This window comes from Streptomyces sp. CB02923 (assembly GCF_001905005.1).
In the GTDB taxonomy this organism is placed as follows: domain Bacteria; phylum Actinomycetota; class Actinomycetes; order Streptomycetales; family Streptomycetaceae; genus Streptomyces.
In genome coordinates this window covers 57,115-111,973 of sequence record NZ_LWKZ01000012.1, presented here as the reverse complement: position 1 = coordinate 111,973, position 54,859 = coordinate 57,115, and the positions used below count along the sequence as shown (strand labels likewise).

The following is a 54,859-nucleotide window of genomic DNA, read 5'->3' as shown; positions in this document are numbered from 1 at the left end:
CGCCTCGGTCACCTCAACCGCCGCGACCGCCTCGGCCGCCGCGACCACCACGACCGCCTCAGCCTCCACGATCCCGCTGCCCGCCGTCGGCCGCACCCCCGCCGTCGGCCGCACCCCCGTCGTCGGTCGCACCCCCGCGGTCCACCACGCCCCCGCCGTCATCCGCGCCTGGCCCGTCCCCGGCCTCGCCGCCCTCGGGCCGCCCCGGTTGCTGGCCGGGCTGCTGGACGGAATGGACGGGCTGGGCGGGCTGGGCGGGCTGGGCGGGCTGGGCGGGCTGGGCGGGCTGGGCGGGCTGGGCGGCCCGGACGGGGTCGAGCGCCTCGGACGGGTGGCGCACCTGGCTCGGCACGGTGGGCCGCCCGACCTGTCCGCGGGCGAACTGGTGGCGCTGGCCGAGGACACCGGTCTGCGCGGTCGCGGCGGCGCCGGTTTCCCCTTCGCGCGCAAGCTGAGCGCCGTCATGGCGGGGCAACGCCGCACGGACGGACGCGTCGCGGTGGTCGTCAACGGCAGTGAGGGCGAGCCCGGTTGCCTCAAGGACACGGCGCTGCTGCTATACGCGCCGCACCTGGTGCTGGACGGCGCGCTGCTCGCCGCGCGGGCGCTCGGCGCCGAGGAGGTCGCGATCGGGGTGACCCGCGCCGACGTGGCCCGGTCGGTGCGCCGGGCGATCACCGAACGCGGGCCGCTGTCCACGCCGGTACGCGCCGAGCTGCTGACGGAACGTTTCGTGACGGGCGAGGGCACGGCGCTCACCGACGGCCTGAACCGGGGGCCCGGCCTGCCCTCGGGCCGCAAGGTCCGCTCCAGCGAACGCGGCCTGGACGGCCTGCCCACCCTGCTGTCCAACACCGAGACGTACGCGCAGCTCGCCCTCGCCGCGCGGCTGGGCGCCCTCGGCTTCCGCAGCACGGGCGACCCCGCCGAGCCCGGCACCGTCCTGCTGACCGTGGCCGGCGAGCGGGTCGTGGAGGCGCCGACGGGGGTGCCGCTCGCCCGCGTCCTGGCCCTGTGCGGGCTCGGTCCCGGCCAGGGCGTCCTGATCGGCGGCTACCACGGCACTTGGCTGTCGCCGCCCGCCGCCGGTACGGCCCTCCTCACCCGCGACGGCCTGGCCGCGTACGGCGCGGTGCTCGGCGCGGGGGCGGTGCTGCCGCTGCCGGAGGGGACCTGCCCGGCGGGCGAGACCGTACGGGTCGCGCGCTGGATGGCCGCCGAGTCCGCAGGGCAGTGCGGACCCTGCGTCCTGGGCCTGCCCGCGCTCGCCGACGCGCTGGGACAGGCCGTCAGCGGTGGCGGGCAGCGCGCGCTGGATGCCGTACGGGCCCGGATGCGGGCCGTGGAACGGCGCGGCGCGTGCAGCCACCCCGACGGCACCGCGCGATTCGTCGCCTCGGCGCTGGCCGCCTTCTCCGCCGAGTTCGACCGGCACGCCCGCGGCACCGGCTGCGGGCGGCCGGTGCTCGGCGTGCTGCCGCTGACCGGCGAGGAGGCGGTGACCGGCGAGGAGGCGGCGTACGGCGAGGAGGCAACGTACGGCACCCGCAGCGCACCGGCATCCGGCGGCGGGCGGCGCTCCGGCACCCGCGCCGCCACGACCGCCCCCCGGACCCGCGCGCCCGAACAGCGGCTGCTCGTCGACTGGACGCTGTGCCAGGGCCACGGCCTGTGCGCCGACCTCGTACCCGGCATGGTCCGGCTGGGCCCGGACGGCTACCCGGAGCGGGCCGCGATGCCCCTGCCCGCCCGGATGCGCCGCCGCGCGCAGCTCGCGGTACGGCGCTGCCCGGCGCTCGCCCTGCGCGTCCAGGGCCTCGAATGACCCGTACCGCCGCCGTACGGACACCACTTCGGCGCGGTTTCTGTCCCCCGATGACAACTTCCGCACCGCCTGAACACCGGCCCCCCACCCCTCGTATCCCGCAGACAACACCCCGGCCCCTCGAAGGAGACAGCGATGAGCCCACTGAGCACACCGAGCACACCGAGCCCGCAAAGCCCGCAGCCCCATCCGCGCACCGGCCGCCCCCGGCCCGCCGCCCGTCCCGCCTCCCGCCGCCCCAACCCGCAGCGCCGCCACGCCGCGCTGGCCGTGACGGCCGCCGCCGTCATGGCGCTCACCACCGCCTGCGGCTCCGGTGACAGCACCGACGCCGCGCCGGTGGCCAACGACAAGGCCCCGTCGGGCAGCGGCAGTTCCGCCGGTTACGGCTCGGGCGACGCGGGCAACGGCTACGGCTCGGGCGGCTCGGGCAACGGCGCCGGCAAGGGGCAGGCCGGCGGTGACGGGTACGGGTCGGCGGACGACACCAGCCGGCCCGCCGCCCAGGCCGCCCCCGCCCGGATCCTCGCCCTGCGCCAGTCCCCCGCCCTCGGCCCGGTCGTCACCGACAGCAAGGGCATGGCCCTGTACCGCTTCGACAAGGACACCGCCGAGCCGCCCGACTCCGCCTGCTCCGGCGCCTGCGCCACCACCTGGCCCCCGGTCCCCGCCGACGACGCCACCGCCGCCTCCGGCATGGCCGCGAGCGCCCTCGGCTCGGTGACCCGCGCCGACGGCACCCGGCAGCTCACCATCAGCGGCTGGCCCGCCTACCGCTACGCCAAGGACACCGCCCCGGGCGACACCAAGGGCCACGGCGTCGGCGGCACCTGGAACGCGTTCGCCCCCGACGGCAAGAAGGCGACCGCCGGAGCCGCCACCGACGTCTCCGTCTTCGACCAGCCCAAGCTGGGCAAGCTGCTCGTCGACAAGGAGGGCCGTACGGTCTACCGCTTCACCAAGGACAGCGCCTGGCCGATGAGGTTCGGCTGCAACGGCGCGTGCCTGGACACGTGGAAACCCGTCGGACCGGCCGACAAGAGCAAGCTGGAGGGCGTCCCCGCCAAGCTGATCAGCACCGTCACCCGCCCCGACGGCACCGAGCAGCTGACGGTCGACTGCTGGCCGGTCTACACCTTCAGCGGCGACAAGCAGCCCGGGGACGTGAAGGGGCAGGGCAAGATGGGCACCTGGTTCGCCGTCTCCCCCGAAGGCAAGAAGATCACTTCGCCGGCGACGGGCTGACCCCGGCCACGCCCTCCCCGCCGGCCGCGCCGTCCTCGCCGGCGCCGCTCCCCGCCTCGCCCGGACCGTCCTCCGGATCCAGGTCCGACGCCAGCACCTCGGCGTCCGGCCGGTCGTCCACCGGCCGCGGGCCCAGCCAGGTCACCGCGAGCGCCACCACCAGGTTCACCGCGAGCGCCACGATGCCCGCGTTCATGCCCCACACCGGATCGTGCTCGGTGAAGACCAGCCCGCAGACCACCACGAGGCCCACCACCAGGCCGCTGACGGCCCCGTACAACGTCAGCCGCCGCCACACCAGCCCCAGCAGGATCATCGGTACGAGCTGCGCCATCCCCTCGTACGAGATGAGCGAGAGCCGTACCAGGGTGTTCGGCGCGGTGTACGTCAGCAGCAGCGCCAGGCCGCCCGCCACCACCACGACCACCTGCGACCACAGTTTCTGGCGGTGCGCCAGCCGGGGCACCGCACCCAGCACGCTCCTCCCCCACATCGTGCCGATGACCAGCATGAACACGGCCATCGGCACGATGGAGGAGAGCGCCGCCGCCACACCGGTGACGCCCACCAGCCAGGCCGGCAGCGAGTCCACCACCAGCTTGAACAGCGCCAGATTGGAGTCCGCGCCGGTCAGCCCCGGCACCACGAACAGGGCCGCCATGCCCAGCAGCATCGGCACGAACAGCAGCACGTTGTAGAACGGCAGCAGCACCGCGTTGCGCCGCAGGGCGTCGGCGCTGCGCGCGCCCAGGTAGCCCGCGACGGTCGTCGGGAAGATGACGACGGTCAGCGAGTTCAGGAGGGAGGTGGTGATGAACCAGCCCTGGCCCAGGCCGCCCGACGCGTGACCGGGGAAGGTCAGCCACTGCGGTTTCTCGGCGACGATCCGGTCCAGGAAGGGCCCGTACCCGTCGAAGTAGTGCAGCGGTACGTACACCGCGAGGAACGCCAGCGTCGCGATGACCAGGATGTCCTTCAGGACGGACACCCAGGCGCTGCCGCGCAGCCCGCTGACCACGACGAAGAGGGTGGTCACCGCGAAGCCGATGAAGTACGCCCAGTTCAGGCTGATCGCCCCGTAGGAGATGGTCGTCACGACCACGCCCATGCCGGTGATCTGGAGCTGGATGTACGGCAGCAGGCAGACCGTCGCGAGGATCGCCACGGCCGTGCCGAGCCAGCGCCGCCCGTAGCGGTGCGCCACCAGGTCGGTGATGCCGACCAGGCCGTGCCGGCGCGCGTACGACCAGAGCATCGGACCGGCCACGAAGCCGACCGCGTAGCCGCAGGACATGTACGCGAGGACGTAGAGGACCGGGGCGCCGAAGTTGTAACCCCAGCCCGCGGCGCCCAGATAGCTGAAGCTGGTGTAGCTCTCGCCCGCCATCAGCACCCAGATGAAGACCGTGCCGAGGCTGCGGCCGCCCACCGACCACTCGTCGAGGCCGCCCTTGCGGCGCCCGCCGCCGCGGACCGCCAGCAGCCCCAGGGCCAGCGTCAGCACCATGAACGCCGCGAAGATGGAGGTGGCGATGGTCGCGTTCATGCCGCGCCCCCTTCTCCGGCCCGCTCCGCGGCCCGCCCGCCCGCTCGCCCGTCCGCCCGCCGCGCGGCCCGTTTCCGGTCGCCGCGCCAGGCCAGCCACACCGACGCGGGCGTCAGCAGGGTCGCGAGCAGCATCCAGAAGACGAGGAACGGCAGTCCGAGCACGGTCGGCGTCACGCGGTTCACCAGCGGCAGCACACCGAGGTAGAGCACGTGAGGGACCAGGAGCCACAGCAGCGTGGGACGTTTCAGCACAGCGCGAGAGCCTATCGGGGAGCCGCGCCCGTCAGACGGCCCCACACCACCAGCCGGTACGCCGAGGAGTACTCCGGCGTGCAGGTCGTCAGCGTCAGGTAGGCGGCCGGCTCGGTGTAGCGCAGGGACGGATGGGCGGAGCTGTACGGGACGGGGGCGGTGACGGTGCCGTCGGAGGGGGTGGTGCGCGGCAGGGTCCGGTCCACCGCGTACGTGTAGCGGACGGCCGCGGTCACCACCTCCACCGTGTCACCGGGCCGCAGCCGGTTCAGGAAGCGGAACGGTTCGCCGTGCGTGTTGCGGTGCCCGGCGAGCGCGAAGTTGCCCTGCTCGCCGGGTTGCGCGGTGTGCGCGTAGTGGCCCGCGAAGCCCTTGTTCAGGACGGCGGACCTGCCGGTGCCCTCGGCGACGGGGACGGTCAGGCCGAGGCGCGGGATACGCAGGACCGCGTACGCGGCGTCCCGGCGCGGGCGCGGCGGCGCGGCCTGCTCCAGGGTGCTGCGGAACTCCTGCCGCGTACGGGCGCCCTGCCGCTCGGACGCCGTGGAGTCGGAGGGGTCAGAGGGGCCGGAGGGGTCGGCGGGGCCGGGCGACGGTCCGGCGGAGGGCGGTCCGGCGGGCGGCGGGTGCTGCGTCTCCCACTGCCGCTCCAGCCGCGCCACCTGCTCGCGCGCGCTCGCCTGCGCCTGCCGGTTGGTCCAGTACAGCTGGTGTACGACCAGCAGCAGCACGAGCACACCGAACGTCACCGCCAGCTCCGCGCCCGCCCACAGCACCCGTACAGCGCGCGGCCGCCGCCGCTGCCCCTGCACCACCACCGGTATCCGCTCGCGCACGCGGTGCACGGTAGAGCCTGGGGCGGGAGACTTCCATAGGCGGGAGCGCCCCCAGCGGCCTACCCCCCGAGCAGCCGCGACACCGTGTAGATGCACAGTCCGGCGAGCGCGCCGACGACCGTGCCGTTGATCCGGATGAACTGGAGGTCGCGCCCGATGTGCGCCTCGATCTTCTTCGAGGTGTGGTCGGCGTCCCAGCTCGCGACGGTGTCGGTGATCAGCGAGGTGATCTCGTTCCGGTAGGTCGTCACGACGTAGACCGCGGCGCCCTCCAGCCAGCCGTCGACCTTGCCCTGCAGCCGCCCGTCACCGGCCATCCGCTTCCCCAGCGACAGCAGCGCCGCCCGGGTGCGCAGCCGCAGCTCACTGGTCTCGTCCTCCGCCGCCGCCACGATCATGGTGCGTACGGAGCCCCACGCCGAGGCGATCAGGTCCTGCACCTCACCGCGCCCCAGCACCTCCGACTTCAGGCGCTCCACCCGCTCCCGGGTGTCGGTGTCGGACTGCAGATCACTCGCGAAGTCCTTGAGGAAACGGTCCACCGCGCCGCGTGCCGGATGCTCGGGCATGTCCCGCATCTCGGTGACGAACCGCAGCAGCTCCTTGTAGACCCGCTCGCCGACCTTGCGGTCCACGAAGCGCGGCGTCCAGCCGGGCGCACCGCCGGAGACCGCCGTCATGACCGAGTCGCTGTGCTCGGTCAGCCAGTCGTGGGCCCGTACGCAGACCAGGTCCACGACCCGCCGGTGCCCGCCGTCCGCGACGACCTTCTCCAGCATCGTGCCGAGGCCCGGCGCCACCTCCTGCGCGTCGGCGCGGCGGGTGATCGCCTCGCCCACCACCGCCTGCACGTCGGAGTCGCGCAGCACCGTCAGGGCGCCGCGCAGCGCGGTGGACAGCTCCGCCGTCACCCGGTCGGCGTTCTTCGGTTCGGCGAGCCAGGCGCCCAGGCGGCGGCCGATGCCGACCTTGCGCAGCCGCTGCCGTACGACCTCGCCGGACAGGAAGTTCTCGCCGACGAAGTCGCCGAGGCTCACCCCGAGCTGGTCCTTCTTCGACGGGATGATCGCGGTGTGCGGGATGGGCAGGCCCAGCGGGCGCTTGAACAGGGCGGTGACCGCGAACCAGTCGGCCAGCGCGCCGACCATGCCGGCCTCGGCCGCCGCCGCCACATAGCCCGCCCAGCCGCCCGCCCCGGCGGCCTTCGCCCAGGTGGCGAGGGCGTAGACCAGGGCCACTCCGAGCAGCAGACAGGTCGCCAGGGTCTTCATCCGCCGTACGCCGCGCCGCTTCTCCTCGTCGGCGGGGCTGTACGGGAAGCCGCCGGGCGGTACCGGGCCGCGGATCCGGCCCGTGCCCGCGTGCGCGTCGCCCGGCGGTGTCCCGCCCGCTGCGGCGGCCGTATCCGCCCCGGGAACCACGTCCGTCTTCGTCCGTTCCATCCGCTCCACCCGCTCGAACCCGTCAGCACCGTACGTACAGGCATATGCCCTGCTTCATGCCGGCCGTGCGTCCAACTGTGTCCTACTCCGACAACGAACCACGAGTTCCCCGCCCGCCCGGCCTCCAGGGTGCCGGGCGGACCGGCGGGCGCGCGTGGCAGCATGAAGGGGCCGATCGGACCGCAATGGCGCCGCTGATCACACGCTGCCCCGTGCCCGCCCGGAGCACGCCGCTCCGCCTGCCCCAGGAGGCTGTGTCCGCATGTCCGCACACGTGGGCCGCCCCGTGCTCGCCGCTCTGGCGGCGCTGGTGGCGCTGGTCGTCGCCGCGGTGCTGCTCAGCTCCGGCGGCGACGGCACCCAGGACTCCGCAGGCGGCGGCCGTGCCCCCGCGGCGCAGCGCTGGGCCGGTACGTGGTCGGCCGCCGCGACCGCCGCCGAGCCCGGCACCCTCGACGGCTACGCGGGCATGTCCATACGCAACGTGGTCCACACCAGCATCGGCGGCACCAGCGCCCGCATCCAGCTCTCCAACCTCTACGGCACCCGCCCGCTGCCCGTCAGCCACGCCTCCCTCGCCCGCGCCCACGCACCGGGCGACCCGGCGGCCACCCCCGGCACCATGCGGCGGCTGACCTTCTCCGGGCGGCCCGCCGTGACCGTCCCGGCGGGCGGCGCGGTCACCAGCGACCCGGTCCGGCTGACCGTGCCGCCCGCCGCCGACCTCCTCGTCACCACCTACTCGCCGTCCCCGTCCGGACCCGCCACCTACCACCCGTACGCCCGGCAGAACTCCTACCTGGCGCGCGGCGACCGGTCCGAGGACACCACCGGCGCCTCCTACACCGAGGAGAGCCCGTACTGGCGCTACCTGACCGGCGTGGACGTCCGCGGCCCCCGCACCGACGGCGCGGTGGTCGCCATCGGCGACTCGATCACCGACGGCATCACCTCCACCCCGGGCGCCAACCACCGCTGGACGGACTTCCTCGCCGGACGGCTGCGCACCGAGCCCGGCGCGCCCCGCTACGGCGTCCTCAACCAGGGCATCAGCGGCAACCGCCTGCTCACCGACGGCAGCCGCTGGTCCCCCAACAACGGGCCGAGCGTGCTGTCCCGGCTGGAGCGCGACGTGCTGTCCCGCGCGGGGGTGAAGTCGGCGGTCGTCGAGATCGGCCTCAACGACCTGTTCAAGTCACCGCGCCGGCTCGACCCGGAGCAGCTGGCGGACGGGATGCGGGAGATCGTGCGCCGGGCGCAGGCGCGCGGCGTGCGCGTCATCGGCAGCACGCTCACCCCCTTCGGCGGCCACCGCGGCTACCGGCCCGAACTCGACGCCGTACGGGAAGCGCTCAACGCGAAGATCCGCGCCGGGCAGGTCTTCGGCGGGTACGTGGACTTCGACACGGCACTGCGCGACCCGCACGACCCGCTGCGGATGCGGCCCGCCTACGACTCCGGCGACCATCTGCACCCGAGCGACGAGGGCTACCGGGCGATGGCCGACGCGGTCGACCTGCGGCAGCTCAAGGGACAGGTGCCGACGGCGCCGTGAGGCGGGGGCCGCCGACCCGGCTCCTTGCGCTTCCGCTCGGCCCGGATCTTGTGCCGCCGCTCGGCCCGGCTCCTCGCGCCGCCGCTCCGTCAGCCCAGCTCCTTGCGCCGCCGCTCCGTCATCCCGCGCCCGCCCGGCTCCCCCGGAAGCGCCGACTCCGCGCGCCGCTCGCGCTCCAGCTTGATCCGCTGCTTCTCCAGCTTGGAGACCTTGCGCCGGAAGCCGACGCCGCCCATCATCGCGAACCCGGTGATCTTCACACGCGGCGCGCCCGGCTCCCCCGGCTCACTGTCGTCGGGCTCGAAGCCGCCCATGAAGCCCCAGCCCGTCACCTGCACCTCGACACCCGGCGGCACCACCACCTCGATGCCGCCCATGAGCGCGAAGCAGCGCACCGTGATCTCCTCGGCCTCGAAGTTCGCGTCCCGCAGGTCTATCTGGCCGCCCGCCTGGAACACCCCGGCGGTGAAGATCCGCGGCGCGGTCCACCGCCCCTTGCGCACGAAGCCGCTCCAGAAGGCGAAGGCACCGCGGGAGGACGGCTCACCGCCGATCCGCTCGCGCCAGCCGGGCGCCCCGGACCCGGCGGCCCGGGTGCCCGGCGCGCCGCCGTCGTGCGTCTGCGGCAGGTCCGCGACCAGCGGCCGCAGCGCGCCGACCGTCCGCGCCTGGTACGTCGCGGTCAGCCGCTCGTCGAACTCCTCCATCGCCAGCCGCCCCTCGGCGAGGGCGTCGCGCAGGATTCCGGCGACACGGTCGCGGTCGGCGTCCGAGGCGCGCAGGTCCGGGAGTTCGTCAGTCATACGGACAGATTAATGCCTGGGCCGGACACCGGCATTCACCGCTTCACCGTGCCGTACTGTCCGCGTACATCCGGGAGATGACGTCCTCGATGTCCGGCTCCCGCACCGACAGGTCCACCAGCGGATAGCGCTCCGCCACCGCCGAGACGACCGGCGCCGCGCTCTGCGCCGCCGGGAACGCCAGCCACTGCCGCGGCCCTTCGACCCGGACCGTACGGGCACCGGGCACGCCCTCGATCGGCGGCAGCTCCCGTTCCAGGTCCACCACCAGCGTCCGTTCGCTGCGCCCCGCCGCGTGCAGCCCGTCCAGGCCGCCGTCGTACACCAGCCGCCCGTGGTCGATGACCATCACCCGGCGGCACAACTGCTCGATGTCGGTGAGGTCGTGGGTGGTCAGCAGGACGGTGGTGCCCCGCTCCGCGTTCACCTCGCGCAGGAACCCGCGGACCTTCGCCTTGCTGATGACGTCCAGACCGATCGTCGGCTCGTCGAGGTAGAGCACCTCCGGGTCGTGCAGCAGGGACGCCGCGATGTCGCCGCGCATCCGCTGACCGAGCGAGAGCTGCCGTACCGGGACCGGCAACAGCGGTCCGAGGTCGAGCAGTTCGACGCAGCGCTCCAGGTTCCGCCGGTAGGCGGCGTCCGGAATCCGGTACATCCGCCGCACCAGCTCGTAGGAGTCCTTCAGCGGCAGGTCCCACCACAGCGTCGTGCGCTGCCCGAAGACCACCCCGACGCGGCGCGCGAGGCGGGTGCGTTCGCGCGCCGGGTCGATGCCCGCCACCCGCAGCCGTCCGCCGCTGGGCACCAGGATGCCGGTGAGCATCTTGACGGTGGTGGACTTCCCCGCGCCGTTCGGGCCGATGTAGCCGACCATCGCGCCGCGCGGCACCCGGAAACTGATGCCGTCGACGGCCCGCACCTCCTCGCGCACCCGCCGCAGCCGCCCCGCCTTGCGCCGTACGTGGAAGACCTTCTCGACGCCGTCCAGCTCGATGAAACCGGGCTCCCCGCCGGACTGCCCGGGGCCGTGCTCCCGCCGCTCCTCGCTGGACTGCGCGGGGCCGTGCGCCCGCCGCTCCTCGCCGCGTGCCACCGGCCGTCCCTCGTCCTGCTCCAGGCCCCGCACCGCGTCCCCCGTACTGCTCCGCATACCGTCCCTCAGCTCCCCGTGCTCCGATAGTTGCGCAGGCCCGCCCGCCAAGCCAGCCACGCCAGTACGCACATCGCGGCCGCCACCGCGGGCCCCAGGAAGTCCACCCAGCCCGGCAGGCCGAGCGGATCGTCACGGCCCAGCAGGCGCAGCGCGGGCAGCCAGTTGACGAAGGCGAGCGGTACGACGAAGGTGACGCCGCGCACCAGGTCCTTGGCGAAGACGGTGGGCGGATATTGAAGCATCGTCGTCCCGCCGTACGTGAAGGAGTTCTGCACCTCCGCGGCGTCCTGCGCGACGAACTGGAACGCGGCCCCGATCGTGAAGACCGCCCCGAAGATCACCGCCCCGCACAGCAGCATCAGCGGCAGCAGCAGCACCTTGCCGAACGTCCAGTCCACGTCCAGGCGGGGCAGCGACCAGCCCAGCACCAGCGCCGCCTGCAGGATCCGGCCGAGCCGGCGCAGCGCGAAACGGTCCGCGGCGACCTGCGCGAAGACCGGCACGGGCCGGACCAGCAGGACGTCCATCGTGCCGTCCCTGACCCGGGCCCCGAGCCGGTCCATGCTGCCCAGCACCAGGTCCGCCAGGCCCAGCGCCGCGCCGGACGTGCCGTACAGGAACGCCACCTCCGGCAGCGAGAACCCGCCGAGGGCCGTGACGTGCGAGAACATCAGCAAAATGGCGAGGAAGTCCAGGCCGGTGGCGGCGAAGTTGCCGAGCGCCGTCAGCAGGAAGGACGTCCGGTAGGCGAGCGTGGAGCGTACCCACATCGCCACGATCAGCCCGTACGCCCGCAGCCCCTCACCCGGCCGCGTGCCCATACCCGCCCGCAGGCCCTTACCCGGCCGCGGGCCCTCCCCGGCCCGTACCCGCCCGTCAGCCACCCTGCACCACGACCTTCCGCGTCGCCACGGACTGCACCAGCCGCCCCGTCGCCAGCAGCGCCGCCGCCCACCCGGCCTGGAAGGCCAGCGCCCGCGCCACGCCCACCCCGTCGTGCACGCCGAGCAGCACGTCGGCAGGCACCTGGAGCATCGAGGACCACGGCAGCAGCCGTACGGTCTCGCCGAACCCGCCGGGAAAGACGTTCAGCGGCAGCACCATCCCGGAGAAGAACATGCACATCAGCCCGGCGACCATCCCCACGCCCGCGCCGTCCAGCAGCCAGAAGGAGGTCAGCGCCACGAGGTAGCGCAGCGCGAAGCCGACCACCACGCCCAGCGCCACCGACACCAGGAACAGCAGCCACGTCACCGGGGAGGCGGGCAGCGCCGAGGGAAAGACCAGCGTGCCCACCGCCATCGGCACCAGGCCCCGGCCGAGCAGCTGGAAGGCGGCCCGCCCGAGGTCCGCGGCCAGCCACCACATCTGCAGGTCGGCGGGCCGGTGCAGGTCGACGGCGACGTCCCCGCTGCGGATGCGTTCCTGCAGCTCGTCCAGGCCACCGCCGATGAGCAGGCCGGTGGCCGCCAGCAGCGCCTGGCCCGTCCACACGAAGGTCAGCGCCTGCGGCAGGTCGTAGCCGCCCAGGTGGGGACGCTCGGTCCACAGGGCGGTGTAGGTGTAGGCGAGGATGAAGCCGAAGACGGTGTTGGTGAAGACGCCGGAGACGGTGGCGATACGGTAGGTGGCATAGCGCCGGAAGCTGCCGGCCGCGACGGCTGCGTACAACACGTAGGGCGCCTCCCGTACCTGACGGTGCGCCAGGACGGCGCGGAGCAGAGGAGCCTAGCCCGCCGCGCGGGGGCCCGGCCACGCATTTATTCACCCGTTCCAGTGAGACTTACGCCCCATTCGGCCGGTCACGGAGCGGTCACAGGTGCGCGCCGCCCCTCGTGAACGACGGGCATGATGCGAGAGTTTCGTATCGGGCGACAGTTCCTTTTCCGGCTTTGGACGCGAATCGCCCGACACGTCACCGATCCGCCGCGGTACAACCCTCGGCGGCGGCCGAGGAGTCCATACAGACATGAGCGACGATCCGCAGCAGGACGGCAAGGCCGGCCCCCGCGTTCCGAGGTGGGCCGCACGCTCCGCATTGCCCTCGGCCGCCGGCGGGGACGACCGGCCGGAAGCCCCGGCGGACGGCGCCGAAGCCGGAAAGGGCGGCAAGGGCGGCAAGGCCCGCCCGAAGCGCACCGGCTGGCGGCGTGTCATCCCCACCTGGCGGATGGTCGTGGGCGGCCTGCTGCTCATCCTGCTGCTGGTCGCGGGCGGCCTCGTCGCCGGGTACATGCTCGTCCCGATCCCCGCCGCCAACCAGTCGGCCCAGGCGCAGAGCAATGTCTACCTGTACGCGGACGGCAGCCAGATCGCCCGCGACGGCAAGGTCAACCGTGAGAACGTCGCGCTGAGCCAGGTGCCGAAGACCACCCAGGAAGCCGTCCTGGCCGCCGAGGACCGCGACTTCTACTCCGAGTCCGCCGTCGACCCCGTCGCCATGCTCCGCGCCGCGTGGAACACCGTCACCGGCAAGGGCAAGCAGTCCGGCTCCACCATCACCCAGCAGTACGTGAAGAACTACTACCTCGGCCAGGAACAGACCATCACCCGCAAGGCCAAGGAGTTCTTCATCGCGATCAAGCTGGACCGCGAGCGCAGCAAGTCCGAGATCCTGGAGGGCTACCTCAACACCAGCTACTACGGCCGCAACGCGTACGGCATCCAGGCCGCGGCCCAGGCGTACTACAGCAAGAACTCCGACCAGCTCAGCACCGCCGAGGGCGCCTACCTCGCCACCCTGCTCAACGCCCCCAGCGCGTACGACGTCGCCACCCACCCCGAGAACCGGCAGCGCGCCCTGGACCGCTGGAACTACGTCCTGGACGGCATGGTCAAGAAGAAGTGGATCAGCGCGTCCGAACGGGCCACGCTGAAGTTCCCCACGCCCGGCAAGACCAAGCCGCCCACCGGCCTGTCCGGACAGCGCGGCTACCTCGTCGAAGCGATCAAGGACTATCTGACCAACAACAAGATCATCGATGACCAGACGCTGGCGACGGGCGGCTACCGCGTCACCACCACCATCGACAAGAAGCGCCAGGACGCCCTGGCCGAAGCCGTCGACGACCGGCTGACACAGCGGCTCGGCAGCTCGACGACCGACCGCTACGTACGGGCCGGCGGCGTCTCCATCGACCCCGCCACCGGCGACGTCGTCGCCATGTACGGCGGCATCGACTACGCCAAGCAGTACGTCAACAGCGCCACCCGCCGCGACTACCAGGTCGGCTCGATCTTCAAGCCGATCGTCTTCGCGTCCGCCGTCGCCAACAACGCCGTCACCCAGGACGGCAACAAGATCACCCCGAACACGGTCTACGACGGCACCAACAAACGCATGACGATGAGCAACGGCCGCCGCACCGGCTTCGCCCCCGAGAACGAGGACGGCCGCTCCTACGGCCCGATCAGCGTCTCCACCGCCACCGACAAGTCCGTCAACGCCGTGTACGCCCAGATGGGTGTCGACGTCGGCCCGCAGAAGGTCAAGGCCACCGCCATCGACCTCGGCGTCCCCGAGGACACCCCCGGCCTCGGCAACGCCCAGGGCGCCATCGCGCTCGGCACCGCCACCCCCAGCGTGCTGGACATGGCGCAGGTGTACGCGACCCTCGCCAACCACGGCAGGCAGCACGCGTACAGCCTCGTCGGCAAGGCCACCAAGGGCGGCGAGAGCGTCGAACTGCCGGAGCGCGGCGCGAAGACCGCGGTGCCCCGCAACGCCGCCGACACCACCACCTCGATCCTGCGCAGCGTCATCGACAGCCCCGGCGGCACCGGCGCCGCGGCCCGCGCCGCCGGACGGCCCGCGGCAGGCAAGACCGGCACCGCGGAGGAGGACAAGGCCGCCTGGTTCGCGGGCTACACCCCCGAACTCGCCACCGTCGTCGGCGTCCTCGGCCAGGACCCGGAAACCGGCGCACAGAAGCCGCTGTACGGCGCCGCGGGCCTGGCCCGCATCAACGGCGGCGGCTTCCCCGCCGAGATCTGGGCGGACTACACGGCGGCGGCCCTGGAGGGCAAGCCGGTCAAGGACTTCGACCTGGACCTGGAGGAGGGCGCGAGCCAGACGCCCAGCGAGGCGCCGGCCACGCCCAGCGGGCCACCGAGCACCAGCGCCGCGCCGCCGACCGACTCCGCGCCGCCCACCGGCCCGACCGGCTCCCCGCCGTCCAGCGGGCCGACCACGGCCCCCGGCCCCAGCTTCCCGACGTTCCCGACCGAGGCGCCGACCACCGGCCCCACCGAGGACTGGCCCACCGTGGAGCCCCCCACCGGGGGCGTCGACGGCGGCATCGGCGGGGGCCGGGGCGGGAGCAGCGGCGGGATGGGGGGCGGCGGGTACGACGGGGGCTACGGCGGGTGGGAGAACTTTCCGGGGGCGTGAGTGAGGGGCCCTCGGCCCGCGGGGCCCGGGGCCCGGGGCGCGGCATCCCATGCTCGGCGCCCGGTGCCCCGCGCCCGGCGTCAGTGGCCGGACGTCATCTTCAGTCCGACGACCGCCACCAGCAGCAGGCAGATGAAGAAGATCCGCGCGGCGGTGGCGGGCTCACCGAGCACCAGCATGCCGACGACCGCCGCGCCGGCCGCGCCGATGCCGACCCAGACGCCGTACGCGGTACCGATCGGCAGCGTCCGGGCGGCGTACGAGAGCAGCATCATGCTGGCGACGATGCCCGCGCCGGTGAAGACACTGGGCCACAGCCGGGTGAAACCGTCGGTGAACTTCATGCCGATCGACCAGCCGACCTCGAGCAGACCGGCGACGGCGAGCAGGATCCATGCCATGACGGCACCTCCGTGGAAAGCGAACTTCTACAGGGGTGCGTCGTCTTGTCGTGACCCGGTACGGCGCGTCTCGTCGGGTTGCTTCCGACCCTAGCAAAAGGCACGCAAAACGGGCGGTGACGCTGGTCACCGCCCGCTGTCGTCTCCATGCGGCCGTACCGCATACCGCTACGGGTACCGCCTCGTGGCGCCACAGGTACCGCCTCGTGGCGTTTGCACGTACCGCCCCGTGGGCCGTCGTCTACAGGTACAGGCCCGTCGCGTCCTCGGAGCCCTCCAGGCGCTCCGCCGCCACCGCGTGCAGATCCCGCTCGCGCATGAGCACGTACGCGACACCCCGCACCTCGACCTCGGCCCGGTCCTCCGGGTCGTACAGCACCCGGTCGCCGGGCTCCACGGTCCGTACGTTCTGCCCCACCGCGACCACCTCGGCCCAGGCCAGGCGGCGGCCGACCGCGGCGGTCGCCGGGATGACGATGCCACCGGTGGAACGGCGCTCGCCCTCGGCGATGTCGGTACGGACCAGCACCCGGTCGTGCAGCATCCGGATGGGCAGCTTGTCGTGGGTGTCCTTGGCGTTATTCGGGCTCACGGCACGACCGTACCCGGCCGCGCGGGCGGGCCGCGTCCGCCCTGGCTGTGCCCGCGCTGACTGTGCCCGCTATGGCTGTGCCCGCGCTGCTAACGCCGGCGGCGGGAGCCCACGACCAGGAGCCCGACGACGGCCACTCCGATCATCGCCAGCGGTACCACCCGCTCCAGACGGGGCGCGCCGTCCTCCGCCACCAGCTGGGCGCGGATGTCCGAGACCGCGCGATTGGCGGCCACGTACGCCCGCCCGGCCGTGCGGTCCACGGCCGCCGCCGTCTTCGCCTTCGCGTCCCCCATGATCGTCTTCGGGTGCAGCCGCACACCGATCTCGTCCAGCGTCACGGCAAGCTCCTGCCGCCTGCTGACGATGTCCTTCTCGATCTGCGCAGGGGTCCTGGCTTCCGACACCGCGCTGCCTCCGGTCGTCTCGATCCGTATCCGTGCGCACAGTCTGTCAGCACCACCGCCCCGGCGCCCCACAGCACCCCCTTTTCGGGCGGCTCAGTAATCTCGGTGCGTAGCGCAAACAGGGGCGCGACCCGCTCGCGCACCCACCCCCGTACGTGTTCCACGCGTGCTGCCCACCCACGCCCCAAGGAGAGCCATGAGCGAGCGACTGCAGCCCGGCGACACCGCCCCCGCCTTCACCCTCCCCGACGCGGACGGCAAGCAGGTCTCCCTCGCCGACCACCAGGGCCGCAAGGTCATCGTCTACTTCTACCCGGCCGCGCTGACCCCCGGCTGCACCAAGCAGGCCTGCGACTTCACCGACAACCTCGACTTCCTGGCCGGCCACGGCTACGACGTCATCGGTATCTCCCCCGACAAGCCCGAGAAGCTGGCGAAGTTCCGCGACAAGGAGGAACTGTCGGTCACCCTGCTGGGCGACCCCGACAAGCAGGTCCTGGAGGCGTACGGCGCCTACGGCGAGAAGAAGCTGTACGGCAAGGTCGTGACCGGCGTCATCCGCTCCACGGTGATCGTGGACGAGGAGGGCAAGGTCGAGCGCGCCCTGTACAACGTGAAGGCCACCGGCCACGTCGCCAAGATCATCAAGGATCTGGGGCTGTGAACCGGGCCTGACGGGCGACGGAGAGGCGGATCCGGTGGGCCCGGTGCTTCGGGGCCCGCCGGATCCGCTCCCGGCCGTCACCGGAACCGTCCCGGCTCTCATCCGCCCCGGCCGTCACCGGACCGGCCGTCACCGGACCGGCCGCCCTACGACGCCACCGGGCCCGCCACCCCGGTCCGCGATCCGCGGTCCGCGGTCTGCGATCCGCGATCCGCGATCCGCCCTACGAGGCCGTCACCGCGCCCCGGTCCACCACCGGCACCCGCTCCGCCTCTCCCGGCTCCAGCGGCCCCGGCAGCTCCAGCACCGCCTCGGCCCCGCCGCCCTCGGCCGTACCGAACAGCAGCCGGCCCCCCAGCACCTGCGCCTGCCCGGCCGCGATCGTCAGCCCCAGGCCGTGCCCGGTACCGCGCTCCGGAGCCGCCGTACGGAACCGGCGCGGCCCCTCCGCGCGCAGCTCCGGCGGATACCCCGGCCCGTGGTCGCGCACGACGATCCGCGCGCCCTCGACCCGTACCTCCACCGGCGGCCTGCCGTGCTTGGCCGCGTTCGCCAGCAGATTGACCAGCACCCGCTCCACCCGGCGCCGGTCGGTCTCCACCACCCGCGCCGGCCCCGCCACGACGACCTCGACGTCCGTGATGCCGCGCGCCCGCTCCGCCCGCCCCACGATCCCGCGCACCAGCGACGGCAGGTCCACCGCGTCCAGCTGCGCGGACTCCACGCCCGCGTCCAGCCGGGACACCTCCAGCAGGTCCTCGACCAGGCTGCGCATCGTCTGCGCCCGGTCCCGCACCAGCTCGACGGCCCGCTCGTGCGGCAGCAGCTCGGCCGCCGCGACCAGCCCCGCCACCGGGGTGCGCAGCTCGTGCGCCACATCGGCGGTGAACTTGCGCTCCGCCTCCACCCGCGCCGCCAGCGACGCCGCCATGTGGTGCACCGAACGGCCCAGCTCGGCCACCTCGTCCCGGCCGCCCGCCGCCAGCGCGTCCGCGTCCGGCGGCTCGCCCGCCGCGATCCGGCGCGCCGCCGCCGCACTGTGCCGCAGCCGCCGCGACAGCCGCTGCGAGACGAACCACGACACGCCGGCCATCAGCACCACCGTGCCGATGCCCGCGATCAGCAGCGCCCGGTCCAGCGACTCCTGGGCCGGATCGTTGTCCGGGAACGCCGCCGACACCGACAGCGTCCGCGACTGCCCACCGGAACCTCCGGCCCCGGAACCGTCGGTCTTGGAATCGTCCGCCTCGAAATCGTCATCCCCGGAACCACCCGACGCCTCAGGACCATCCGCCCCGGAACCACTCGACGCCCCGGAACCACCCGCGCGGGTGCCGCCGCCCACCCCCGTCGCGGCCCACACCCGCGGGTCCTCGCCCTGACTCACATACGTACCGGACTTGCCCTCGAAGACGGCCGCGCGCAGCGGGGCCGGCAGCGTCGCGTCGTCCAGCTGGGCGCCGAGCGCCAGCGTGCCGTCCCGCTCGTAGATCTGCAGCGCCGAACTGAGCCGGTCGTCCTGATAGGAACGCGCCGAACGCTCCCGCTCCGCGTCCGCGATGTGATGCACCGCGAACCCGAGCACCAGCACCGCCAGCACCGTCACACACGAGATGGCCAGCGCGATCCGGCCCCGGATGCCCATCACGCGAGGTTGTACATCTCCGTCGAGTCACCGAGCGGCGTCGAGCCCTCGTACGTCACCTCCAGCCCCGTGAAGGCCCGCGCACCGTCCACCGTCTTCGCCCCGTACAGCCGGAACGTCGCCGGGAAACCGGCGTCCGCGCCCGCCCCCGCGGCGGCCTTCTCCACCTGCACCACGCCCTTGCCCTCGGCCTCCGCCGCGCCGTACCGGTCCCATGTGATGCCGGTCGCCACCATGCCCGCGTCGGCGCACGTCAACGTGATCACCTGCGGCTTGATCTCCGGCTCGCCGAAGCCGCAGTCGCGCACCCCGGGCAGCCCACCGGTCGCCCTGCCGGACGCCTTCACGTCCTGCACCGCCGACGTCTTCGGCGCCGCGTCCACCGCCGACGCGCGGTCCGCCGCCTGGCTGAACCACACACCGCCGGCCGCCAGCGCGGTGACCGCGGCGAAGGACGCCAGAGCGGTGCGCCCGCTGAACCGGCGGGAGCCTTCGCGGTCGGTCATGGACTTCTCCTTCCGGGGCGGCGGCCCCGTGCCGGCGCAGAACGGGCCACCGCGGCCGAACGCGCCGCGCGCACGGGTAAACGTCCCACGCGCGCGCGAAACGAGGTACACACACACGAGGTGGCCGCAGAGCGAACGGTTCGGAGCATAAGGGCGGATTCGATACCCGTAACTCTCCCCTCCCCGCCACACAGGCTGATTGCCCGGACACTTCGGTGACCACGCGGCTTGGTACCAGTTCTGTAACAGCGACCGTCGGCCCTCCGGTGAAATCCAGCCAGAAACCGGGAGAAACCGCTGCTCCGGACGGCGCACGCAACGTGACGTACATCGCCTTGTGGGGTCAGAGTGGTTTGAGTCGCGCTCCACTGCGCAGGCGCACCTGTCGTACGACCACCTTTATGACCACCGGCGACCGCCGACGGCCGACCCGGCCACGAGGACGCCCACGACCGCTGCGACCCACCTGCCGCGCATCGAGCGCGCTGACCGACCGAGAGGACTCGACTCGTGCCGACCGGCAGCACCGAAGCCGAACCCACGACCGACCAGGACCCTGCGGCGTTCAAACGCCACAGAAACCTGTTCCGGGCCGTCGCCCGCCGCCGGAACCCCCGGCTGCGGCGTACCGACATCACGGTTACCGACGAGCGCGTCGTCAAACGCGCCGTGAAGGCGGCCGCACTCGGCAACGCCATGGAATGGTTCGACTTCGGCATCTACAGCTACCTCGCGGTCACCATCGGCAAGGTGTTCTTCCCCGGGGGCAGCGACACCACCAGCCTGCTGTCCTCCTTCGCCACCTTCGCGGTGGCCTTCCTCGTACGGCCCATCGGCGGTGCGTTCTTCGGGCCCCTCGGCGACCGCGTCGGCCGCAAGAAGATCCTCGCCCTCACCATGATCATGATGGCTGCGGGCACCCTCTGTATCGGCTTGATCCCGTCGTACGCCAGCATCGGCCTGTGGGCCCCGATCCTGCTGATCGTCTTCCGCATGATCCAGGGCTTCTCCACCGGCGGCGAGTACGGCGGCGCCTCCACCTTCATCGCCGAGTACGCGCCCGACAAGAAGCGCGGCTTCTTCGGCAGCTTCCTGGAAATGGGCACCCTGGCCGGCTACACCGGCGCCGCCGGCCTGGTCCTGATCCTCAACACCACGCTCGGCTCCGAGACCATGCTCGACTGGGGCTGGCGCATCCCGTTCCTGGTCGCCGGGCCGCTCGGCCTGGTCGGCCTCTACCTGCGGATGAAGCTCGACGAGACCCCCGCCTTCCAGAAGCTGGAGGCGGCCCAGACCCACAACGGCGACGCCTCCGTCACCGAGACCGAGACCGACTTCTCCCACCTCTCGGAGAACGCCCCCAAGAAGAAGCTCGGCGAGATCTTCTCGCAGCAGTGGCCGATGCTCATCCTGTGCATCGCGCTGGTCGGCGCGTACAACATCTGCCACTACATGCTGCTCTCCTACATGCCGACCTACCTGACCGACACCCTCCACTACGACGAGGCGCACGGTCTGCTGATCGTCATCGGCACCATGATCGTCCTGATGTGCGTCATCAGCTCCGTCGGCCGGCTCAACGACCGCTTCGGCCGCAAGCCGCTGCTCATGACCGGCATGCTGGGCTTCTTCCTCCTCTCCGCCCCCGCCTTCCTGCTGGTCAAGCAGGGCAGCATGGCCGCGATCATCCCCGGCATGCTGATGCTCGGCCTCTCCCTGGTCTGCCTCCTGGGCACCATGTCCGCCGCGCTGCCCGCCCTCTTCCCCACCAGCGTCCGCTACGGCTCCCTGTCCATCGGCTACAACCTCGCCGTCTCCCTCTTCGGCGGCACCACCCCGCTGGTCATCACCGCCCTCATGGACGGCTTCGGCGGCAACGACATGATCCCCGCCTACTACGCCATGGGCGCGGCCCTGGTCGGCGCCATCGCCGTCGCCTGCATGAAGGAAACCGCCCAGCAGCCCCTGGAGGGCTCCCCGCCCGCCGTGGCCACCAAGGAAGAAGCCGTGGAAATGGTGACCGCCCAGTCCCCGGACCCGCGCTTCTGACCCTTCTTCGAACTCCGCGTCGCGGCCCTCGCCCTGTCGGGCGGGGGCCGCGGTCGTTTTTTTGGGTTTTTGGGCTGTTCGGCGTAACCGGGTGGGGGGTGGGGGCGTTGGGCAGTTCGAGGGTGCGACACATGACCGGGATACGGCCGCAGGACGTAACGGGGGTTCAAAATGCCTGGCAGTCTCTATACTCGCGAACGCTTGGCCGAGGCGGCGGCTTCGTCTCATACGTTGTCGGAGGCGTTGGCCAAATTAGGGGTGGATCCGAAGAGTTCACGGCGTGGTTACCTCCGTGAGCGCATGAGGCTGCTGAACATCGACACCTCGCACTTCGCAAGCGAGAGCCCCCGCTGGACCAAAGAAGTACTGGAACCCGCAGTGGCCTCCTCCACGAACTTCTGCGAGGTGTTGCGGTATCTCGGCCTCGAAGTGGTCGGCGGACATCACACGCACATCACCCGCCGAATCCGCGCCCTGGGAATCGACACCTCACATTTCACGGGCAGGAACCGCACGAAACCGGCTTCGCGCCGCCGCTGCGGCGATCGCGTGCTGGTGGAAATGCCGGTCTCCGGCGCCCGCCGGGTGCAGAGCAGTCGCTTGAAGGCGGCGATGCTGTCCCACGGCATCGCGGAAAAGTGCACGCTGTGCGGTACGGGGCCGAACTGGCGCGGCAGCACCATCTCGCTGGAGGTCGACCACATCGACGGCAACTGGCGGAACAATCGCCTGGAGAATCTCCGGCTCCTCTGCCCCAACTGCCATTCGGTGACGGACTCCTATCGTGGGCGCAACAAGAGGCGGCGACCGACCACCACAAGCTCCGCAGAGGTGGCGGGATGAGCAGCGCCGCCAAGTACACACCGGAACGGCTGGCGGAAGCGGCCAGGAGCTGCACCAGCCTCGACGAGGTCATCGTCTTCTTCGGCACCCAGCCCTACAGCCGCCTACGCCGGTATCTGCGTCGCCGCTTCGAGCAGTTCGGCATCGACATCTCGCACTTCCGAGCCCGGCGCCCCTACGAGAGAAACTGCCCCCGCCCGACACTGGACGCGCTCCGTGAAGCGGTTTCCGCCTCTGAGTCGATTTCCGACGTACTGCGCAAGCTGGGCCGCGCCGACAACTCGCGGACCCGAATCTTCCTGCGCCAGTGGATCGCCGAGGACGGTCTCGACACATCCCACTTCCTGGGTCAGGCCCACCGCCGTGGGAAACCGAGTCCCACGCCCATGAAGCCACCCGAACGCATCCTGGTGAAACACGACGGGGCCCGCCGGACGAAGACCCTTCTGCTGCGACGAGCCCTCCGGCAGACCGGCGTACCCGAGCGCTGCGCCGCCTGCGGAACCGGCCCGGTGTGGACCGGGAAACCCATGACACTCGAAGTGGATCACATCAACGGGGACTGGAGCGACGACCGTCCCGGGAACCTCCGCCTGCTGTGTCCCAACTGCCACGCGGCAACCCGAACATGGTGCCGAGGTGGAGCTCGATCAGTTTCCTGCCGCTGAGGCCATGGAAGACACGGCCGGGCCACCAGTACCATGGCGTGGATGCGGCCGTGGCGGAACAGGTTTACGCGCAGCACTTAGGATGCTGTGGGAGAAATCCCATGAGGGTTCGAGTCCCTCCGGCCGCACGCCTTTGAATCGAAGGCCCGGTCCCGTTTCGTACGGGGCCGGGCCTTCGTCGTGCGGGGTGTCCGCGGCCTCAGCCCAGCAGTTCCCGAACCACCGGTACCAGCTCCCGGAACGCCTTGCCGCGGTGGCTGATGGCGTTCTTCTCGTCGGCGGTCAGTTCGGCGCAGGTGCGGGTGTCGCCGAGGGGGGCCAGGATCGGGTCGTAGCCGAAGCCGCCGGTGCCGGCGGGGGTGTGGCGCAGGGTGCCTTCGAGACGGCCCTCGACGACGCGTTCGGTGCCGTCGGGCAGGGCGAGGGCCGCGGCGCACGCGAAGTGGGCCGCGCGGTGGCCGTCGGCGATGTCGGAGAGCTGGGCGAGGAGCAGGTCGAGGTTGGCCGCGTCGTCGCCGTGCCGGCCGGCCCAGCGGGCGGAGAAGATGCCGGGTGCGCCGCCGAGGACGTCGACGCACAGGCCGGAGTCGTCGGCGACGGCCGGGTGGCCGGTGGCCTGGGCGAGGGCGTGGGCCTTCAGGAGGGCGTTCTCGGCGAAGGTGACGCCGGTTTCCTTGACGTCGGGGACGTCCGGGTAGGCGTCGGCGCCGACCAGTTCGACGTCGAGGTCGGCGGCGGCCAGGATGGCGCGGAGTTCGGTGACTTTGCCGGCGTTGCGGGTGGCGAGAATCAGGCGGTTCATGTGGCCCGATTATCCAGGGCGACGGCAGGTCCGCTCATCCTGTGGCGCAGCTCTTGGTGAGGGCGCCGGCCGCGTCCCGCAGTGCGGTGAGGTCGGGGGACTTGCCGTCGCGTACGGCGTCGTCGGCCTTGTCCAGGGCGTCGGTGAGGCCGCTGAGCGCCTTTTGGACATCGGGGTCGTCCGTCGCCTTCTGGATCTTGCCGAGGTCCTTGTTGAGGCGGTCGATGGCGCGTTCGGCGTCCTGGGGGCTGTCGGCGGCGTTGCTCAAGTCCTGCTGGAGGGAGGACAGGTCGTTGGCGAAGGTCGTGGCGACCTTGGCGCAGCCGACCGCCGTCTCGACCGCTCCGCAGGCGGCGAGGAGGGGTACGGCCAGGGCGGTCGCCGCGAGGACGGCCGCGGTGGTGGCCACCGGACGGCGGCCTGCGGTGCTGCGGCCTGCGGTACGGCGAAGTGCGGTACGGCGGCCTGCGGTACGGCGTCGTGCCATGGAACGGTCCTCCCCTGGGCGTGCCGTGCACGGGCGGTGCACCGGTACTAGGGAGAACGCCGTCGGGCGGGCTTTGGTTGCCGGGGCCGGGAGGGCCGGGGCCGGGAAGGCCGGGGCGGTGCGGGGCGGGCGCCCCGCGTGTCACAGGCGCGTGCGGGGGCGGGTGCCCCGAGCGTCACAGGGGCGGGCGCCCCGCATGTCACATGAGGCCGGTCTGGGTGAAGAGCATGGCCAGGACGACGACGAGGGTCCAGCCGACGAGGTGTTCCAGCAGGTTGCGGTCGTCCTTGGGCCCGCCGGTGCGGGCCCGGGACGCGGTGGCGGGGGCGTCGGCTGCGGCAGCCGTGGCAGCGGAAGTGGACATGCGTCCCACGGTGCGCGGCTGTTCGCCGTATGCCTAGAGACGCAGATCCCACGAGGGAAAGGTCACAGGGCGGGCTCCGCGAGGCGGTGGGCGGCGCGCCGGCCCGCCGTTGCGGGGGCCGGCGCGTCAAGCGGCTCGTACGGCGGCAAGCGTCGTACAGCTGCAAGGGGCTCGTACGGGCCACAAAGGGCTCGTACGCGCATCAAGCGGCTCGTGCGGCGCCCGTGGGGCGCACGGTTCACGTCACAGCGTGCGGGCGAGGGCCTCGCGCTGGGCGGCGTCCAGGGTCGCGCAGCCGCCGACGGCCAGGTCGAGGAGCGCGTTGAGCTCTTCGCGGGCGAAGGGTTCGGCCTCGGCGGTGCCCTGGACCTCGACGAAGCGGCCGTCGCCGGTGCAGACGACGTTCATGTCGGTCTCGGCGCGCACGTCCTCCTCGTAGCAGACGTCGAGCATCGGTACGCCGCCGACGATGCCGACGCTGACGGCGGAGACGGTGCCGATGAGCGGCTGGCGGCCGGCCTTGATGCTCTTCTTGGCCTGCGCCCAGGCGATGGCGTCGGCCAGGGCGACGTAGGCGCCGGTGATGGCGGCGGTGCGGGTGCCGCCGTCGGCCTGGAGGACGTCGCAGTCCAGGACGACGGTGTTCTCGCCGAGAGCCTTGAAGTCGATGACGGCGCGCAGCGAGCGGCCGATCAGGCGGGAGATCTCGTGGGTACGGCCGCCGATCTTGCCGCGGACGGATTCGCGGTCGCCGCGGGTGTTGGTGGAGCGCGGCAGCATCGAGTACTCGGCGGTGACCCAGCCCTCGCCGCTGCCCTTGCGCCAGCGCGGGACGCCTTCGGTGAGGGAGGCGGTGCAGAAGACCTTGGTGTCGCCGAAGGAGATCAGTACGGAGCCTTCGGCGTGCTTGCTCCAGCCGCGTTCCATGGTGACGGGGCGGAGCTGGTCGGGGGTGCGGCCGTCGATTCGAGACATGGCCCCGACCCTATCGGCTCGGCAGAGGGGCCCGTTCCGGATCGGACGGGGTCCGTTCCAGGATCGGACGGGGTCCCGTTCCCGGATCGGGCAGGGTCCGGAGCAGGGGCGGCCGGGGTCCCGTTCCCGGGTCGGCCGGGGCCCGGGGGCCGCGTCGCGCGGCTCCGTGGCGTACGCGTACGTACACATGTCGGAGCCCCGGTCCGTCGCCTGGTGCGGCGGGCGGCCGGGGCCCGGACGGTGAGCGGTCAGCTGCTCACATCATGTCTTCGATCTCGGCGGCGATCGGGTCCGCGTCGGTGCCGATGACGACCTGGATGGCGTTGCCCATCTTCACGACGCCGTGTGCGCCGGCGGCCTTCAGCGCGGCCTCGTCGACGAGGGAAGCGTCGGCGACCTCGGTGCGCAGGCGGGTGATGCAGCCCTCGACCTCTTCGATGTTGTCGAGGCCGCCGAGCCCGGCGACGATCTTCTCAGCCTTGCTGGCCATGTCCACTCCTGCTTGTCTCGGCCACCGGCGGTCGGTGCCGCACGGTGATCACACGGTAACGCACGTTCAGCCCAGCTACCCGGGCGCGCGCCCGCGCTCTGGCGAATGATGGCGACCACCCGGCAGCGCTTTTCCGGGGGTCCGAAACGCACCACAAGTGGTCTACACCATCAGTATGCGGCACGTACCGAGCCGGCCCGCGACGGGTCGGCGGCCGGGAGGACGCAGATGAGCTCGAACGCGGCAGCGGCCGGAAAGCGGACCGGCGCGAAGAAGCGGTCGGCGGGCCTCTTCCAGGGCCTGCAGAAGATGGGGCGCAGCCTCCAGCTCCCCATCGCCGTACTTCCTGCCGCGGGCATCCTCAATCGTCTGGGCCAGCCGGACGTCTTCGGCGCGGACGGTCTGGGCTGGGACAGCGTGGCGAAGGTGTTCGCGGGTGCGGGCGGCGCGCTGCTGGACTCCTCGCTCGGTCTGCCGCTGCTGTTCTGCGTCGGTGTGGCGATCGGGATGGCGAAGAAGGCGGACGGCTCGACGGCGCTGGCCGCGGTGGTCGGTTTCCTCGTCTACTACTCGGTGCTGCACCAGTTCCCGCAGGACTGCGCGGCGGGTTCCGCGTACGCCACGGCCGGGCAGTGGGGCGGGGTGTGCGTCGACGGGAGCGGCAAGGCCACTCCGGCGGACTTCCAGAATCCCGGGGTCTTCGGCGGCATCGTGACGGGGTTCTGCGCCGCGTGGATCTGGCAGCGCTACCACCGCGTGAAGCTGGTGGACTGGCTGGGCTTCTTCAACGGGCGCCGGCTGGTGCCGATCATCATGGCGTTCGTCGGGCTGGCCTTCGCGGCGCTGTGCCTGTGGGTCTGGCCGCCGATCGGTGACGCGCTGACCAGCTTCAGCAAGTGGCTGACGGATCTGGGGGCCACCGGTTCGGGCATCTTCGGTGTCGCCAACCGGGCGCTGCTGGTGATCGGGATGCACCAGTTCCTGAATACGTTCATGTGGTTCCAGTTCGGTGACTTCACCAAGCCGGACGGTACGTCCGTGCACGGTGACATCAACCGGTTCCTGGCGGGTGATCCGACGGCCGGGCAGTTCACCACGGGCTTCTTCCCGATCATGATGTTCGCGCTGCCGGCCGCGGCGCTGGCGATCACGCACTGCGCCAAGCCGCACCGCCGCAAGGAGATCGGCGGCCTGATGCTGTCGGTCGGCCTGACCTCCTTCGTCACGGGCGTGACCGAGCCGATCGAGTATTCGTTCCTGTTCGTCGCGCCTCTGCTGTACGCGATCCACGCCGTACTGACGGGGGTGTCGATGGCGGTGAGCTGGGCGCTGGGCGTGAAGGACGGTTTCAGTTTCTCGGCCGGCCTGATCGACTATGTGATCAATTGGGGGCTGGCGACCAAACCGTGGATGATCATTCCGATCGGGGTATGTTTCGCGGTCGTCTATTACGTGCTGTTCCGCTTCGTGATCACCAAGTTCGACCTGCACACTCCGGGCCGCGAGCCGGAGGAAGTGGAGGAGGAACTGACGAAGGAGAACACGAAGTAGCGCGAAGCCGCAGACGGGTACGGGTACGGGCGCGGTGCCTGCACCCGGGACGCCGCACCGACCGGCCTCCCGCCGACCGGCCCGGGCCGGTCGGCCCTTCGGGCCGCGGCTCTTGTAGGCCGCTCGGCATGTGATCTAAACGTTGGGGAACAACGGATTCCTTTATGTGTGGGCGACATGCTAAGAATGGTCTAAACCACTGAGTGGTGTAGACCAAGCCGGCGGGCCGTCCCCTTTCTCCGAGAGCCCGCCTCACCTGGAGGAATCCGATGAGTTCGGCCACCGCTACGGCGGCTCCCGACAAGAAGCGCCGCGGCCCCGGCGTCATGGCCGTCGCCCAGCGCATCGGCCGCAGCCTCATGCTGCCGATCGCGACGTTGCCCGCCGCGGCGCTCATGGTCCGGCTCGGCCAGGACGACATGCTCGGCCGGGATTCGTTCCCCGCGTTCCTGAACAAGATCGCGGAGTTCATGGCGGCCGGCGGTGGCGCGCTCCTGGACAACATGCCGCTGCTGTTCGCCGTCGGTATCGCCATCGGCTTCGCCAAGAAGGCGGACGGCTCGACCGGCCTGGCCGCCGTCGTCGGCTACCTGGTCTTCAGCAAGGTGCTGGCGACGTTCGGGGACGACAGCCTCCCGAAGATCGCCGCGGTGGTGGACGGAAAGATCGTCGAGCAGGCCGCGCCCGCCGACGCGAAGGTGCTCGGCGGCGTGGTGATGGGCATCGTGGTCGCCCTGCTCTACCAGCGCTACAGCCGCAAGAAGCTGCCGGACTGGCTGGGCTTCTTCAGCGGCCGCCGCCTGGTGCCGATCCTGTCGTCCTTCGCGGGCCTGATCATCGGCATCGTCTTCGGTTACATCTGGCCCGTCCTCGGCGCCGGTCTGCACAACTTCGGCGAGTGGCTGGTCGGCTCCGGCGCGGTCGGCGCGGGCATCTTCGGTGTCGCCAACCGCGGTCTGATCGCGGTCGGCATGCACCACCTGCTGAACTCCTTCCCCTGGTTCCAGGCCGGTGACTTCGAGGGCAAGCACGGCGACATCGCCCGCTTCCTCCAGGGCGACCCGAGCGCCGGCCAGTTCATGACCGGCTTCTTCCCGATCATGATGTTCGCGCTGCCCGCCGCGTGCCTGGCGATCGTGCACTGCGCCCGCCCCGAGCGCCGCAAGGTCGTCGGCGGCATGATGTTCTCGCTCGCGCTCACCGCCTTCGTCACCGGTGTGACCGAGCCGATCGAGTTCACGTTCATGTTCATCGCGCCGCTGCTGTACGCGGTCCACGCCGTACTGACCGGTGTGTCGATGGCGCTGACCTGGGCGCTGGGCATGAAGGACGGCTTCGGCTTCTCGGCCGGCGCGATCGACTACCTGCTGAACCTGGGCATCGCGACCAAGCCGCTGATGCTGGCCGTGGTCGGCCTGTGCTTCGCCGCCCTGTACTACGTGATCTTCCGGTTCGCGATCATCAAGTTCAACCTCAAGACACCGGGCCGCGAGTCCGACGAGGAGATCGCCGAGATGCAGAAGGTCGAGGGCAAGTAGGCCCCGGCCGCACGCCCCCGGTACGCAGCGGGCCCCCGCGACCATGTGGTCGCGGGGGCCCGCTGCGTATGACGTACGTACGTGGATCCGGACCGGGCAGCCGGAGCCGGGCCCGCCCCCGGCTCAGATCTCGTACGCCGGGCCCGCCCCGCCTCAGCTCCCGTACACCGGACCCGCCCCCGCCTCAGATCTCGTACACCGCGCCCGCCTTGGCGACCTCCACCGGGCCGTCGAAGACTTCCTGCGCGTCGCGCAGGTTGATGCCCGGATCGGTCCACGGCGGGATGTGGGTCAGGACCAGTCGCCCCGCGCGGGCGCGCGCGGCGTGCGCGCCCGCCTCGCGGCCGTTGAGGTGGAGGTCCGGGATGTCCTCCTTGCCGTGCGTGAAGGACGCCTCGCACAGGAAGAAGTCGGTGTCCTCGGCGAGGCCGTCCAGGGCGTCGCAGACCCCGGTGTCCCCGGAGTACGTCAGCGTCTTGCCGTCGTGTTCGAAACGGAAGCCGAACGCTTCGACGGGATGGCTGACCAGGTCCGTACGGACGGTGAAAGGGCCGACGGTGAACGTGCCGGGAGTCAGCGTGCGGAAGTCGAAGACCTCGCTCATCGCCTGGTCGGTCGGCAGGTCCGCGTGCGCGGCGGTCAGCCTGCGTTCGGTGCCGGCCGGTCCGTACACGGGCATCGGCGCGCACCGGCCGCCGTCGGGCCGGTAGTAGCGGACGACGAAATAGCCGCACAGGTCGATGCAGTGGTCGGCGTGCAGATGCGACAGGAGTACGGCGTCGAGGTCGTAGAGACCGCAGTGGCGCTGCAGCTCGCCAAGGGCGCCGTTGCCCATGTCGATGAGCAGCCTGAAGCCGTCGGCCTCCAAGAGGTAGCTCGAACAGGCCGATTCCGTGGAAGGGAACGACCCCGAGCAACCGACGACAGTGAGCTTCATGCGGGCGTGAACCTCCGTGGCTGGGGGGCGGAGCGGCGGGTCCATGCGGGGCTTCGGCGAGGTCGTGCCCGGGTCCCCGCCGGTCCTCGCCCGGCGGGAGTCCTTGCCGGGTCCTTGCCGGGTCCTGGGCGGTCATTGCGGTGCCCACGAGCGTAAGGCGCGAAAGGGCTGGTGGCTCCTCCGGCGGGGCGAGCTGTGGGCGGAATCACCAGTCCAGGTGGGTGTGTACAGAGCCGTGTTCCCTCCCTGTGGTTCCCCGGTGCCGTACGCCTACACGACGGCGCCGTCCGGCCGGTACGGCCGTGCCGCGGAGCCGCTCCGGCCGGTACCGTCGGAAGGGGGACGGGATCTTGGAGGGAACGGGCTTGGACGTCTCGGGGTGGTGGCCGGCGCTCGCCGTGGTGGCCGCGCTGGCGCTGGTGGCGGCGCTCGTCGACGGGCGGGCACGCGCGCGGGGCGCGCGGAGACCCCGGGGCGCACGATTTCGGCCAAGAGCGCGGATGCGCGACCGTACGCGCCCCGGCGGACGGTCGGCGCAGATAGCGGAGCCGGGCGCGCGCACGCCGCGTGCGCGGGAGATCTGGTGGGCCCGCGTGCCGTACGAGGACGGGCCGGGCGCGAAGGACCGCCCCTGCCTGGTGCTGTCGGTCCGCGGCGGTACGGCGCACGTCGCGAAGATCACCAGTCGGCACCATCCGGACCGGCCGGGTGTGCTCCCCCTACCGCCCGGCACGGTCGGGGACGGGCAGCACCGGGCCAGCTTCCTGGAGACGGACGAGCTGCGCGACGTGCCGCTACGGGACTTCCGCCGCCGCGCCGGCGCCGTCGACGGGGCCGTGTGGAAGCGGGTCCGCCGCCTCACCGGACGCTGAGGCGGCGGGCGAACGCGCCGGGCCGCACAGAACGGCCGCTCCGTAAAGAACGGGCCGCTCCCTACGGAGCGGCCCGGCGTTCCGGTCCATCCTCTTCCGGCCCGACCGCTCCCGGCCCGACCGCTCCCGGCCTCACGCCCAGAGCTGGCCGTGCAGCGTCTCGATCGCGGCCTCGGTGGATTCGGCGGTGTAGACGCCGGTGGAGAGGTACTTCCAGCCGCCGTCGGCCACCACGAAGGCGATGTCCGCGGACTCCCCCGCCTTGACCGCCTTCTTGGCGACGCCGATCGCCGCGTGCAGGGCGGCGCCCGTCGAGACGCCCGCGAAGATGCCTTCCTCGGAGAGGAGTTCGCGGGTGCGGCGGACGGCGTCCTCGGAGCCGACGGAGAAGCGGGTGGTGAGCACCGACTCGTCGTACAGCTCGGGCACGAAGCCCTCGTCGAGGTTGCGCAGCCCGTAGACCACGTCGTCGTAGCGCGGTTCGGCGGCGACGATCCGTACGCCGGGGACGTGCTCGCGCAGATAGCGGCCGACGCCCATGAGGGTGCCGGTGGTGCCCAGGCCCGCCACGAAGTGGGTGACGGACGGCAGGTCGGCGAGGATCTCCGGGCCGGTGGTGGCGTAGTGCGCGGCGGCGTTGTCGGGGTTGCCGTACTGGTAGAGCATCACCCAGTCGGGGTGCTCGGCGGCCAGTTCCTTGGCGACCCGTACGGCCGTGTTGGAGCCGCCGGCGGCGGGCGAGGAGACGATCTCCGCGCCCCACATGGCGAGCAGGTCGCGCCGCTCGGAGGAGGTGTTCTCCGGCATGACGCAGACGATGCGGTAGCCCTTGAGCCTGGCCGCCATCGCCAGCGAGATGCCGGTGTTCCCCGAGGTGGGCTCCAGGATCGTGCAGCCCGGGGTGAGCCGGCCGTCCTTCTCCGCCTGCTCGATCATGTGGAGCGCGGGGCGGTCCTTGACCGAGCCGGTCGGGTTGCGGTCCTCCAGCTTGGCCCAGATACGGACGTCGGCGGAGGGCGACAGCCGCGGCAGGCGGACCAGCGGGGTGTTGCCGACCGCCGCCAGCGGGGAGTCGTACCGCATCAGCGCTGTTCCCGGGGGCCGTCGGACATGCCCGAGCCGCCGGCCACGGCCGGGAGGATGGTGACGCTGTCGCCGTCGCTCAGCTCGGTGGAGATGCCGTTCAGGAAGCGCACGTCCTCGTCGTTGAGGTAGACGTTCACGAAGCGGCGCAGCTGCTCCCCGTCGACGAGGCGCTCGCGGATGCCGGAGTGGCGGCTCTCCAGGTCGGCGAAGAGGTCGGCGAGGGTCTCACCGCTGCCTTCGACGGCCTTCCGGCCGTCGGTGTAGGTGCGGAGGATGGTCGGGATACGGACCTCGATGGCCATGAGAGCTCCTGTGGGAGGGCAGTGACGTGCGGTGACGTGCGGGGCGGGTGTGCGTGCGGCGCGGCTCGGAGCGTGCGTCGCGGAGGCGCTGGGCTTGGCGGGCGCGGTGCTGCGCGCACGGCGTGGTGCGCGCGGGAGCCGCCGAGCGGCCGGTGTGACGGCGGCGTCAGGCGGCAGCGCGGATCGGACAGATGGCGCTGGCAAGGCGGCACAGGTCGACGTGCAGCCGCGCCACAAGCAAAATGCCCGGCGTCTTTTCGCTCACGTCGTCAGAAACCATGCGGTCATCGTATCGATTCCCGGTCCGGGGACTGGAAGCTCGTCTTGCGATACGGACGGTTGGTGCACAACAGGTGGGACGCGATCGGCGGCGGTACGGGTCAGGAGCGCGCCCCGTACGCCGCGATCCGGTCGTCCTTGCTGGTCAGGCAGCAGCTGACGCAGCGTACGGCCTCGGCGCTCGTATAGAAGAGGCAGCAGGTCCGGCGGAGGTAGACCAGGCGCGGGGACCCGTCCCGGCGCGTGACGGTGGCCACCTCGCCCAGCGCCGCGAGGCCGCCGGGCGCACCGTCCAGGAAGGCGGCCCAGCGGCGGGCCAGCAGTGCCGGATCGGCACGGGAGGCACCGAGGGCGGTCGCGCAGCCGTGCGCCACTCCCCCGCGCAGCTGCCGCAGCCCGGCACGGGTGCGCTCCCGCAGGGCGTCGGCCAGGGGCAGCAGGTGGCGGGTGAGGACGACGTGCTGAAGCGTTTCGGCGCCCTCGCCATCGCCCCCACCCTCGCCATCGCCCCCGTCGCCGTCCACCCGCGCGTTGCGAGCCGGCCCGTCCAGGATGCGGAACCTCCGCATCCTGACCCCGGCGATGCCGTGCCCGGGGTCCGGCCGCAGCAGGACGTTCTCCGGCCGTACGTCCAGCACGCGGCCGGTCAGCGCCCAGTGCAGGACGGCCGCCGCGGTGACCCGGCCCGCGTAGACGGCGATGAGGGTGAGGGCGGCGGCGTGGGCGGTGCGGTGGCCGCTGCCCTGGTGTTCGGTGTCCAGCAGGCGGGCCAGTTCCGGGCTGTACGGGTCGAGGAGCCGGTCGGCGGCGAGCCAGTCGGCCTCGCTGTCCGGCGGGATGCCGAGCCCGAGGCGGTAGCGGGGGCCGTGGGCGGCGAGCGCGGCGAGCGGCCCGTCGGGGGCGGCGTCCTCCTCGTACGCGCTCACCGTCGTCCCGCCGTTGCCGCCGTTGCCGCCGTTGCCGCCGTTGCCGCCGTCGCCGCTGTTTCCGCCGTCGCCGCTGTCGCCGTGCTCCGGCCGGCCGCCGCGCCCGGCGGCAGGTACACCACCGTCGGCGCCCCGGTCACCGGATGCACGCTGACCTCGGCGGCGACCCCGTACACGTCGGCCAGCAGGCCGGGCGTGAGGAGTTCGCGGGGCGTGCCGTGGGCGACGACGCGGCCCTCGCGCAGCACGTACAGGCGGTCGCAGTAGTACGCGGCGAGGTTGAGGTCGTGCAGGGCCAGCAGGGTGCTGGTGCCGAGGGTGGTCGCGAGGGAGAGGATGTCGAGCTGGTAGCGGATGTCGAGGTGGTTGGTCGGCTCGTCGAGGACGAGCAGCGACGGCTGCTGCACCAGGGCCCGCGCGACCAGGACGCGCTGGCGCTCGCCGCCCGACAGTGCGGCGAAGGAGCGGTCGCGCAGGGCCGCGACGCCCACCCGTTCCAGGGCCCGGTCGGTGCGGGCGGCGTCGTCCGCCGTGTCGGTCTGCCAGAAGCGCTTGTGCGGGGAGCGGCCCATGGCGACGATCTCGCGCACGGTCAGTTCGAAGGTGCCGCTGCCGTCCTGGGGGACGGTGGCGATGCGCCGCGCCCGCTCCTTGACCGGGAGCCCGGCCAGGTCCCGGCCGTCGAGGGTGATCCGGCCGTGGGTGGGGGTGAGGGTGCCGTAGACGCAGCGCAGCAGGGTGGTCTTGCCGCTGCCATTGGGGCCGACCAGGCCGACCGTCTCGCCGGGGGCGACGTACAGGTCGGCGTCGTCGACGAGGTGGCGTCCGTCGACGCCGTACGACAGTCCCTCGGTCCGCAGTTCGGCGGGGGCGGGGGCGGCAGCGGTTTCGGTGGCCTCCCCCGCCGGGGTCCGCGCGCTCATCCGGTGATTCCTTCCGTACGGGTGGTGCGGCGCAGCAGCCACAGGAAGAACGGTCCGCCGGCCAGCGCCGTGACCACCCCGACGGGGATCTCCTGGGAGCCGGCGACGGTACGGGCCAGCAGGTCGGCGAGGACGACGAAGACCGCGCCCGCCAGCGCGACCACGGGCAGCAGGGCCCGGTGCGAGGCGCCGACGACCATGCGGACGGCGTGCGGCACCATCAGGCCGACGAAGCCGATCGAGCCGCTGGCCGCCACGAGCACGCCGGTGACCAGCGACGCGAGGACGAAGACGGCGGCGCGGAAGCGGCCGGTGTCCAGGCCGAGGACGGTGGCGCCCTCCTCGCCCACCAGCAGCAGGTCCAGGGGCCGGGCGAGGGTGAGCAGCAGCGCGAGGCCGGCGAGCAGGACGAGGGCGGGCAGCCACAGGGTGTGCCAGCGGGCCTGGCCGAGGCCGCCGAGCGTCCAGAACATGATGGACCGCAGGTGTTCGGCCTGGGCCGAGGTGACCAGGACGAGGCTGGTGAGCGCGGAGAGGATGTACTGGACCGCGACGCCCGCCAGCACCAGCCGTCCGGTGGTCATGGTGCCGCCGCGCCGGGCCAGGGCGTACACGGCGATCAGCGCGCCCAGTGAGCCCGCGAAGGCGGCCAGCGGCATGGAGACGGTGGTGGCCATGCCTCCGCCGACGCCGAGGACGAGGACCATGACGGCGCCGGTCGAGGCGCCGGAGGAGACGCCGAGCAGGAACGGGTCGGCGAGCGGGTTGCGGACCAGCGCCTGCAGGACGGTGCCGATGACGGCGAGTCCCGCGCCGACGACGGCGCCGAGCAGCACGCGCGGCAGCCGTACGTCGAGGACGATGGTCGGGTACGGGCCGGGCGGCGCGTCCCCGGTCAGGATGCGCAGCACGTCGCCGGGCGGGATGCGGACGGCGCCGAGGACGAGGCCGGCCAGTCCCGCCGCGAGCAGGGCGGCGAGGAGGACGGCCAGGACGAGCGGGTAGCGGAGCCGGCGCGGCGGTGCCGCGGTCTTGCAGGTCACCGGGGGCTACTTGAAGGCGTCCGGGTGCAGCTGTCCGGCCAGTGACCGGACGGCGTCCGGTACGCGTACGCCGAGCACCGCGCTGGACAGCGGCAGCACCGCGAACCGCTGGTGCTTCACGGCCGGTACGTCCTGGAGCGCGGGGTCGTCGAGGAGCTGCTTCCGCTTGGCCTCGACGGGGGTGCCGCCGTAGTCGTAGATCACGATGATCTCGGGCTTGCGCGCGACGATCTGCTCCCAGGACACGTCGGTGAAGGTCTTGGCGGTGTCCGCGAAGATGTTCCGGCCGCCGGCCAGGGAGATGATCTCGTTGCCGATGCCCTTGCCGCCCGCGGTGTGCACGGAGCTGTCGCCGCTGTCGTAGACGAAGACGGAGGCCGGGGCGGTGCCCTTGAGCTTGTCCTTGGTGGCGGCGATCGTGCTCTCGGCCTTCTTGACGAGGGTTTCGGCCCGGTCGCGTACGCCGAAGGTGGCGCCGACCTCGCGGATCTCCTGGGCGAGCTGCTGGACGCCGGTCTTGCCGCGGGCGCAGTACTCGACGTTCAGGCGGGTCTTGATGCCGGACTTCTCCAGGGCGGCCCGTTCGCGGCCCTCGCCCTTGTCGAAGGCGCTGGAGTAGCCGCCGTAGACGAAGTCGGGGTTGGCGCCGAGCAGCGTCTCGTAGGAGGGGTACTCCTTGGCGAGGACCTTGACGCTCTTGTAGTCCTTCTCGTACTGCGGCAGGACCTTGTCGTCGAGGTAGGCGGTGCCGACCAGCCGGTCCTTGAGGCCGAGGGCGAGCATGATCTCGGTGGTGTGCTGGTTCATGGTCACCACGCGCTCGGGCGGTGCCTTGAAGGTGGTGCGTACGCCGCAGTTGTCGACGGTGTACGGGAAGCCGGCTGCCTCGGCCGTGGCCCCGCCGGACGCCTTCCCGTCGCCGTCGCCGCCGGTGCCGCAGGCGGCGAGCGGCAGCAGGAGCGCCGCCGATATGAGCGCGCGCAGCGCGCCGTGGGACCTGGATCTGGCCATGGCCGTGCCTCCTCCGGGGGATCCGCGTCCCCTGGTCGGTGTGCTGGGGCGGCAGGTCAGTTCCTGGCTTCCAGGCCGTTCGGCCTGGTCACAGTGGCGGGACCGTCCCGGATTCGCACCGGGTTCCTGGGCCCTGCCGCCCGAGGTGATGCGGCACAGTGTGTCAGGTGGGCGGGTGGCGCCCGCCCGCGCGGTGGTCAGTACGCGTCGACGACCTGGACGTCTTCCTCCGTGACCGCGCCGTCCACGATCCGGAACGAGCGGAACTGGAACGGGCCGGCGTCGTCGGTGTCGGCCGTGGAGACCAGGACGTAGTGCGCGCCGGGCTCGTTCGCGTAGGAGATGTCCGTACGGGACGGGTACGCCTCGGTGGCGGTGTGCGAGTGGTAGATGATCACCGGCTCCTCGTCCCGGTCGTCCAGCTCGCGGTAGAGCTTGAGCAGGTCCGCGGAGTCGAACTCGTAGAAGGTGGGCGAGCGGGCGGCGTTGAGCATCGGGATGAACCGCTCGGGGCGGCCGCTGCCGGCCGGACCCGCGACCATGCCGCAGGCCTCGTCGGGGTGGTCCTTGCGGGAGTGTTCCACGATCTGGTCGTACAGGGCCTTGGTAAGGGTCAGCATGGGCCCAAGAATAAGCAGCGGGCCGGTCCCGTACCGAGGAGTGGTACGGACCGGCCCGCATGCCGGACAGCCCGCCTGGAGCGGGCCGTCCTCAGTCCTTCTTGGTGTCCTGCTTGCCGTCCTGCCCGGCCGCCTCCGGGGAGACGGCGTGGGCCGTGGCCTTGGCGAACATGTCCGGGTTGCGGTTCTTCAGCACCAGGTAGCTGACGCCCAGGACCAGGGCCCAGACCGGTGCCGCGTACAGCGAGACGCGGGCGTCCGGGTCCACGCCCATCATCACGATGACCATGCCGATGAAGGCCAGCGCGAAGACCGAGGTGTACGGGGCGCCGGGCGCCTTGAACTCGGACTGCGGCAGCTCGCCGCGGTCGGCCTTGGCCCGGTAGCGGAGCTGGGAGAGCAGGATCATGATCCAGGCCCACATACCGGAGATCGTCGCGAAGGAGACGACCAGGTCGAAGGCCTTGCCCGGCCACTGGTAGTTGATCCAGACGCCGAACAGCATCATCGCGACGGAGACGCCGGTGCCCCAGGTCGGCAGCCCGTTCTTGCTCAGGCGGGTGAACAGCTTGGGGCCCTGGCCGTTGAGCGCGAGGTCGCGCAGCATCCGGCCGGTGGAGTACATCCCGGAGTTGGCCGAGGACAGCGCCGCGGTCAGCACCACGAAGTTGACGATGGCCGCGCCGCCGTACAGGCCGATCTGCTGGAAGGCGGCGACGAAGGGGCTCACGCCCGGCTTGAAGACCGTCCAGCTGACGACGGACAGGATGATGATGAGCGCGCCGATGTAGAAGAGGCCGATCCGCCACGGCACGGTGTTGATGGCCTTGGGCAGGACCTTCCGCGGGTTGGTGGCCTCGCCCGCGGTGACGCCGACGAGTTCGACCGCCAGGAAGGCGAACATCACGATCTGCAGGGTCATCAGCGTGCCGCCGATGCCCTTCGGGAAGAATCCGCCGTCCGACCACAGCAGGCTGAACGAAGCGGTGTCACCGGCGTCGGAGAATCCGAGAATGATCACGCCTAGACCGATGAGGATCATGCCGACGATCGCGGTGACCTTGACCATCGAGAACCAGAACTCCAGCTCACCGAAGAGCTTCACGGAGATCAGGTTGATACCGAACAGGGCGATCGTGAACACCAGGGCGGATGCCCATTGGGGTATTCCCTTGTTCCAGTACTGCACATAGGTGGCAGCTGCAGTTACTTCCGTGATGCCGGTGACCACCCAGAACAGCCAGTACGTCCAGCCGGTGACGAATCCCATGAACGGGCCGAGGAATTCGCGGGCGTACTCCGAGAAGGAGCCCGACACCGGGCGGTACATGAGCAGCTCGCCCAGGGCGCGCATGATGAAGAAGATGACGAGGCCCACGATGGCGTAGGCCAGGATGATGCTGGGTCCCGCTTTGGAGATCGCCTTGCCCGCCCCGAGGAACAGGCCGGTTCCGATGGCGCCACCAATGGCGATCATCTGGATCTGCCGGTTTCCCAGCCCCCGCTGGTAACCCTCTTCGGAAGCAGATCCCGCGGCGTCGTCGCCGGTTTCCTTTTCGACCTGCACAGAGGTCATGTGTGGTGCGCCCTTCTCCATTCCGACCCGGTCTGTCCGGATCGGGTTCCGATCCCCCCGGATGGAGTTCCTGCACGCCGACGGTCGGCCGGCAAAGCGCTCCCGGAGCGACAGGGGTGGCGTCACTCACGGCAGGTTCGTGAACATGTATCACGGCCCCTTGGGCATCTACCAGTGATGCCTTGGGGCCGAGCACAAGAAAAGTAGGATAAGTGCTGGAATGGGCTGGTGGGTAGCCAGGGTCGGTGACGCGATCGTTATCCGGATTTGAGCGTCCGTTGAGCGGGGCGGCACGAACGGGACATCCGGGACGAACGGCGCCGGGATTCAGGCCGTCAGGGTTTCGATCAAGCTCTCCTGGAGGGCACCCAGCCACAGGTACGCCATCACCATCGGCTTGCGCGGGTCGCTGTCGGGCAGCCGGAGCAGCTCGCCGCTCTCGTCCTCGTCGGTGACCTCCAGGCGGGTGCCGATGGCCAGCCGCAGGTCGTTCAGGGCGCCCAGCCACTGCCGCGACTCGTCCGGCTTGAGGCGCAGCACGGCGCCGTCGGCGGTGCTGTCCGTGGTGCCGTCCGTGGTGCCGTCCTCGCCGATGCCGTCCGTGCCGCTCGCACGGTCCGGCCCGCCGACCGGGCCGAGCGCGTCCAGGGCCCGCACGACCGCGAGGGCGTCCTCGCGCTTACGGGTGCGCAGGTCGTTCTCCGTGTAGCGGCGGAATTCGGCCGAGGCGGCGTGCGCGGCGTCGTCCGGCACCGCGTCGGGGCCGCCGTACGCGTCCGGGAAGAGCCGGGCCAGCGCCGGGTCGGACGGCGGCTCGCTCGGTCCGTCCGTGAACAGCGCGGCCAGCGGGTCCGCACCCTCGGCCGGCTCCTCGCCGGGACCGATCAGCTCCATGAGCTGGACGGCGAGGCTGCGCAGGATGGAGATCTCGACCTCGTCGAGGGGGGCGGCCGCGCCGCCGCCGGGCAGGGACTCGAAGTGGCCGGCCATCAGCGGTCCTGCGTGAGGGTCGCCCACAGGCCGTAGCCGTGCATCGCTTGCACGTCGCGCTCCATTTCCTCGCGGCTGCCGCTGGAGACGACCGCCCGTCCCTTGTGGTGAACGTCGAGCATGAGCTGGCGGGCCTTGCCCTTCGAGTAGCCGAAGTACGCCTCGAAGACGTACGCCACGTAGCTCATGAGATTGACGGGGTCGTTGTGCACCAGCGTGACCCAGGGCACGTCCGGCTCGGGCACCTCGAAGGGTGCCTCGCTGGACTCGGGTCGTTCGATCTCCGCGGGGGCGCTGAGCGCGCAGCGCGTCGATCGAAGGGCGATGGTGGCAGACGGGTCGGCGCTCACGGTGTCCATGCTGCCACCCGTGGTGGGGCATCGCACAAACGGCCCGGGGAAATCGTCAAAGTGACGAGTATGGGAGGTAGCATCCTCACCATGAACACAGCAGACCTGGGGCTGCCGGTGGCCGTGCCGTCGACTGCGCTCTTCACCGACCAGTACGAACTCACCATGCTGCAGGCCGCGCTGCGGTCCGGGACCGCCGACCGCCGCTCGGTCTTCGAGGTCTTCACCCGGCGCCTGCCCGAAGGACGCCGCTACGGCGTCGTCGCCGGAACCGGCCGGGTCCTGGACGCGGTGGAGAACTTCCGCTTCGACGAAACGATTCTCGACTTTCTGCGCGAGCGCCGCATCCTCGACGGGCCCACGCTGGACTGGCTGGCCGACTACCGCTTCCGCGGCGACATCTGGGGCTACCCGGAGGGCGAGGTCTACTTCCCCGGCTCGCCGATCATGCGGGTCGAGGGCAGCTTCGCCGAAGCGGTCCTCCTGGAGACGGTGATCCTCTCCATCCTCAACCACGACTCCGCGGTGGCCGCCGCCGCGTCCCGCATGGCGGTCGCGGCCGGCGGCCGTCCGCTCATCGAGATGGGTGCCCGCCGCACCCACGAACTCGCGGCGGTCGCCGCCGCCCGTTCGGCGTACGTGGGCGGCTTCAACTCCACGTCCGACCTCGCGGCCGGCTTCCGCTACAACATCCCCACCGTCGGCACCAGCGCCCACTCCTTCACCCTGCTGCACGACAGTGAGCGCGACGCGTTCCGGGCGCAGGTCGACTCGCTCGGCGGCGGTACGACACTGCTCGTGGACACGTTCGACGTCACCGAGGCCGTCCGGACGGCCGTCGAGGTGGCCGGACCGGACCTCGGTGCCGTACGCATCGACTCCGGCGACCTGCTGCTGCTCGCCCACCGGGTACGGCAGCAGCTGGACGAACTGGGCGCCCGCGACACGCGGATCGTCGTGACCAGCGACCTGGACGAGTACGCCATCGCCTCGCTCGCGGCGGCGCCGGTCGACGCGTACGGCGTGGGCACGCAGCTGGTCACCGGCAGCGGGCACCCGACCTGCTCGATGGTCTACAAGCTGGTCGCCCGCGCCGAGAGCGACGCGCCGGACGCGCCGCTGCGGCCGGTGGCCAAGAAATCCATGGGCGGCAAGGCGTCGCCCGGCGGCCGCAAGTGGGCGGCGCGGCGGCTGGACGAGCACGGCGTCGCCGAGGCCGAGGTCGTCGGTACCGGGCCGGTACCGCCGGAGCTGGCCGACCGGCAGCTCGCGGTGCCGCTGGTCCGCGGTGGCGAGGTGGTCGCCCGCGAGCCGCTGGACGCGGTGCGCGAGCGGCACATCGCGGCGCGGGGCGGGTTGCCGATGTCTGCGGCGCAGTTGTCGCGGGGGGAGGCTGTGCTGCCTACGGAGCAGGTGTGAGGTGGCCGGCTTGCCGGCCGGGGCTCGTCGGGCGGTGGCTCATCGGGCAGGGGCTCATCGGGCGGGGGCTCGTCGGTTTGAGGTGGCTCTCCGGCCGGGTCGGGGGGCCGTCGGGCGGGCGGTGGCTCGTCGGGCGGGTGGAGGGGCCCGCCAGGCCGGGGCTGTGGGCCCTGGTGGCCCGCGTGCGGGCTTTCGGGGGCCGACGGGGGCTGTTCCGCCCTGAGGCGGTCGTCGAGGCCGTCAGGGCTCCTGGGTGCGCCCCCGGTGCCCACTCCCACTCGGCGGGCGTAGTGGCTACCCTCGGTCACATCGCTCCGCGCCCACTCCCCCGCTCCCCAGCCGGAAGGCTCGCACCATGCACCGGGCATTGATCGTCGTAGACGTGCAGAACGATTTCTGCGAGGGCGGCAGCCTCGCCGTGGCAGGAGGTGCGGATGTGGCTGCCGCCATCACCGACCTGGTGGGGGATGCCGCGGGCAGCGGCTACCGGCACATCGTGGCGACCCGCGATCACCACGTCGATCCCGGTGACCACTTCTCCGTGCGTCCGGACTACGAGACGTCCTGGCCGCCGCACTGCGTGGCCGGTACGGAGGGCAGCGGCTTCCATCCGAACTTCGCGCCGGCGCTGGCGTCGGGAGCGGTCGACGCGGTCTTCTCCAAGGGCTCGTACGCCGCCGCTTACAGCGGATTCGAGGGCTTCGACGAGAACGGGCGGGCGCTGGCGGAGTGGCTGCGCGCCCATGAGGTGAGCGAGGTGGACGTGGTCGGGCTGGCCACGGATCACTGCGTGCGGGCCACGGCGCTGGACGCGGTGCGGGAAGGGTTCCGGGTGCAGGTGCTGCTGGATCTCACGGCGGGGGTGGCGGCGGGGACCACGGAGCGGGCGTTGGAGGAGATGCGGGGGGCGGGGGTTGAGCTGACGGGGAAGCCGGTGGTTATCGCTGCGTAGCGCGCTTTGCGCGGTGAGGTCGGTGGGGGTGCGGGTTGTGCGCGGTCTGGCCGGTGGTGGGTGGGCTCGGGCCCACACAGGGGTCACTCCTCGACACCGTGTACGTCACCGGTGACAACATCGTGAACCCAGATACCCGGCTGCTCTGCGGGGAGACCCCTGCGTGGACCCGAGCCCGCGCCGTGGGCGGGTTTCCCGCCATCGTGGTCTCGCACTCACAAACCTGGTCGTACGTGTCTACGCCGATCTCAAGAGTGACCTGATCGGGTGCCACGATTCCGTGTCGTCCTCTGGGGTCTCGCGCCAGACCAGGCCGTCGGGGTGGTGGAGGACGGCGGTGATCTCGTCGGGGGTGGGGGGTTCCGTGTTGCCGCGGAGGTAGACCGCGCGGAGGCCGAGGTTGCGCAGCCTGGTCAGGGCGCGCTGGCGGTTCACGGCGTGGACGAGGACTCGTACGCGGTGTCCGTTGTCGCCCGGTCTGGGCAGGGCGAGGGCGACCACCACGCTTCCGCCGGGAAGCCTGATGAACCCTCCTCCGGATGTGGGCACGGTTTCCCCCGTGAGACTCGGCGTCAACAAGAACTCGCTGAGTGCATCTAAACGCGATCGGCCGCCGCCCGCTAGGGGGCGGCGGCCGATTGGGTTCTGACCTGCGGTTTTGCTGGTTACTTGGTGGAGGGGCCGACCTGGAGGGTCACGGTGGAGCCGTTCCGGGACTCGTTGAGGATCTTGATGCGGGTGTTGGTGTCAGCAACGATCACGCCGCCGGCCGGGTTGGACTCGTCGTAGTAGTCGCCCTTGCGGTCGTCGAAGACGGTCACTCCGGGCTTCGACCTGATCTTGGTGATCTTGCCGTCCTTGTGGAGGGTGAGCGCGTCCGTGCGGTGCCGGGTGAAGGTCGAGTCGTAGGACTGGAAGCGGTTGCGCATCAGCTTGCCGTCCGACCACTTCTCGGCCTTGGGGTGGGCGTCGACCGGCAGGATCTGGCCGTGGCCGGGGTGCTGGCCGACGTTGTTGTCCGGCTGCGAGGTGTCCCACAGCCAGATCAGGACGCCGTTCTGGTACGGGAAGTGTTCGACCCACTGGGGGCGGCCGGACGCCCAGCCGAAGTTGTACGGGCCGGTCTTGAGGGTCTTGTCGTACGAGACGTACTGGCGGTTCTCCGCGATGTAGTAGCGCGGGTAGTCCTTGGTGAAGGACGCGCCGATGCGCGAGAAGCCCTTGGCCGTCCAGTTGGCGTCGGCGGTCTCGGCGTTGTCGGTGAAGAGGGGCTTGCCGTCGGCGGTCACCGTGATCGCGTCGGCGGCGAAGCCCTTCTGCGCGGCGCCGCCGTCCGTCTGGTAGCGGAAGCGGAGGTCGATCTTCTTGCCGGCGTAGGCGTCGAGCGGGAAGACGAGGTCCTGGTACGCGCCGGAGGTGCCGGTCAGGGCGGGCTTGTCGCCGCCGTCGCGGGTGATCGGCTTGCCGTCGGCGGTGCCTTCCAGCGGCGTGTAGTTGGCGCCGCCGTCCGTGGAGACCTCGGCGTAGGCGAAGTCGTAGTTCTGCTCGATGTCCCACCAGCCCTTGAGGGTCAGGGCGGCCTTCTTCTTGCCGGTGAGGTCGACGGAGCGGGAGAGGGTGTTCTTCAGGTCGTTGCCCATGCCGCTCCACCACTGCTGGGTGCCTTCGGCGGGCTTGACGATGTCGGTGCGGACCTTCTTGGCGGGGAGTTCGACGACCAGCGCTTGTTTGTCCTTGGTGTTGTACTCGGCCACGCCCAGCTTGTGGGTGGACCTGGTGGCCGCCTTGGCCTTGGCGTAGTTGAGCCAGCCGAGCTGGAGCTTGTCCCAGGCGCTCATGTCGCCGGGGAGGTCGCCTATGGAGTCCTTGCCGCGGCCGAGCCAGGAGCCGCCGGACATCAACGACCAGGAGTCGACGGAGGATTCGCCGGTTCCGGTGGTGTCGTACTCGTCGGGCAGGCCGAGGTCGTGGCCGTACTCGTGGGCGAAGACGCCGAGGCCGCCGTTCTCGGGCTGCATGGTGTAGTCGCCGACCCAGATGCCGGTGCTGCCGATCTGGGTGCCGCCCGCCTTGTTGCCGGCCGGGCCGGTGCTGCCGGAGTCGCTGCCGTACGCGTACCAGCGGTGCGCCCAGATGGCGTCGGTGCCCTGGGCGCCGCCGCCCGCGGACTCGTCCTCGCCGGCGTGCACGATCTGGAAGTGGTCGATGTAGCCGTCGGGCTCGTTGAAGTTGCCGTCGCCGTCGTGGTCGTAGCGGTCCCACTGGTCGTACTTGGCGAGGTCGGCCTTGATCTGGGCGTCGGTGCGGCCCTTGGCCTTCTGGTCCTCGGCCCAGCGGTTGACGCCGTCGCGGATCAGGTCCCAGGCGCTGGCGCAGTTGGTGGAGCCGCAGAAGTTGGAGCCGTAACGGGCTTCGTTCCAGTCGACCTTGACCCAGTCGGAGACCTCGCCGTCGACCGAGTAGCGGCCCGAGGACTGCTTCTCGTAGTACTTGGCCAGGGATTCCTTCTTCTTGTCGTGGGAGAAGTAGAGGTCCTGGAAGTGCTGGCGGTTGTAGTCCTTCTGCCAGGCCGTGGAGTTGTCGTTGCGGCGGTCGGGCTGCGCGATGGTGTTGTGCGCGGGGCCGGGCTTGCCGCCGTACTTCTTCACCGGGGGCTTGGGGCCGTCGCCGTCCGGGTCGTACATCGTGGTGTCGTCGACCTTGTCGCCGAACTCGACCAGGATGGTGAAGATCTTGTCGGTCTTCTCGCGGGCGAGTTCGACGTACTTGCCCCGGTCCAGCTTCACGACCTGGGAGGCGCCGCGGCGGGTGGGCTTGGCGTCGCCGGAGATGACCTGCTGGAGCGCTTCCTTGCGCTGCGCCGCCTGCTGGTCGCTGAACGGGCCCTTGAGGTCGTGGTCGACGGCCTGGCGGGCGGCGGTGCCCGGGTCCTGCCGCTGGACGGCGAGCGGCGGGTGGCCGTCGTCGGCCTGCGCCGGCGCGCCGGAAGACAGGGCGGCCGCCCCGATCGCGGCGGCGGCCGTGGCCAGGGCGGCCGGTCTGAACGCCCGTCTCTTGGCTCTCACTTGGCGCATCTCTCCCCTTGAAATCGGTCACTGGATGCCAGCATTTGACCGGAAGGGGGAGGGAAAAGACAGATCTTGACTTGGGCACGTCAGGCACGTACGGTTTTCGGTTCTCCGGGCGCGGCTATCGAACAGTTCCGGCGCGTGCGGGCGCGTAGTTCGTGTACGTATCCGCGCTCCCCCGGCGGCTCCCCCGTGCCGTGCTCCGCGCCCCCGAACGCCGCGCCGATCAGGGCCGTTCAAACCAGGGATGAATCCGTGCGCCCCCTGTGCCCCGGAACCGTGGGTTAGGTCACGCTTACCGCCAGTTCCGCTCGGGCAGTAAGGACCGTAGAGTCATTTGACGGCGCGCCCCTGTCGACCACACCCCTGCCGACCTCTTGAGGACGGATCCGCCATGCCTCGTCCGACTGCCGCACAGCTCGCCTACGGATCGGCCACCGTCGTCTTCTCGACCCTCGCGTTGTTACTGCTCTCGCAGACGCGGACCGGGGTCGGGATCGCGGTCATCGCCATCGCAGCCCTCGCCCTCGGTCTGCTGGTCGCCCTCACGGCGCCGCTGCCGGGGGTTTCTCATGTGGCGCGCCGCCGTACGGCCCGGCGCTCCGCCGCGGGTACCCGGGTGCCCGCCGCCACCCGCACGGCGGCCATGCGCATGCCGCGCCAGCGCCCCCACGCGGGCGTCTCCTCCGAGACCCGCGTCAGCGAGCACTCCCGTTAGTCACCTGTCCGTGGCTGGTGGACGCGCGTAGGCGGCCGGGCACCGCTCGGAAGAGGGGTGCGCCGACCGCCGGTTGACGCGCCGGAGCCGCCGGGAACGTTGGCCGCCGGGACGCGAAGCCCTCTGTGGAGGGCGGGCGCCGGACCGTTCGGATGTCAGGCCGTGGAGACCACCACGGTCTTGGCCGTCTTGTCGTGCAGGCACTGCTGGTACGGCTTGTCCCAGGTGCACCACAGGACGTTGACGAGCCAGAAGATGAAGCCGCAGCACGGCACGATCTCCGGCAGCGTGTAGACCGCCGCCCGCACCCAGCCCGCCTGTCCGGCCGGTACCGCGCCGTTCTCCAGCATCCCCACGCGGATCTTCATCGCCATCTTGCCGACGGTCTGGCCGCGGCTGGTGAGCATCAGACCCTCGTAGATGAGATAGACGAGCATCGTCACGATGGAGACGGACGCCTGCCGTCCGGTGTTCGTGCCGTCGGTCGTCCAGTAGTCGAAGCCGCCGACGATCGCGCTCATGATCAGGCCGACCGGTACGCAGACGATGATCCAGTCGATGATGCGGGCGACCAGGCGGCGGCCGCGGCCGGCCAGCCGCGGCATCCCGGCCAGCGGGTCGGCGGCGCCGTACTGGCCGCCGTACGGATTACCCCCGTACGGGTCACCGCCGTAGGGCGGCGGCGGCATCCCGCCGGGCGGCGGACCGCTGCCGGGCGGCGGGGCGCTGCCGCCGTACGGGTCCCCGCCGGAGGGCTGGTCGCCGTACGGGGTGGAGTTGGCGGGCCGGTCGTACGGGGAGCCACCGGCCGGCTCGTGCCCGTACGGAGAGCCGCCCGGCGGCGGTTCCTGCGGCTTCTTCAGGAACGGGTCGTCCTCCGGCGGTTCGCCTCCGGAGCCGGGCCTGGGCTGGTCGGTGCTCATGGCCCGAGTCGAACCCGGGGCGCCCGCCGCCGCATCCGGCGAGGTCCGGCCGGGTGACGCGGCGGGGCGGGCGGCCTACTTCTCGGCGACGAACGTGCGCGCGAACTTGTCGTGCCAGCACTGCCGCCACGGCCGGTCGAACAGGCACCACGCGGCGTTGACGACCCCGACCACGAGGACGCCGAGCACGCCGTACACCAGCCACCGCTTGACCACGGCGGACAGGGGCGGGGTGTCGTGCCCCTCGATGTCCAGCACCTTGACGCCGCACACCTTCTTGCCGAGCGTGTGGCCCCATTTGGCGGTGGGCAGCACCTCGTACAGGCCGCCGCCGATGAGCAGCACGGCGAGCACGATGGCCAGGTAGGGGCCGGTCGTGCCGTCCAGCAGGTAGACGGTGACCTCCCGGCCGGACTGCTTGGCGGCCTCCACCTTGGCGTCGATGTGGTCGGCGGCCGGGCCCCACAGCGGTACGGCCGCGGCGCCGGTGATGACGGCCAGCGCCAGCGTGTCGATCAGGCGGGCGGCGAACCGGCGGCCCAGGGAGGCCGGGCGGCCCTGCTCCTGCGCGGCGGCGAGGAACGGGTCGGCGGTCGGCGGCTTCCAGGGGATGACGCCCTCGGCGGCGGCACCGTCCTGCTGCGGCGGGAAGCCGGAGAAGGGGGCGGGCTGGGCCTGCGGGCCGGGCCCGGGGGCCTGGGCGGGCACCTGCGGAGCCGGGGCGGGGCCCGGTCCGGCGGTGGGCCCCTGGGCGGGCTGGGGCGCCTGGTGGGCCGGGGTGTGGGGGGCGGCGTGCGGTACGGGCGGTACATGGGGCGCCGGAGTCTGCTGCGGCGTCGGAGGCTGCTGGGGCTGCTGGGTCGGGAACGGCTGGTGCTGCACCGGCGGTGCGCTGTGCCCCGGGCCGGGCTGCGGCTGTACGGGCCCCTGGGGCGCCTGCTGGACCGGTCCCTGGCCGACGGGCGCCGGACCGCCGGGGCCGGGCTGCGCGGCGCCCTGCTGCGGGCCCTGGGCCGACGGCGGCTGCTGCGCGCCGGTGGAGGGCAGCGGCTGCGGGGCGGCGGAGCCGGGCAGCGGCGACGCCGGGGCGCCGCCGGCCTGCGGCGCCACCCGGATCGCCATCGTGTCGCTCTTGCCGCCCGTGTTCCCTCCGGGGCGCACGGCGCGGATCGCGGTCGTACCGTGGTCGCCGCCGCGCGCGCCGTCCTCGTCCCGTACGGCCCGGATGGTGACCGTGCCGTCGGTGCGCGGGGTGTCGTCGCCGGGCGCCGGTGTCCCGGGAGGGGCTGCGGCCTCGTCGCGCTGCTGCGGCAGCCCGGCCTGCTGCTCCTCGGGCGAGCCCCAGGAGATACGGCTGTCCTGCTCGCCGCCGAAGCCGTTCTGCCGGGCAGTGTCGGCCTGCCAGGCGGAGGCGGGAATTCCGGTGCCGACGAGGCCGACCGTCCCGGTCAGGCGGCCGTGCTCCTCGTCGAAGAAGACCGGGCCGGTCTCCTCGACGGCGGGAGCGGGTGCGGGGGCCTGCGCGGCGGCGCCGGGCGGCGGCGCGGGCAGCGCCTCGCCCTCGGCGGGCGCCGGGCGGCTGGTGCCCGGCACCCATGCGGCACCGTTCCAGTACCGGATGTAGCCGGGGATGGACGGGTCCGGGTAGAAGCCTGGCGTGGGGCTGCCGCCGGCGGATCCTGAGGAAGGGGCGCTCATGTCCGTTGTCCCGTATCTGTTCTCGGCCTGGTGTGGTGAGTGGGGCAAGTGCAGTCTGCCGCAACGCAGCGTCCACATCTATCAGACGGAGGGTCGGGCCGGGTGTCCCGGCCGGGCCGGACCACCTGGAAGAGGCCCGCGAAAAAAGTTGTGCGAAGTCGCGTAATGGTCCGGGCTCCGGGGCCTCTATCCAAGTGCGGGCCCCGTCGCGGGGGTCCGCACGAGGCACAGACAGAGAGGCGGACCGTATGCACACCGTGGTGGAACGAGAACTGGAGCTGGGTCTGGTCCTGTCGCCGGAACGCAGCATCCCCGTCCCGGCCCGGCTGACCTACCGCACGGACGACCCCTACGCCATCCACGTCACCTTCCACATCGGCTCGGAGGCCCCCGTCAACTGGACGTTCGCGCGCGAACTGCTCGTCGAGGGGGTGTTCCGGGCGTGCGGTCACGGTGACGTGCGGGTGTGGCCCACGAAGGTGGACGGGCGCAGCGTGGTCTGCATGGCGCTCAGCTCCCCGGACGGCGACGCGCTGCTGGAGGCGCCGGCCCCGGCGGTCTCCGCGTGGCTGGAGCGCACGCTGCGGGTGGTGCCGCCGGGGTCGGAGCAGGAGCACCTGGGTCTGGACAAAGGGCTGAGCGCCCTGCTGGCCATGACGACGCGGGACGACCTGTGGCTGTCGGACCCGTGGCCGTCGGACGAGTCGCCGGAGGCCGGGGCGTAGCGGCGTGGGACGGCGTGCGGCCCGGTTACGGCCGGACGGTCCGGCCCCGGTCGCACGGGGCCGGAAAGCGCATTTACCAGGCTCAGGAAGCGTCGGTACCGAGGCCTGCGGCGGCCTGGGAGCGCGGGGTGATGAACTCGATGGCGTGGCCGTCCGGGTCGTTGACGTAGACCCCGCGGGCGCCGTCGAGGTGTCCGATCTGCTGCGGCTTCTGGTGGTACGGGTCTGCCCAGTACGGCAGCCCGCGCTCCTGGATGCGGCCGAAGATCTCGTCGAACTCTTCGTCCGTGACCCGGAACGCGAGGTGCTGGAGCACGATCGCTTCGGGTTTCACGATCGTGTCGGCGTAGTCGACGGTCAGGTCGTTGGTGAACGTGACGGCGGCGAAGGGCCCGGTTTCGACTGGTTCGCCGACGCCGGTCAGCTCCGCGAGGAAACGCGCGGAGACGAGCTTGTCGGTGGCGTGCATGATCGTGTGGTCGAGCTGGACGGGCACGGCGGGCCTCCTGTGGGAATCAGGATTTTCAGGGGCGTTGCAGACGTGCGCTCCTGACCGTACGGCAGCTTCGCGCGCACGGGTATCGGGATTCGGTCCTACGTCGTGCGGCCCACCGTGCCTGGCTCCTCAGCCCCGGTACGTCTCCAGCAGCCGCAGCCACACCTCGCTGACCGTCGGGTAGGCGGGCACCGCGTGCCACAGGCGGTCGAGGGGGACCTCGCCGGCCACCGCGACGGTCGCCGAGTGGAGCAGTTCGCCGACCGCGGGACCGGCGAAGGTGACGCCCAGGAGGACCTCGCGGTCCAGGTCGACGATCATGCGGGCGCGGCCGCGGTAGCCGTCGGCGTAGAGTGCGGCGCCCGCGACCGAGCCGAGGTCGAAGTCGACGACGCGGGTGCGAGTCCCGGCGCGTTCCGCCTCGGCGGCGGTCAGGCCGACGGAGGCGATCTCGGGGTCGGTGAAGACGACCTGCGGTACGGCGGCGGTGTCGGCGGTCGCGGCGTGTGCGCCCCAGCGGCCGGTGTCCAGGCCGCCGCCCCGGGCCTGCGCGGCGATGGCGGCGCCGACGATGCGGGCCTGGTACTTGCCCTGGTGGGTCAGCAGCGCGCGGTGGTTGACGTCGCCGACGGCGTACAGCCAGCCGCCCGCCACGTCCCGTACCCGGCAGGTGTCGTCGGTCTCCAGCCAGGAGCCGGGCTCCAGGCCCACCGTCTCCAGGCCGATGTCGTCGGTGCGCGGTGCGCGGCCGGTGGCGAACAGCACCTCGTCGGCGACGAGTTGCTCGCCGCCGTCCAGGACGACGGTGGCCGGTCCGTTGGGCATCTCGCGCCGCACCGCGCTGACCGAGACGCCGGTGCGTACGGTGGCGCCCGCCTCGGCCAGGGATTCGGCGACCAGTTCACCCGCGAACGGCTCCATCTTGGGCAGCAGCCCGCCGCCGCGCACCAGGAGGGTCACCGCGGAGCCCAGTGCTTGCCAGGCGGTGGCCATCTCGACGCCGACGACGCCGCCGCCGATCACCACCAGGCGCGGCGGTACGGACTGCGCGCTGGTCGCCTCGCGGCTGGTCCAGGGGCGGGCGGCGGACAGTCCGGGGAGGCCGGGCAGCACGGCGCGGCTGCCGGTGCAGACGGCGACGGCGTGCCGGGCGGTCAGCACCCGTTCGCCGCTTCCGTCGGTGCCGGTGGCGACCACGACGCGGCGGGGGCCGTCGAGGCGGGCCCGGCCGCGTACGAAGTCGATGCCGGCCGAGTCCAGCCACCGGACCTGGCCGTCGTCCTTCCAGTGGGAGGCGAACGCGTCGCGGTGCGCGAGCACCGCCTTGGTGTCCAGGGGCGCGGCGGCCGCCTGGTGCAGGCCGGGGACGCGGCGCGCGTCGGCGCGGGCGATGGCCGGGCGCAGCAGTGCCTTGCTGGGCATGCAGGCCCAGTAGGAGCATTCGCCGCCGACCAGTTCGCTCTCCACGATCACCGCGCTCAGGCCGAGGGCGTGGGCCCGGTCGGCGACGTTCTCACCGGTCGGCCCGGCGCCCAGCACGACGACGTCGTACGTGTCCTGACCTGCGGCCTCTTCGGTCCCTGTGGTCCCTGACATCGCTCATCGCTCCCTGCGTCGGCGTCAGCGTCGTGACAATGGGTCCATCCTCTTCCCGGGGGCCCGGCCCGGCCACATGTATCGGGGCATTCGCCGGGCGGCGGGGTCTCAGCCTTCCCGGCGCTCCACCGCTTCCTTGGCCTCCACCAGTCCCGCGCCGGTCAGTTCGCGGTAGCGCTTGATCGCCTCGATCTTCTTGCCCTTGTGCAGCAGGGCGTCGACCTCGGCGATGCCCTCGGGGCCGGTCTCCTCGACGCCGAGGTGTTCCATGATCAGGTCGAGTTTGCGGTCCATCCGCCGGAGGCGGCGTTCGAGCGTCTTGTGGCGGGCGTCCATGGTGGAGGCGAGTACGACGATGACGACGGCCGCCGCGCCGATGATGGTCCAGAGGTCGGAGTTCATGGACCGAACCCTAGAAGGTCCGGCTCACCCGGCCGAACCGCAGGTGGCAGCGCTCAGAACACCTTGCCGGGGTTGAGCAGGCCCAGCGGGTCGAAGACGGCCTTGATGCCGCGGTGCATCTCCAGGCCGACCGGTCCCAGCTCGCGGGCCAGCCAGTCCTTCTTCAGGACGCCGACGCCGTGCTCGCCGGTGATGGTGCCGCCCAGTTCCAGGCCGAGCGCCATGATCTCGTCGAAGGACTCGCGGGCGCGCCGGGACTCGTCGGGGTCGTTCGCGTCGAAGCAGACGGTGGGGTGGGTGTTGCCGTCGCCCGCGTGTGCGCAGACGCCGATGGTCAGGTCGTACTTCTCGGCGATGGCGGCGGTGCCGTCGAGCATCGCGGCGAGCTGCGAGCGCGGTACGCACACGTCGTCGATCATCGTGGCGGACTTGAGGCGTTCCAGGGCGGTCAGGGTCAGGCGCCGTGCCTGGAGGAGGAGGTCGGATTCGGCGGGGGTGTCGGCCGGTACCACCTCGGTGGCGCCGGCGGCCTCGCACAGGGCGCCGACGGCGGCGAGGTCGGCGGCCGGTTCCGGGGTGTCGAAGGCGGCCAGGAGCAGCGCCTCGGTGCTGTCGGGCAGGCCCATGTTGGCCAGTGCGTTGACGGCGCGGACGCTCGTACGGTCCATGAGTTCGAGCAGTGAGGGGGCGTGGCCGCGGGCCATGATCTCGCATACGGCGTCGCACGCGGCGGCGGTGGAGGGGAATTCGGCGGCCAGCGCGAGCTGCTGGGGCGGTTCGGGCTTGAGGGCGAGGACGGCGCGTACGACGATGCCGAGGCTGCCTTCGGAGCCGACGAACAGGCGGGTGAGGTCGTAGCCCGCGACGCCCTTGGCGGTGCGGCGGCCGGTGGTGAGCAGCCGCCCGTCGGCGAGGACGACGTCCAGGCCGAGGACGTACTCGGCGGTGACGCCGTACTTGACGCAGCACAGGCCGCCGGAGGCGGTGCCGATGTTGCCGCCGATCGAGCACTCCTCCCAGCTGGAGGGGTCCGGCGGGTAGTAGAGGCCGTGCTCGTTGACCGCGCGGGAGAGGACGGCGTTGACGACGCCGGGCTCGACGACCGCGATCCGGTCGACGGGGTTGATTTCGAGGATCCGGTCCATCTTGACCAGGGAGAGCACGATGCAGCCGTCGCTGGCGTTGGCGGCGCCCGACAGGCCCGTGCGCGCTCCTTGGGGGACGACCGGGACGCGGAGCTCCGTGGCGGTGCGCATCACGTGCTGGACCTGTTCGACCGTACGCGGCAGGACGACGGCGGCGGGGGTGCCGGCCTCGCAGAAGCTCGCCATGTCGTGGGCGTAGGCGCCGGTGACGTCGGGGTCGGTGAGGATCGCTTCCGCGGGCAGTGCGTCGCGCAGGCGTGCGATGAGGTCCATGCCGCCACCCTCCCATCCGTGGGGCGTACACGGAAGATCCTCTCCCGCACCCGGGTGGCGGTCCCGGGTGCGGGAGCGCCGCGCCCCGCGGGAAGGGCCGCGGCCCCGCCGGGGCAGGTCCGGCGGGGCCGCGGGTGGGGGGTGGCGTCCGGGAGGGTCAGAGGTTGCCGCGGCGCTCCTGCTCGCGCTCGATGGCCTCGAAGAGGGCCTTGAAGTTGCCCTTGCCGAAGCCCAGCGAGCCGTGCCGCTCGATCAGCTCGAAGAAGACGGTGGGGCGGTCCTGGACCGGCTTGGTGAAGATCTGCAGCAGGTAGCCGTCCTCGTCGCGGTCGACGAGGATCTTCAGCTCGCGGAGCGTCTCGACCGGGACGCGGGTCTCGCCCGCCCACTCGCCGAGGGTGTCGTAGTACGAGTCCGGGGTGTCCAGGAAGTCGACGCCGGCCGCGCGCATGGCCCGTACGCTCGCGACGATGTCGTTGGTGGCCAGGGCGATGTGCTGGCAGCCGGGCCCGCCGTAGAACTCCAGGTACTCGTCGATCTGCGACTTCTTCTTGGCGATGGCCGGCTCGTTGAGCGGGAACTTGACCTTGCGGGTGCCGTCCGCGACCACCTTGGACATCAGCGCGCTGTACTCGGTGGCGATGTCGGAGCCGACGAACTCCTTCATGTTCGTGAAGCCCATGACGTTGTTGTAGAAGGACACCCACTGGTCCATCTTGCCGAGTTCGACGTTGCCGACGCAGTGGTCGATGGCCTGGAAGCGGCGCGGGCCGGGCTCGACGATGGGGGCGGCGGCGACGTAGCCGGGCAGGTAGGGGCCGTCGTAGCCGCCGCGCTCGACCAGGGTGTGCCGGGTCTTGCCGTACGTGGCGATGGAGGCGCGTACGACGATGCCGTGCTCGTCCTTGGTCTCGTACGGCTCCTCGATGCCGACGGCGCCGTGCTCCAGGGCGTACGCGTAGGCGGCGCGCGCGTCGGGCACCTCGATGGCGAGGTCGATGACGCCGTCACCGTGCGCGGCGACGTGGTCGGCCAGGAAGCGGCCCCAGTCGGTGGCCGGCTTGATGACGGAGGTGAACACGAAGCGGGCGCCGCCGGATTCGAGCACGTAACTGGCGGTTTCGCGGCTGCCGTTCTCCGGGCCGGAGTAGGCGACGCGCTTCATGCCGAAGGCGGTGGCGTAGTAGTGCGCCGCCTGCTTCGCGTTGCCGACGGCGAAGACGACCGCGTCCATCCCCTTGACCGGGAAGGAATCGGCCTGGCGAGCACTGGTGGGGGTGGTGTGGTCCGTGGTCTGTGTCATGCCCGCAGGCTGCCCCTGCTTCACAAGGTGCGCAATAGTTTGCGCATTCACTGGGCATGATGCACAGCGAAACGCTCGGTTCACCGGACGTTTCGTACATGATGACCATCAATTTCGGAGGCAACGGCCGTGGCGATCGATCATTTGGACGGCAGACTCCTGGAACTGCTCGCCGAGGAGCCGCGCATCGGC

General features: G+C 71.8%; 55 protein-coding genes, 1 tRNA gene and 2 riboswitches (2 of these 58 running past the window's edge). Of the genes, 17 read left to right on the top strand and 39 right to left on the bottom strand.

Annotated elements, in window-relative coordinates; all coding sequences use genetic code 11:
• Nucleotides 1-1,825 carry the 3' portion of an NADH-quinone oxidoreductase subunit NuoF family protein gene (locus A6A06_RS12200; protein ID WP_242440699.1) on the top strand. The gene continues 38 nt to the left of window position 1, outside the view, so only the last 1,825 of its 1,863 coding nucleotides appear in the window; its start codon lies off the left edge, out of view; its stop codon occupies nt 1,823-1,825.
• A gap of 135 nt (nt 1,826-1,960) precedes the next feature.
• Nucleotides 1,961-3,070 carry an SCO0930 family lipoprotein gene (locus A6A06_RS12195; protein ID WP_079193970.1) on the top strand — a complete coding sequence of 370 codons (1,110 nt, stop codon included), beginning with the start codon at nt 1,961-1,963 and terminating at the stop codon, nt 3,068-3,070.
• Here the strand turns inward: A6A06_RS12195 and A6A06_RS12190 are convergent.
• The 4 genes from A6A06_RS12190 to A6A06_RS12175 are packed head-to-tail and all read right to left on the bottom strand — an operon-like array spanning nt 3,048 to nt 7,148.
• Nucleotides 3,048-4,616 (bottom strand): sodium:solute symporter family protein, encoded by a 1,569-nt coding sequence (locus A6A06_RS12190; RefSeq protein ID WP_079193969.1) that lies wholly within the window; start codon nt 4,614-4,616, stop codon nt 3,048-3,050. The genes A6A06_RS12195 and A6A06_RS12190 overlap by 23 nt on opposite strands.
• Nucleotides 4,613-4,870, bottom strand: a complete 258-nt coding sequence (locus tag A6A06_RS12185) for a DUF3311 domain-containing protein (protein WP_199930845.1) — start codon at nt 4,868-4,870, stop codon at nt 4,613-4,615. Before A6A06_RS12185 ends, A6A06_RS12190 begins: the two co-directional genes overlap by 4 nt.
• A gap of 11 nt (nt 4,871-4,881) precedes the next feature.
• The gene (locus tag A6A06_RS12180; RefSeq protein ID WP_073761245.1) at nt 4,882-5,706 is read right to left on the bottom strand and encodes a class E sortase; all 825 of its coding nucleotides are present in this window, start codon (nt 5,704-5,706) and stop codon (nt 4,882-4,884) included.
• A gap of 59 nt (nt 5,707-5,765) precedes the next feature.
• A complete protein-coding gene (locus A6A06_RS12175; protein ID WP_073761244.1) occupies nt 5,766-7,148 on the bottom strand; it encodes a DUF445 domain-containing protein in 1,383 nt (460 codons plus the stop codon).
• Between the two features lie 262 nt (nt 7,149-7,410).
• On the opposite strand from A6A06_RS12175, the gene A6A06_RS12170 reads away from it, so the two are divergent.
• Nucleotides 7,411-8,703, top strand: coding sequence for an SGNH/GDSL hydrolase family protein (locus A6A06_RS12170; RefSeq protein WP_073761243.1), 1,293 nt, complete (start codon nt 7,411-7,413; stop codon nt 8,701-8,703).
• Nucleotides 8,704-8,792: 89 nt separating this feature from the next.
• On the opposite strand, the gene A6A06_RS12165 is transcribed toward A6A06_RS12170, so the two are convergent.
• Genes A6A06_RS12165 through A6A06_RS12150 form a run of 4 tightly spaced genes read right to left on the bottom strand, consistent with a single transcriptional unit; the run spans nt 8,793 to nt 12,336 of the window.
• Nucleotides 8,793-9,506 carry a DUF1707 SHOCT-like domain-containing protein gene (locus tag A6A06_RS12165; protein WP_073761242.1) on the bottom strand — a complete coding sequence of 238 codons (714 nt, stop codon included), beginning with the start codon at nt 9,504-9,506 and terminating at the stop codon, nt 8,793-8,795.
• 43 nt (nt 9,507-9,549) lie between these two features.
• Nucleotides 9,550-10,659, bottom strand: a complete 1,110-nt coding sequence (locus tag A6A06_RS12160) for an ABC transporter ATP-binding protein (RefSeq protein WP_242440698.1) — start codon at nt 10,657-10,659, stop codon at nt 9,550-9,552.
• Between the two features lie 8 nt (nt 10,660-10,667).
• Nucleotides 10,668-11,483: an ABC transporter permease gene (locus A6A06_RS12155; protein WP_073761241.1), complete on the bottom strand. Its 816-nt coding sequence runs from the start codon at nt 11,481-11,483 to the stop codon at nt 10,668-10,670.
• Nucleotides 11,484-11,538: 55 nt separating this feature from the next.
• The gene (locus A6A06_RS12150; RefSeq protein ID WP_073761240.1) at nt 11,539-12,336 is read right to left on the bottom strand and encodes an ABC transporter permease; all 798 of its coding nucleotides are present in this window, start codon (nt 12,334-12,336) and stop codon (nt 11,539-11,541) included.
• A 295-nt stretch (nt 12,337-12,631) separates the two neighbouring features.
• Here A6A06_RS12150 and A6A06_RS12145 point away from each other — a divergent pair, with 295 nt between their 5' ends.
• Nucleotides 12,632-15,052 (top strand): transglycosylase domain-containing protein, encoded by a 2,421-nt coding sequence (locus tag A6A06_RS12145; protein ID WP_073761239.1) that lies wholly within the window; start codon nt 12,632-12,634, stop codon nt 15,050-15,052.
• 80 nt (nt 15,053-15,132) lie between these two features.
• Here the strand turns inward: A6A06_RS12145 and A6A06_RS12140 are convergent, their stop codons facing one another.
• The 3 genes from A6A06_RS12140 to A6A06_RS12130 all read right to left on the bottom strand — a co-directional run bounded on the left by A6A06_RS12140 (nt 15,133) and on the right by A6A06_RS12130 (nt 16,452).
• On the bottom strand, nt 15,133-15,453 hold the full coding sequence (locus tag A6A06_RS12140; protein WP_073761238.1) for a DMT family transporter: 321 nt from the start codon (nt 15,451-15,453) through the stop codon (nt 15,133-15,135).
• A gap of 34 nt (nt 15,454-15,487) precedes the next feature.
• A riboswitch (guanidine-III (ykkC-III) riboswitch) is annotated at nt 15,488-15,553 on the bottom strand.
• A gap of 141 nt (nt 15,554-15,694) precedes the next feature.
• Nucleotides 15,695-15,997, bottom strand: coding sequence for a GroES family chaperonin (locus A6A06_RS12135; protein WP_199930907.1), 303 nt, complete (start codon nt 15,995-15,997; stop codon nt 15,695-15,697).
• Nucleotides 15,998-16,134: 137 nt separating this feature from the next.
• Nucleotides 16,135-16,452, bottom strand: a complete 318-nt coding sequence (locus tag A6A06_RS12130) for a DUF3618 domain-containing protein (protein WP_073761236.1) — start codon at nt 16,450-16,452, stop codon at nt 16,135-16,137.
• 196 nt (nt 16,453-16,648) lie between these two features.
• On the opposite strand from A6A06_RS12130, the gene bcp reads away from it, so the two are divergent.
• Nucleotides 16,649-17,116 (top strand): thioredoxin-dependent thiol peroxidase, encoded by a 468-nt coding sequence (bcp, locus tag A6A06_RS12125; RefSeq protein WP_073761235.1) that lies wholly within the window; start codon nt 16,649-16,651, stop codon nt 17,114-17,116.
• 223 nt (nt 17,117-17,339) lie between these two features.
• On the opposite strand, the gene A6A06_RS12120 is transcribed toward bcp, so the two are convergent.
• Nucleotides 17,340-18,761, bottom strand: a complete 1,422-nt coding sequence (locus tag A6A06_RS12120) for a sensor histidine kinase (protein WP_073761234.1) — start codon at nt 18,759-18,761, stop codon at nt 17,340-17,342.
• On the bottom strand, nt 18,761-19,267 hold the full coding sequence (locus A6A06_RS12115) for a hypothetical protein (RefSeq protein WP_073761233.1): 507 nt from the start codon (nt 19,265-19,267) through the stop codon (nt 18,761-18,763). The genes A6A06_RS12120 and A6A06_RS12115 overlap by 1 nt, the downstream gene beginning before the upstream one ends.
• Before the next feature lie 510 nt (nt 19,268-19,777).
• Here A6A06_RS12115 and A6A06_RS12110 point away from each other — a divergent pair.
• The 4 genes from A6A06_RS12110 to A6A06_RS12095 all read left to right on the top strand — a co-directional run bounded on the left by A6A06_RS12110 (nt 19,778) and on the right by A6A06_RS12095 (nt 22,955).
• A complete protein-coding gene (locus A6A06_RS12110; protein ID WP_073761232.1) occupies nt 19,778-21,316 on the top strand; it encodes an MFS transporter in 1,539 nt (512 codons plus the stop codon).
• A gap of 171 nt (nt 21,317-21,487) precedes the next feature.
• Complete coding sequence (locus A6A06_RS12105) at nt 21,488-22,159, top strand: HNH endonuclease signature motif containing protein (RefSeq protein ID WP_073761231.1); 672 nt, start codon at nt 21,488-21,490, stop codon at nt 22,157-22,159.
• On the top strand, nt 22,156-22,827 hold the full coding sequence (locus tag A6A06_RS12100; protein ID WP_073761230.1) for an HNH endonuclease signature motif containing protein: 672 nt from the start codon (nt 22,156-22,158) through the stop codon (nt 22,825-22,827). Before A6A06_RS12105 ends, A6A06_RS12100 begins: the two co-directional genes overlap by 4 nt.
• A gap of 44 nt (nt 22,828-22,871) precedes the next feature.
• Nucleotides 22,872-22,955: transfer RNA gene (locus A6A06_RS12095), tRNA-Leu, on the top strand.
• Between the two features lie 71 nt (nt 22,956-23,026).
• On the opposite strand, the gene rdgB is transcribed toward A6A06_RS12095, so the two are convergent.
• The 5 genes from rdgB to A6A06_RS12075 all read right to left on the bottom strand — a co-directional run bounded on the left by rdgB (nt 23,027) and on the right by A6A06_RS12075 (nt 25,945).
• A complete protein-coding gene (gene rdgB, locus A6A06_RS12090) occupies nt 23,027-23,629 on the bottom strand; it encodes an RdgB/HAM1 family non-canonical purine NTP pyrophosphatase (protein ID WP_073761229.1) in 603 nt (200 codons plus the stop codon).
• Nucleotides 23,630-23,663: 34 nt separating this feature from the next.
• Complete coding sequence (locus A6A06_RS12085; RefSeq protein WP_199930843.1) at nt 23,664-24,116, bottom strand: hypothetical protein; 453 nt, start codon at nt 24,114-24,116, stop codon at nt 23,664-23,666.
• 199 nt (nt 24,117-24,315) lie between these two features.
• Entirely contained in the window at nt 24,316-24,480 is a 165-nt protein-coding gene (locus tag A6A06_RS41615) for an SCO1431 family membrane protein (RefSeq protein WP_199930842.1), read from the bottom strand.
• Between the two features lie 243 nt (nt 24,481-24,723).
• The gene (gene rph, locus A6A06_RS12080) at nt 24,724-25,455 is read right to left on the bottom strand and encodes a ribonuclease PH (RefSeq protein WP_073761227.1); all 732 of its coding nucleotides are present in this window, start codon (nt 25,453-25,455) and stop codon (nt 24,724-24,726) included.
• A 256-nt stretch (nt 25,456-25,711) separates the two neighbouring features.
• Nucleotides 25,712-25,945 (bottom strand): glucose PTS transporter subunit EIIB, encoded by a 234-nt coding sequence (locus A6A06_RS12075; protein ID WP_073761226.1) that lies wholly within the window; start codon nt 25,943-25,945, stop codon nt 25,712-25,714.
• Nucleotides 25,946-26,173: 228 nt separating this feature from the next.
• Between A6A06_RS12075 and A6A06_RS12070 the strand changes: the two genes are divergently transcribed.
• Both A6A06_RS12070 and A6A06_RS12065 read left to right on the top strand, forming a co-directional pair.
• Complete coding sequence (locus A6A06_RS12070) at nt 26,174-27,496, top strand: PTS transporter subunit EIIC (protein ID WP_073761225.1); 1,323 nt, start codon at nt 26,174-26,176, stop codon at nt 27,494-27,496.
• 269 nt (nt 27,497-27,765) lie between these two features.
• Complete coding sequence (locus tag A6A06_RS12065; protein ID WP_073761224.1) at nt 27,766-29,034, top strand: PTS transporter subunit EIIC; 1,269 nt, start codon at nt 27,766-27,768, stop codon at nt 29,032-29,034.
• Between the two features lie 184 nt (nt 29,035-29,218).
• On the opposite strand, the gene A6A06_RS12060 is transcribed toward A6A06_RS12065, so the two are convergent.
• Nucleotides 29,219-29,971, bottom strand: a complete 753-nt coding sequence (locus A6A06_RS12060; RefSeq protein WP_073761223.1) for an MBL fold metallo-hydrolase — start codon at nt 29,969-29,971, stop codon at nt 29,219-29,221.
• 365 nt (nt 29,972-30,336) lie between these two features.
• Here A6A06_RS12060 and A6A06_RS12055 point away from each other — a divergent pair, with 365 nt between their 5' ends.
• On the top strand, nt 30,337-30,843 hold the full coding sequence (locus A6A06_RS12055) for a type II toxin-antitoxin system PemK/MazF family toxin (RefSeq protein WP_073761222.1): 507 nt from the start codon (nt 30,337-30,339) through the stop codon (nt 30,841-30,843).
• A 132-nt stretch (nt 30,844-30,975) separates the two neighbouring features.
• Here the strand turns inward: A6A06_RS12055 and A6A06_RS12050 are convergent, their stop codons facing one another.
• The 11 genes from A6A06_RS12050 to clpS all read right to left on the bottom strand — a co-directional run bounded on the left by A6A06_RS12050 (nt 30,976) and on the right by clpS (nt 39,958).
• A complete protein-coding gene (locus tag A6A06_RS12050) occupies nt 30,976-31,926 on the bottom strand; it encodes a PLP-dependent cysteine synthase family protein (RefSeq protein ID WP_073761221.1) in 951 nt (316 codons plus the stop codon).
• Nucleotides 31,926-32,231 (bottom strand): MoaD/ThiS family protein, encoded by a 306-nt coding sequence (locus tag A6A06_RS12045; protein WP_073761220.1) that lies wholly within the window; start codon nt 32,229-32,231, stop codon nt 31,926-31,928. Before A6A06_RS12045 ends, A6A06_RS12050 begins: the two co-directional genes overlap by 1 nt.
• Nucleotides 32,232-32,397: 166 nt before the next feature.
• Nucleotides 32,398-32,511 (bottom strand): putative leader peptide, encoded by a 114-nt coding sequence (locus A6A06_RS43720; protein ID WP_338015889.1) that lies wholly within the window; start codon nt 32,509-32,511, stop codon nt 32,398-32,400.
• A 100-nt stretch (nt 32,512-32,611) separates the two neighbouring features.
• On the bottom strand, nt 32,612-33,436 hold the full coding sequence (locus A6A06_RS12040) for a (2Fe-2S)-binding protein (RefSeq protein ID WP_073761219.1): 825 nt from the start codon (nt 33,434-33,436) through the stop codon (nt 32,612-32,614).
• The gene (locus tag A6A06_RS12035) at nt 33,433-34,359 is read right to left on the bottom strand and encodes an ABC transporter ATP-binding protein (RefSeq protein ID WP_079193968.1); all 927 of its coding nucleotides are present in this window, start codon (nt 34,357-34,359) and stop codon (nt 33,433-33,435) included. Before A6A06_RS12035 ends, A6A06_RS12040 begins: the two co-directional genes overlap by 4 nt.
• Entirely contained in the window at nt 34,356-35,402 is a 1,047-nt protein-coding gene (locus A6A06_RS12030) for a FecCD family ABC transporter permease (RefSeq protein WP_073761218.1), read from the bottom strand. The genes A6A06_RS12035 and A6A06_RS12030 overlap by 4 nt, the downstream gene beginning before the upstream one ends.
• A gap of 6 nt (nt 35,403-35,408) precedes the next feature.
• On the bottom strand, nt 35,409-36,413 hold the full coding sequence (locus A6A06_RS12025) for an ABC transporter substrate-binding protein (protein WP_073761217.1): 1,005 nt from the start codon (nt 36,411-36,413) through the stop codon (nt 35,409-35,411).
• A 37-nt stretch (nt 36,414-36,450) separates the two neighbouring features.
• A riboswitch (cobalamin riboswitch) is annotated at nt 36,451-36,565 on the bottom strand.
• Between the two features lie 45 nt (nt 36,566-36,610).
• Nucleotides 36,611-37,033, bottom strand: coding sequence for a Mov34/MPN/PAD-1 family protein (locus A6A06_RS12020; RefSeq protein WP_073761216.1), 423 nt, complete (start codon nt 37,031-37,033; stop codon nt 36,611-36,613).
• 91 nt (nt 37,034-37,124) lie between these two features.
• The gene (locus tag A6A06_RS12015; RefSeq protein WP_073761215.1) at nt 37,125-38,609 is read right to left on the bottom strand and encodes an amino acid permease; all 1,485 of its coding nucleotides are present in this window, start codon (nt 38,607-38,609) and stop codon (nt 37,125-37,127) included.
• A 327-nt stretch (nt 38,610-38,936) separates the two neighbouring features.
• On the bottom strand, nt 38,937-39,599 hold the full coding sequence (locus A6A06_RS12010; RefSeq protein ID WP_073761214.1) for a DUF2017 domain-containing protein: 663 nt from the start codon (nt 39,597-39,599) through the stop codon (nt 38,937-38,939).
• Complete coding sequence (clpS, locus tag A6A06_RS12005) at nt 39,599-39,958, bottom strand: ATP-dependent Clp protease adapter ClpS (protein ID WP_242440697.1); 360 nt, start codon at nt 39,956-39,958, stop codon at nt 39,599-39,601. The genes A6A06_RS12010 and clpS overlap by 1 nt, the downstream gene beginning before the upstream one ends.
• A gap of 81 nt (nt 39,959-40,039) precedes the next feature.
• Between clpS and A6A06_RS12000 the strand changes: the two genes are divergently transcribed.
• On the top strand, nt 40,040-41,368 hold the full coding sequence (locus tag A6A06_RS12000) for a nicotinate phosphoribosyltransferase (protein ID WP_073761213.1): 1,329 nt from the start codon (nt 40,040-40,042) through the stop codon (nt 41,366-41,368).
• 355 nt (nt 41,369-41,723) lie between these two features.
• Nucleotides 41,724-42,320, top strand: coding sequence for an isochorismatase family protein (locus A6A06_RS11995; protein ID WP_073761212.1), 597 nt, complete (start codon nt 41,724-41,726; stop codon nt 42,318-42,320).
• A gap of 237 nt (nt 42,321-42,557) precedes the next feature.
• Here the strand turns inward: A6A06_RS11995 and A6A06_RS11990 are convergent, their stop codons facing one another.
• Nucleotides 42,558-42,869 carry a hypothetical protein gene (locus tag A6A06_RS11990; protein WP_199930841.1) on the bottom strand — a complete coding sequence of 104 codons (312 nt, stop codon included), beginning with the start codon at nt 42,867-42,869 and terminating at the stop codon, nt 42,558-42,560.
• A 116-nt stretch (nt 42,870-42,985) separates the two neighbouring features.
• Complete coding sequence (locus tag A6A06_RS11985) at nt 42,986-45,385, bottom strand: immune inhibitor A domain-containing protein (RefSeq protein ID WP_199930840.1); 2,400 nt, start codon at nt 45,383-45,385, stop codon at nt 42,986-42,988.
• A 397-nt stretch (nt 45,386-45,782) separates the two neighbouring features.
• Here A6A06_RS11985 and A6A06_RS11980 point away from each other — a divergent pair, with 397 nt between their 5' ends.
• Nucleotides 45,783-46,106 (top strand): hypothetical protein, encoded by a 324-nt coding sequence (locus A6A06_RS11980; protein ID WP_073761209.1) that lies wholly within the window; start codon nt 45,783-45,785, stop codon nt 46,104-46,106.
• Nucleotides 46,107-46,261: 155 nt separating this feature from the next.
• On the opposite strand, the gene A6A06_RS11975 is transcribed toward A6A06_RS11980, so the two are convergent.
• Both A6A06_RS11975 and A6A06_RS11970 read right to left on the bottom strand, forming a co-directional pair.
• Nucleotides 46,262-47,029 (bottom strand): RDD family protein, encoded by a 768-nt coding sequence (locus A6A06_RS11975; protein ID WP_073761208.1) that lies wholly within the window; start codon nt 47,027-47,029, stop codon nt 46,262-46,264.
• A 75-nt stretch (nt 47,030-47,104) separates the two neighbouring features.
• Nucleotides 47,105-48,727 (bottom strand): RDD family protein, encoded by a 1,623-nt coding sequence (locus A6A06_RS11970; RefSeq protein WP_073761207.1) that lies wholly within the window; start codon nt 48,725-48,727, stop codon nt 47,105-47,107.
• 248 nt (nt 48,728-48,975) lie between these two features.
• Between A6A06_RS11970 and A6A06_RS11965 the strand changes: the two genes are divergently transcribed.
• Nucleotides 48,976-49,452: an SsgA family sporulation/cell division regulator gene (locus tag A6A06_RS11965; RefSeq protein ID WP_073761206.1), complete on the top strand. Its 477-nt coding sequence runs from the start codon at nt 48,976-48,978 to the stop codon at nt 49,450-49,452.
• Between the two features lie 82 nt (nt 49,453-49,534).
• Here the strand turns inward: A6A06_RS11965 and A6A06_RS11960 are convergent, their stop codons facing one another.
• From A6A06_RS11960 to hppD, 5 genes are all read right to left on the bottom strand, one after another.
• Entirely contained in the window at nt 49,535-49,948 is a 414-nt protein-coding gene (locus A6A06_RS11960) for a VOC family protein (RefSeq protein WP_073761205.1), read from the bottom strand.
• A 129-nt stretch (nt 49,949-50,077) separates the two neighbouring features.
• Complete coding sequence (locus tag A6A06_RS11955) at nt 50,078-51,544, bottom strand: dihydrolipoyl dehydrogenase family protein (protein ID WP_073761204.1); 1,467 nt, start codon at nt 51,542-51,544, stop codon at nt 50,078-50,080.
• A gap of 108 nt (nt 51,545-51,652) precedes the next feature.
• Nucleotides 51,653-51,946, bottom strand: a complete 294-nt coding sequence (locus A6A06_RS11950) for a ribosomal protein L7/L12 (protein ID WP_030025047.1) — start codon at nt 51,944-51,946, stop codon at nt 51,653-51,655.
• 53 nt (nt 51,947-51,999) lie between these two features.
• A complete protein-coding gene (locus A6A06_RS11945; RefSeq protein ID WP_073761203.1) occupies nt 52,000-53,364 on the bottom strand; it encodes an FAD-binding oxidoreductase in 1,365 nt (454 codons plus the stop codon).
• Between the two features lie 157 nt (nt 53,365-53,521).
• Nucleotides 53,522-54,667 carry a 4-hydroxyphenylpyruvate dioxygenase gene (gene hppD, locus A6A06_RS11940; RefSeq protein WP_073761202.1) on the bottom strand — a complete coding sequence of 382 codons (1,146 nt, stop codon included), beginning with the start codon at nt 54,665-54,667 and terminating at the stop codon, nt 53,522-53,524.
• A 129-nt stretch (nt 54,668-54,796) separates the two neighbouring features.
• Between hppD and A6A06_RS11935 the strand changes: the two genes are divergently transcribed.
• On the top strand, nt 54,797-54,859 hold the start of the coding sequence (locus A6A06_RS11935) for an Lrp/AsnC family transcriptional regulator (protein WP_073761201.1). The gene runs 405 nt beyond the window's last position; 63 of the gene's 468 nt are visible here — the first part of the coding sequence; it begins with the start codon at nt 54,797-54,799; its stop codon lies beyond the right edge, outside the window.

Excerpts from the sequence above, each read along its gene's own strand:
- A6A06_RS12085 (WP_199930843.1), bottom strand. The coding sequence starts at position 24,116 with ATGGCACGACGCCGTACCGCAGGCCGCCGTACCGCACTTCGCCGTACC.
- A6A06_RS41615 (WP_199930842.1), bottom strand. The coding sequence starts at position 24,480 with ATGTCCACTTCCGCTGCCACGGCTGCCGCAGCCGACGCCCCCGCCACC.
- clpS (WP_242440697.1), bottom strand. The coding sequence starts at position 39,958 with ATGGACACCGTGAGCGCCGACCCGTCTGCCACCATCGCCCTTCGATCG.
- A6A06_RS12145 (WP_073761239.1), top strand. The coding sequence starts at position 12,632 with ATGAGCGACGATCCGCAGCAGGACGGCAAGGCCGGCCCCCGCGTTCCG.
- A6A06_RS11945 (WP_073761203.1), bottom strand. The coding sequence starts at position 53,364 with ATGGACCTCATCGCACGCCTGCGCGACGCACTGCCCGCGGAAGCGATC.
- A6A06_RS12170 (WP_073761243.1), top strand. The coding sequence starts at position 7,411 with ATGTCCGCACACGTGGGCCGCCCCGTGCTCGCCGCTCTGGCGGCGCTG.
- A6A06_RS12190 (WP_079193969.1), bottom strand. The coding sequence starts at position 4,616 with ATGAACGCGACCATCGCCACCTCCATCTTCGCGGCGTTCATGGTGCTG.
- A6A06_RS12115 (WP_073761233.1), bottom strand. The coding sequence starts at position 19,267 with ATGACCGACCGCGAAGGCTCCCGCCGGTTCAGCGGGCGCACCGCTCTG.
- A6A06_RS12165 (WP_073761242.1), bottom strand. The coding sequence starts at position 9,506 with ATGACTGACGAACTCCCGGACCTGCGCGCCTCGGACGCCGACCGCGAC.
- A6A06_RS11975 (WP_073761208.1), bottom strand. The coding sequence starts at position 47,029 with ATGAGCACCGACCAGCCCAGGCCCGGCTCCGGAGGCGAACCGCCGGAG.
- A6A06_RS43720 (WP_338015889.1), bottom strand. The coding sequence starts at position 32,511 with ATGGTTTCTGACGACGTGAGCGAAAAGACGCCGGGCATTTTGCTTGTG.
- A6A06_RS12160 (WP_242440698.1), bottom strand. The coding sequence starts at position 10,659 with ATGCGGAGCAGTACGGGGGACGCGGTGCGGGGCCTGGAGCAGGACGAG.
- A6A06_RS12100 (WP_073761230.1), top strand. The coding sequence starts at position 22,156 with ATGAGCAGCGCCGCCAAGTACACACCGGAACGGCTGGCGGAAGCGGCC.
- A6A06_RS12000 (WP_073761213.1), top strand. The coding sequence starts at position 40,040 with ATGAACACAGCAGACCTGGGGCTGCCGGTGGCCGTGCCGTCGACTGCG.
- A6A06_RS11970 (WP_073761207.1), bottom strand. The coding sequence starts at position 48,727 with ATGAGCGCCCCTTCCTCAGGATCCGCCGGCGGCAGCCCCACGCCAGGC.
- hppD (WP_073761202.1), bottom strand. The coding sequence starts at position 54,667 with ATGACACAGACCACGGACCACACCACCCCCACCAGTGCTCGCCAGGCC.
- A6A06_RS12020 (WP_073761216.1), bottom strand. The coding sequence starts at position 37,033 with ATGCTGACCCTTACCAAGGCCCTGTACGACCAGATCGTGGAACACTCC.
- rdgB (WP_073761229.1), bottom strand. The coding sequence starts at position 23,629 with ATGAACCGCCTGATTCTCGCCACCCGCAACGCCGGCAAAGTCACCGAA.
- A6A06_RS12155 (WP_073761241.1), bottom strand. The coding sequence starts at position 11,483 with ATGGGCACGCGGCCGGGTGAGGGGCTGCGGGCGTACGGGCTGATCGTG.
- A6A06_RS12140 (WP_073761238.1), bottom strand. The coding sequence starts at position 15,453 with ATGGCATGGATCCTGCTCGCCGTCGCCGGTCTGCTCGAGGTCGGCTGG.
- A6A06_RS11965 (WP_073761206.1), top strand. The coding sequence starts at position 48,976 with ATGCACACCGTGGTGGAACGAGAACTGGAGCTGGGTCTGGTCCTGTCG.
- rph (WP_073761227.1), bottom strand. The coding sequence starts at position 25,455 with ATGTCTCGAATCGACGGCCGCACCCCCGACCAGCTCCGCCCCGTCACC.
- A6A06_RS12060 (WP_073761223.1), bottom strand. The coding sequence starts at position 29,971 with ATGAAGCTCACTGTCGTCGGTTGCTCGGGGTCGTTCCCTTCCACGGAA.
- A6A06_RS12010 (WP_073761214.1), bottom strand. The coding sequence starts at position 39,599 with ATGGCCGGCCACTTCGAGTCCCTGCCCGGCGGCGGCGCGGCCGCCCCC.
- A6A06_RS11995 (WP_073761212.1), top strand. The coding sequence starts at position 41,724 with ATGCACCGGGCATTGATCGTCGTAGACGTGCAGAACGATTTCTGCGAG.
- A6A06_RS12065 (WP_073761224.1), top strand. The coding sequence starts at position 27,766 with ATGAGTTCGGCCACCGCTACGGCGGCTCCCGACAAGAAGCGCCGCGGC.
- A6A06_RS12035 (WP_079193968.1), bottom strand. The coding sequence starts at position 34,359 with ATGAGCGCGCGGACCCCGGCGGGGGAGGCCACCGAAACCGCTGCCGCC.
- A6A06_RS11980 (WP_073761209.1), top strand. The coding sequence starts at position 45,783 with ATGCCTCGTCCGACTGCCGCACAGCTCGCCTACGGATCGGCCACCGTC.
- A6A06_RS12075 (WP_073761226.1), bottom strand. The coding sequence starts at position 25,945 with ATGGCCAGCAAGGCTGAGAAGATCGTCGCCGGGCTCGGCGGCCTCGAC.
- A6A06_RS12105 (WP_073761231.1), top strand. The coding sequence starts at position 21,488 with ATGCCTGGCAGTCTCTATACTCGCGAACGCTTGGCCGAGGCGGCGGCT.
- A6A06_RS12015 (WP_073761215.1), bottom strand. The coding sequence starts at position 38,609 with ATGACCTCTGTGCAGGTCGAAAAGGAAACCGGCGACGACGCCGCGGGA.
- A6A06_RS12045 (WP_073761220.1), bottom strand. The coding sequence starts at position 32,231 with ATGGCCATCGAGGTCCGTATCCCGACCATCCTCCGCACCTACACCGAC.
- A6A06_RS12175 (WP_073761244.1), bottom strand. The coding sequence starts at position 7,148 with ATGGAACGGACGAAGACGGACGTGGTTCCCGGGGCGGATACGGCCGCC.
- A6A06_RS12120 (WP_073761234.1), bottom strand. The coding sequence starts at position 18,761 with ATGGGCATCCGGGGCCGGATCGCGCTGGCCATCTCGTGTGTGACGGTG.
- A6A06_RS12195 (WP_079193970.1), top strand. The coding sequence starts at position 1,961 with ATGAGCCCACTGAGCACACCGAGCACACCGAGCCCGCAAAGCCCGCAG.
- A6A06_RS12050 (WP_073761221.1), bottom strand. The coding sequence starts at position 31,926 with ATGCGGTACGACTCCCCGCTGGCGGCGGTCGGCAACACCCCGCTGGTC.
- A6A06_RS12025 (WP_073761217.1), bottom strand. The coding sequence starts at position 36,413 with ATGGCCAGATCCAGGTCCCACGGCGCGCTGCGCGCGCTCATATCGGCG.
- A6A06_RS12135 (WP_199930907.1), bottom strand. The coding sequence starts at position 15,997 with ATGCTGCACGACCGGGTGCTGGTCCGTACCGACATCGCCGAGGGCGAG.
- A6A06_RS11955 (WP_073761204.1), bottom strand. The coding sequence starts at position 51,544 with ATGTCAGGGACCACAGGGACCGAAGAGGCCGCAGGTCAGGACACGTAC.
- A6A06_RS12070 (WP_073761225.1), top strand. The coding sequence starts at position 26,174 with ATGAGCTCGAACGCGGCAGCGGCCGGAAAGCGGACCGGCGCGAAGAAG.
- bcp (WP_073761235.1), top strand. The coding sequence starts at position 16,649 with ATGAGCGAGCGACTGCAGCCCGGCGACACCGCCCCCGCCTTCACCCTC.
- A6A06_RS11950 (WP_030025047.1), bottom strand. The coding sequence starts at position 51,946 with ATGAACTCCGACCTCTGGACCATCATCGGCGCGGCGGCCGTCGTCATC.